We start from the raw sequence: 56,405 nt of genomic DNA, 5'->3' as shown, positions 1-56,405 counted from the left end.
GCTCCTGCACCCGGCCCACGTACCAGCCGACCGCCTTGTCCAGCGCACTGGGCGCGTCCTCGGCACCGACCGCGCCGGGCATCTTCTTGTCGGCGCCCGTGGAGACGTCCCACGCCTGCCGGGAGGCGTCGAGGAGGGCGCGCTGTACCCGCCGGGTGGTGGGGGTGCGCTTCGGGTCGGCGAGCGCCCGGCGCAGGGCGACCGCGGAGATCGCCGCCACCGCCATGCCCTGTCCGTAGATCGGGTTGAAGGCGCAGAGCGCGTCGCCGGTGGCGAGGAAGCCGGCCGGGCGGCGGCCCGGACGGTCGTACCGGCGCCGGATGTTGGCGGTCTTGCGGAAGCCGTACACCGGGGACGCCGGCTCCGCCTTCGCCAGCCACTCGCTGATCACCGGGTGCGGCATCCGCTTCGCGTACTCCTCGAACGCCCCCTCGTCCGAGGGCGGTTCGTTGCCGCGCAGCCCCGAGAGGGTCACGAGATGCGTCCCGTCGCCGCAGGGCAGCACGACGGCCCCGTACTCCTGGCGGGGGTTGGGCAGGATGAAGTAGCCCATGGCGTCGCTGTCAAGGACGCCCTCCGGGGCGCGGTAGACCCGGGTGGCGTAGGCGAGACCGGTGTCGATGGTCTCCTCGTGCGGCGCCTCGGCGCCGATCCCCGCCAGCCAGTCCGCCGCCTTCGTGGACCTGCCGGAGGCGTCCACGACGAGATCGGCCTCCAGGACGCGGGTCTCCTTCTCGGCGCCCGCGCCGCGCTCCCGCAGCCGCACGCCGCGGACGCGCGAGGAGTCGCCGGTCAGGCCCACCGTCTCGTGGCCCTCGAGCAGCTCGATCCGCGGGTCGGCGGACACCCGCTGCCTCACCAGCCACTCCAGCTGCGGGCGCGGACCCGAGTAGAAGTGCACGGTGGCGGGCAGTCGGCTCAGCCACTTGCCGTTCTGCCACTGGACCATGTCCTCGGGCACGCCCACCTTGGGCGCGCCGAGCTCCCGCAGCTCGTCCACGAACCCCGGCAGCAGCTCCTCGAACGCCTGCTGCCCGCCGGCGATGAGGACGTGCAGGTGCCGGCCCTGCGGGACGCCCGGCCGGGCCTCGGGCCCCTCCGGGTAGCGGTCGCGCTCGACGACCGTCACCTTCTCGGCGTGCTCGGCGAGTACCCGAGCGGCAAGCAGTCCAGCGAGACTTCCCCCGATGACCACCGCGTGACGTGTCGCGCGGCGGCCCAAGACGTCGGCCATACCCGCCCTTTCGTGTCGTGGAACTACAACTGACCAGTATCCACGCCGGTGCGGGCCGCGTCGCGCGCCCCGGGCCCCAGGCGCCCGATGTGGCCGAAGGCGGACCGTGGAGTGGCCGCCCGACCGTGGTCGGGCTACTCCTCCGGGCCGAGCTCCGCCAGCGCGCCCGTCAGCCATTCCACCCAGAACCGCTCCAGATCGACCCCGCCGCGCAGGACGAGGTGGCGCAGCCGGTCCGGTTCGGTGCGGCGGCGCTCCGCCGGGAAGTCCCGCGCCTCGATCGCGAGGTACTCGTCCAACTGCTCCTGGTGCAGCGCGAGATGGCGCTCCAGCTCGGCCCGGAGCCCGCTCGCGCCGACCATCGCCGCGGCCCGCATCCGCAGCAGTAGAGAGGAGCGGAGCGGCTTCGGGTCCTCGGACCGCGCGACCCAGTCGCTCAGCTCCGCCCGGCCGGCGGGCAGCACCTCGTACTCCTTCTTCTGCCCCCGCGCGGGCACCGGAGCGGGCAGGGCGCGGATGTGCCCCGCCTGCTCCAGCTTCCCGAGCTCGCGGTAGATCTGCTGGTGCGTGGCCGACCAGAAGTAGCCGATCGACTTGTCGAAGCGGCGCGTCAGTTCGAGGCCGGAGGACGGCTTTTCGAGCAGCGCGGTGAGGATCGCGTGCGGGAGGGACATGCTCGCATCCTAGGTTCGGCAGGCCACGGTGATCACGGAGCGGCCGTCACAGCGCGGCGGCGAGCCGGGTGCCCTGGTCGATGGCCCGCTTCGCGTCCAGCTCGGCGGCGACGTCCGCCCCGCCGATGAGGTGCGCCGGGCGGCCCGCGGCCACCAGCTCCTCGTACAGGTCGCGCTTCGGCTCCTGCCCGGAGCAGAGGACGACCGTGTCCACCGGCAGGAGCTGCGCCTCGCCGTCGATGGTCAGGTGCAGCCCCGCGTCGTCGATCCGCTCGTACGACACGCCCGCCACCATGCTGACGCCCCGGTGCTTGAGCTCGGTGCGGTGGATCCACCCGGTCGTCTTGCCGAGGCCGGCGCCGACCTTGGAGGTCTTGCGCTGGAGCAGGTGCACCTGGCGCGGCGGCGCGTTCCGCTCGGGCGCGCGCAGTCCGCCGCGGTTCTCGTACGAGGTGTCGACGCCCCACTGGCGGAAGTACGTCTCGGGGTCCTGGCTCGCGCCCTCGCCGCCGTCCGTGAGGAACTCGGCGACGTCGAAGCCGATGCCGCCCGCGCCGATGATCGCGACCCGGTCCCCGACCGGGGCGCCGTCCCGCAGCACGTCGAGGTAGCTGAGGACGCTCGGGTGGTCCTCGCCCGCGATCCCCGGCGTGCGGGGGGTGACGCCGGTGGCGACGACGACCTCGTCGTAGCCCTCCAGGTCGGTGGCCGAGACGTACGTGTTCAGGCGGACGTCGACGCCGCGCTCGGCGAGCTGGACGCGGAAGTAGCGCAGCGTCTCGTCGAACTCCTCCTTGCCCGGCACCCGCTTGGCGACGTTCAGCTGGCCGCCGATCTCGGCGGCGGCGTCGAAGAGGGTGACGGAGTGGCCGCGTTCGGCCGCCGCGACGGCGCAGGAGAGCCCGGCCGGACCCGCGCCGACGACGGCGATCCGCTTGGCGAGCCTGGTCGGGGAGAGGACGAGCTCGGTCTCGTGGCAGGCGCGCGGGTTGACCAGGCAGGAGGTGATCTTCAGGCTGAAGGTGTGGTCGAGGCAGGCCTGGTTGCAGCCGATGCAGGTGTTGATGGTCTCGGCGCGGCCGGCGGAGGCCTTGTTCACGAAGTCCGGTTCGGCGAGGAACGGGCGGGCCAGCGAGACCAGGTCGGCGCGGCCGTCGGCGAGGATCTCCTCGGCCACCTCGGGGGTGTTGATGCGGTTGGAGGTGACGAGCGGCACGGAGACCGCGCCCATCAGCTTCTTCGTCACCCAGGTGTAGGCGCCGCGGGGCACGGAGGTGGCGATGGTGGGGATGCGCGCCTCGTGCCAGCCGATGCCGGTGTTGATGATGGTCGCGCCGGCGGCCTCGATCTCCTTGGCCAGCGCGACGACCTCGTCGAGCGTGGAGCCGCCCGGGACCAGGTCGAGCATGGAGAGGCGGTACACGAGGATGAAGTCCTCGCCGACGCGCTCGCGGATCCGGCGGACGATCTCCAGCGGGAAGCGGACCCGGTTCTCGTACGAGCCGCCCCAGCGGTCGGTGCGCCGGTTGGTCGCGGCGGCGATGAACTCGTTGATGAGGTAGCCCTCGGAGCCCATCACCTCGACGCCGTCGTACCCGGCCTCCTTGGCCAGCTCGGCGCAGCGCGCGTAGTCCTCGACGGTCTGCTCGACCTCGGCGTCGGTCAGCTCGTTCGGTACGAAGGGACTGATGGGCGCCTTGAGCGGGCTCGGGCCGACGAGGCCGGGGTGGTAGGCGTACCGGCCGAAGTGCAGGATCTGCATGGCGATCCTGCCGCCCTCGGCGTGCACGGCGTCGGTGATCAGCCGGTGCTCGGCGACCTCCTCGGCCGTGGTCAGCTTGGCTCCGCCGTCCCACGGGCGGCCGGCCTCGTTGGGCGCGATGCCGCCGGTGACGATGAGCCCCGCGCCGCCGCGGGCCCGTTCCGCGTAGAAGGCGGCCATGCGCTCGAAGCCGTGCTCGGTCTCCTCGAGGCCGACGTGCATCGATCCCATGATCACCCGGTTGGGCAGGGTGGTGAACCCGAGGTCGAGCGGGCTCAGCAGGTGCGGGTACGGGGTCGGGGTCATGGGGGGCGCCTCCTCGCGCAGGGGTCGTCGACGTCAGTTCTAGGCGACCGCGCGCGGATTCTGCAACTAGTTGCAGAAGAATGGGGGAGTGATGTCTACTACTCGGTAGTAAAGGTGGGGCGGAGGCGTCCCCGCGACCCCGGCCCCGGGCTCACGCGGAGCGGCTCGGGCCGCTCGCCACCTCCGCCGCTGCCGCCCACGCGTCCAGGTCCTCCGGAGTGCGGGGCTCCGGCGCGCCCGCCGTCAGCAGACCGTGCGTCCGCAGGACGCGCGCCACCGACGTGCCCCAGGGGCGGCGCAGCCGGGCCGCGGCCAGCAGGTCGTCGTCCGCGAGCAGCTCGGCGACCGGGCCCGTGCGCAGACCGGCGGGGGAGAGCACCGCCGCCTCGTCGGCCCAGCGCAGCGCCAGATCCACGTCGTGCGTCGCCATCACCACCGTCGTCCCCGCCGCCCGCAGCCGCTCCAGGGCGTCGAGCAGCCGCTCCTGCCCGTGCGGGTCGAGCCCGGCCGTCGGCTCGTCCATGATCAGCACCCGGGGCCGCATCGCCACGGCGCCGGCGATCGCCGCCCGCTTCCGCTGTCCGTACGACAGCAGGTGCGTCGGCCGGTCCTCCAGGGCCACGATGTCCAGCGCCTCCAGGGCCTCCCGCACCCGGAGCCGTACCTCCTCCTCGGCCAGCCCCAGGTTCGTCGGACCGAACGACACGTCCTGGCCGACCGAGGCCGCGAACAACTGGTCGTCCGGATCCTGCACGACCAGCTGCACCGTGGTCCGCAGCCGGGTGAGCCCCTTCCGGTCGTACGTCACCTCGGCCCCGTCCAGGAGCAGCGACCCGCTCCCGCACCGCAGCCCGCCGCTGAGGAGCCGGAGCAGCGTCGTCTTGCCGCTGCCGTTGCGGCCCAGGAGCGCGATCGCGCGCCCCTCCGCCACCGCGAAGTCCACGCCCGACAGGACCGCGGGCCCGTCCTCGTAGGCGAAACCCGCCTTCACCAGCTCCACGACGGGGGTCGAAGACGTCACGGAAGTCAGGGAAGTCACGGAAGGAACCTTTCCAGTACGAGGGTGAGGGCGACGAGCCCCGCGAGGAGCACGCCCGTCGCCGTGAGGAACCGCCGGGAGACCGCGCACGCGGGCACCAGGACCCGCAGCGTCCCGTCGTAACCGCGCCCGGCGAGCCCCGACTGCAGGCGCTGCGCCCGGTCGAAGGCCCGCACGAACGTGGTCGCGCCGAGCCCGGCGAGCGAACGCCAGGTCGCGGCCCGGGTGGTGTGCCCGAGCCGGGCCGCCTGGGCCTGCCGGATCTTCGCCATCGAGTCGAGCAGCAGGAAGATGATCCGGTACATCACGAGCGCCACGTCCACGACGGGCGCCGGGACGCCCGCCCGGACCAGCCGGGGCAGCACGTCGGACACCGGGGTCGTGAAGGCGAAGAGCAGCACCCCGAGCGAGGCCGAGGCCGTCCGGAGGAGCAGCTCGACCGCGTGCGCGGGGCCGTCGGGCGCGAGGGCGACGAGGCCTCGCGGACCGCCCACCTCGAAGAGCAACGGAACGGCGCCCGTGACACAGAAACCGAGGGGAATGCGGAAGGCCCGCCACAACTGACGGCCCGGCACCCCCGCCGGACCGAGCAGCACCGCGAGCGTGGCCGCCGCCACGAGCACCGCGCCCGGCCACGGCGGCAGGCCCACCGCGCACAGCGTCAGGCCGAAGCCGAGGAACGCCTTCTCCAGGGGATGACGGCGGCGCCAGCGACTGCTGTGCGCCGCCGCGTCGATCGGCAGCATCGGCGCTACGCGCCCGATCCGTCGACCGGCGAGGAACCGGCGCCACCAGCTTCCGCACCCGGCGCGCGGGCGGCGGTAGCGCCGGCACCGGAGTCCGCCCGGGCGCCCGCCGTACCCGTACCGGAGTCCGCACCGGCGTTCGCCACACCCGTACCGGAGTCCGCACCGGCGTCCGCCACACCCGTACCGGAACCGCCGCCGTCGGTCGCCTCGTCCTTCGCGACCGTACCGGTCCGCCCCGCCGCCTCCGCGGCCCTCGCCGCGCCCTGGCGGCGGCCGCGGCGCAGGCCGAAGTAGTAGGCCAGGACACCGGCGCCGATCGCCGCCTGGAGGGCGAACAGGGCCGACTCGATCTCGCCGGAGGGCGGCTCGTACAGCGGGCTGAACCACGGCTTGTAGTCCGGCCGGATCTCCGTGATCGCGGTCTGCGCCTCCCCGTCGGACCCGCTGAACGGCTGCTCCTTGTCGTCCCCGAGGCCCAGCGCGAGCGGCAGGACCGCGAGCGCGGCCACGAGGAGCAGCAGCAGGGCGTTGATCTTCGTGTTCCGGCTCATCGCGCGGCCGCCTCCTCGTGCCGCTCCGCCCGCGGCCGGGCGAGGACGCCGAGGCGCGTCAGCTCGCCCTTGCTGGACTGGGTGAGCAGCCGCATCACGAGCACGGTCAGCAGGCCCTCGCTGACCGCCAGCGGAATCTGGGTCACGGCGAAGATCCCGCCGAACTTGGCCAGCGCGCCGGGCACACCGCTGCCGGGGTCGGGGAACGCGAGCGCCAGCTGCACACTGGTGACGCAGTACGTGGACAGGTCGGCGACGAACGCGCCGAAGAAGACGGCCACCATCAGGGGCGCGCCGAACCGCCGGAACAGCCGGTACGTCCCGTACCCCGCCCACGGCCCGACGATCGCCATCGAGAAGGCGTTCGCGCCGAGCGTGGTCAGTCCGCCGTGCGCGAGCAGCAGGGCCTGGAAGAGCAGGGTGATCGTCCCCAGGACCGCCATGATCGGCGGCCGGAACAGGATCGCGCCCAGCCCCGTACCGGTCGGATGCGAACAACTTCCCGTCACCGACGGCAACTTGAGCGCGGACAGGACGAAGGTGAAGGCGCCGGAGGAGCCGAGCAGCAGGGTGGATTCGGGATTCGACCGCACCTCGCGGGTCAGTGCGCGCACCCCGTGGACGACGAACGGAGCGGCCGCGACGCCCCAGGCGGCGGCGTGCACAGGGGGCAGATACCCCTCGGCTATATGCATGATCGGGAGACCCTCTCCAGCACCTCGTGGATGGACAACGCACCCTGGCCGGTCTCCTGGCTGACGGTCATGCGGCCCGACTCCGCCTTCCCACACCGCCGCGGTCTCCCGTGGCGGTCCAGTGGCTTCCCCGGGGTGTTCCCCCCGGGAATGGAGCCGGACCTCCCGATCACAGTGGCGAGGGCCGCACCGGTACTGCACCGGTTTCCCGTACACCAAGGCCCTGCGACATTAGTGCGTTGACCTGCGGATCACAACACGGCCACCACGCGCCGCGTCCTCCCCGTCACTCCCCGCACGTGCGCCCCGCCGCTCACTCCTTGCGGTACGCGTACGCCTCCGAGGCCGCCGCCGCCACCGCGTCGAGATCCCCGCCGGCGCTCGCCGTCACCAGCGCGGCGACTGCGCCCTCGACGAACGGCGCGTCCACGAGCCGCGCGCCCTCGGGCAGTTCGTCCCCCTCGGCGAGCAGCGCCTTCACGGTGAGGACCGCGCTGCCCAGGTCGACGAGGAGCGCGACCCCGGCACCCCGGTCGACGGCCTTCGCGGCCTCGCAGATCAGCTCGCTGCTCGTCCCGAGCCCGCCGTCCGGCGTCCCGCCCGCGGGCAGGACCGGTGCGAGGTCCCCGCCGCCGGCGAGCCCGCGGGCGAGCTCGGCCACGGCCGCCGCGACGGCGGCACTGTGCGAGACGAGCACGATGCCGACGGGAGCCGGAACCGCGCTCACCTGAGCGGAGCCCCTCACACCCCCTCCGCGCGCGCGGTGTCGGCGAGCGCCGCGAACAGCAGCGCCGAGGACGTCGCCCCCGGATCCTGGTGCCCGATCGACCGCTCCCCGAGATAACTGGCCCTGCCCTTGCGCGCCTGGAGGGGTACGGTCGCCAGGGCACCCTTCTCGGCGGCGGCGCCGGCCTCCTCGTACGAGCTCCGCAGCCCCTCCACGGCCGGCACGAGCGCGTCCAGCATCGTCTTGTCGCCCACCTGGGCACCGCCCAGCTGCGACACGGCGGCCACACCGGCGCCGAGCGCCTCCGCCAGCCGCTCCCGGGTGACCTCCCCGTCCTCGCCCAGGGCCTTCCCGGCGCGCCGCAGCAGCGTCCCGTACAGCGGTCCCGAAGCACCGCCGACGGTGGAGATGAGCTGCCGCCCGGCGGTGGTGAGCACCGCGCCCGGAGTCGCGGGAGGCTCGTTCGCCAGGGTCTCCGTCACGGCGGCGAAGCCCCGCTTCAGATTGGCCCCGTGGTCGGCGTCGCCGATCGCCGAGTCCAGCTCGGTGAGCCGGTCCGCCTCCCGGTCGACGTCCTCGGCCACCGCGGCCAGCCACCGCACCAGGAACCCGGCGCCGAAGGTCTCCGTCACGTCGTCACTCCCCATGCCCATCCCCGTCTCACCGGCCCCAGCGCAGCGCAGGAGTCTGCACCGGAGCGTCCCACAGCCGCAGCAGCTCCTCGTCGACCTCGCACAGGGTCACCGAGCATCCGGCCATGTCGAGCGAGGTCACGTAGTTCCCGACCAGTGTCCTGGCCACGGGCACGTTCCGCTCGACGAGCACCCGCTGCACCTCGGCGTTGAAGCCGTACAGCTCCAGGAGCGGGGTCGCGCCCATCCCGTTCACCAGGGCGATGACCGGCCCGGACGGACGCAGGTCCTCGACGACGGCGTCGACGGCGAAGTCCGCGATCTCCCGCGAGGTCATCATGCCCCGCCGCTCGCGCCCCGGCTCGCCGTGGATGCCGATTCCCAACTCCAGCTCCCCCTCGGGGAGATCGAAGGTGGGACTGCCCTTGGCCGGGGTCGTACAGGCGCTCAGGGCCACCCCGAAGGACCGGGACCGCTCGTTCACCCGGCGGGCGATCGCCTCCACCCGCTCCAGCGGGGCGCCCTCCTCGGCGGCGGCGCCCGCGATCTTCTCCACGAACAGCGTGGCGCCGGTGCCGCGCCGGCCCGCCGTGTACAGACTGTCCGTCACCGCCACGTCGTCGTCGACGAGGACCCTGGCGACCCGGATGCCCTCGTCCTCGGCGAGCTCCGCCGCCATCTCGAAGTTCAGCACGTCACCGGTGTAGTTCTTGACGACGAACAGCACCCCGGCACCGCTGTCGACCGCCGCGGCGGCCCGCACCATCTGATCGGGCACCGGCGAGGTGAACACCTCGCCCGGACACGCGGCAGCCAGCATCCCCGGCCCCACGAACCCCCCGTGCAACGGCTCGTGCCCGGACCCGCCGCCGGACACCAGCGCCACCTTCCCGGCCACGGGCGCGTCCCGCCGCACCACGACACGCCGCTCCACGTCCACGGTCAACTCGGGATGCGCGGCGGCCATCCCCCGCAGCGCGTCGGCGACGACGGTCTCCGGAACGTTGATCAACATCCTCATGGATACCTCCAGGTGAGATTAGCAGGCAGGTTGCTCACCTGCGTTTTCGCAGGTCATGACAGGTGTGCCGGTTTGTCGATCTTGGCGGTCCGTGGCGCTTGCGAGCGGTTCCGTGCGGTACTGATGCTGACCTAATGCTGACTTTCCTGATGATGTGTCATGTTTGGATCGCGAGAGTGAGCTTTGCAAACGCGCATCGCGGAGCAATTATCGACGCAAGGATGCGAGTGCGCATCGATGCGCCACCCGTCGGATCCGGACGATCTCGAGCCCGGGGGTGCTCTGGGGCCCGGAGCCGTGGGGGCGAGTGTCGAGGTGGGCATGGTGAATGGGACAGTGCCTTCCGCGCGGCGACCGCCTGGGTCCGATGTGACTTGGTTGGCTGTAGAAGTGCCGTAGCGAGTCCTCAGAGAGACCATCACCTCTCCGCTCAACTCCATGCCTGGAGACGGAAAGAACTGGCAGGATGGTTCGTCTGGGGCGGGACGCACCGTTTGCGGTGCTGAGCGAGGAGTGGTGCGTGGGGGCACAGCAGTTGATCAACCATCGTTTCCTGCTGCTGCCCCAGGATCCGCGAGCCGGGGGGCTGTCTGAGGTCCGCAAGGCGGTGGACACCAGTGGTGCGGCTGGGGACTACGCGGCCGTGAAGCTGCTCAAGCAGCGCGACGACCAAGCCATCAAGACGTTCCTGTCGCGCGAGACCGACTCGCTCAAGGCTCTGCACCACCCGAACATCGTGCGAATGCTCGACTCCGGCTGGGACTCCGACCTCGGCCGGTACTTCATTGCGCTGGAATGGGTCGACCGCAGCCTCAAGGACGACATGACCGACGGCAGGCCAGTCGGTTGGACGTCGTTCTTCACCCGTACCGGCAAGCCGCTCGCGGCCGCTCTGGCCCACGCGCACGCGCTGCGGATCGAGCACAGGGACATCAAGCCCGGAAACGTCCTGCTCACCGAGGATGGCACGCCCAAGCTGGCCGACTTCGGCATCGCCAAGATTTGGTCCAAGGCTTCCGTCCTCACCGACGCAACGGTGGCGGAGTTCCGCTCCAACCTCTACGCCCCGCCCGAGCAGGAAGACACAATCCCCTACGTCCGGGACGTCTACGGATACGGTGTCCTCGCCATCCAGGTCCTCTCCGGCGGCAAGGCGCGGGACTATCCCGATCTCGCGGAGGTCCTCGCGGAGCTTGATCTCGACACGGAGGTCCGCTCGATCCTGCGGTCCTGTATCGACTTCGACCCCAGGAAGCGTCCCGCGAACGCGACCGTGCTCGAACAGCGCCTGCTCGAGGCCGAGCGAGTCTCCCACGACCAGCAGGCCCGCCGCAGCAACTTCGTATGGCTCAAACTGACCCGCCGTGCGGCCGAAACCCTGAGTAACGTTCCCGCTGGTACCGAGCCGGACTGGGACGTGGCGAAGTCCGAGGTCCTCGCAGACCTGGCCGGTACCGTCCACGCTGACTACGGACACAATCCGAAGACGGACGAGATCGACCAGGGCACCCTGCGGGTCTTCGGGCGCTCCTGGTTCCTCCGGCTCGTCGAGGACGAGAACCAGAGCGACCGGTGTGTGATCCTCGCGGCCGACGCCAGGGGCGAGGAGTGGATGGCCAAGCGGCGTGAGCGGTCGGCGCCGATCGGCCCGGTCCTCACCTGGACCTTCGACGACCCCGGTGAGGACCCCGCCTACGACGGCCTAACCTTCCTTCTCGAGCGACTGGACGAGCATCTGGTCCGACGTGAGGAAGCAGCCCGGGCCGACAAGGATCAGCACCTGGGCGATCTCTTCGGAGGCTGGCGCCGGCTGCTCGAGGCTCGCGAGGAGGTCGCGGCCGGCGGCCGGCAGAACCTCGAGTACGAGCGCGTCACGGGGAGCGGGCGCAACCGGGTCTTCCGCCTGGCCATGCCCACCACCGCCACCCTGGTCGGTGAGGAATGGTCCGTGGCCACCAATTCCTACACCCGGCCTCTCGACCGTGGCGAGGTCACCGCTCAGACCGATGACACCCTCACCGTCCGCTTCCGGCGCCCTGACACCGTCCTTCCCGGCAGGGGTGTCCTCCTGCCGTACCTCGGCCCCAGCCAGAACGCCCTGAACCGGCAGCGCGACGCCCTGACCAACGTCGCGGCGGGTCAGACGACGAACCCGGCCCTGCGCGAGATCATCGAGAAACCTGCGGTCATCACGGTCCGGCCGCCGGCGGAGATCACCCACTGGTCCCGCACCGATCTCGACAAGAGCAAGCGCGAGGTCGTCGCCCACGCGCTTGGAAGCCAGGACATGCTGCTGGTTGAAGGCCCTCCAGGAACGGGCAAGACGACCGTCATCGCGGAGATCGTCGAGCAGGCTCTCAAGCGCGACCCGCATGCCCGCATCCTGATCGTCAGCCAGACCCACATCGCCATCGACAACGCGTTGAAGCGCATCGAGGACGCCGGCATCGGCGGGCTGGTGCGCCTCGGCCGCCCCGATGACCCGCGCGTCGCCGCCAATGTGCAGCCGCTTCTCCTCGACAAGCAGGTGAAGCGGTGGACCCAGCAGGTCCGCACCCGGGCCGAGCGCTACCTCGACGAGATCGCCGCCCATAAGAACCTGAATGGCCGGCGCCTCAAGGCCGCGCTCATGCTGGAGGAGCTGGCCTCCGTCGCGGCCGACCTCGCCCACGTCATCCGGACGCTGGACGAGCTCACGGACCGGCCGGCACCGGACCGCACCACGTCCGCCCGCGAGCTCGGTGAGGAGCTGGTCTCGGCCCGGGACCGTCGTGACCAGCTCGTCGAGCAGCGCCGTGAGCTCTTCACCGCCGTCCAGCCCTTGCTCGCCGGCGAGATCACCCTCCGCGAGGAACTGAGCGCCGCCGAGGCCCGCGACGCGGTCGAGCTGCTGCTCATGGATGCTCCGGGCTCCGCCGGCCAGGAACTCATGCGGCTGCTCCGCCTCCAGGGCGAGTGGTTGCAGCGCATCGGAACCGACCAGAACCTGATCACCGCGTTCCTGCGCACCTGTCCGGTCGTCGCTGGCACCGCGCTGGGCTTCCTCGGTCACCCCGCCGCCCGTGACCTGGAATTCGACCTGTGTATCTTCGACGAGGCGTCCAAGGCCACCGCCACCGAAGCGCTCGTCCCTCTCGCCAGGGCCAAGCGCTGGGTATTGGTGGGAGACACCGCGCAGCTGCCCCCGGTCGACGAGGACCTGCTGCGCGACCCCAAGATCATGGCCGACCACCAGCTCGTCCCCGAGCTGGTTACCACCACGCTCTTTGAGCATCTCGTCCGCAACACCGAGTTCCCGGTCCGACACATGCTGCGCGAGCAGTACCGCATGACCCCGGCCATCGGGAAGCTGATCTCCAACTGCTTCTACCGCGACGAGCTCCTCTCCCTGAACGACCACGCGTTGCCCGGTTACGAGATCGTCGGCAAGCCCGTCACCTGGCTCGACACGTCGAAACTTCCCGGCCGTCGTGAGTCTGAGCGCAGCGCGACACAGACCAGCATCTCCAACCGCGTCGAAGCCCAACTGGCCGTGCGCCGTCTGGAGGTCATCGATCAGGCCATCGGCAAGAACGTCATCAAGGTTCCGGACGACCGGAAGCTCGACGTTCTACTCATCGCCCCGTACGGCCGTCAGGTCGAAGAGCTGGACCGCCAGCTGACCTACGCCAAGCTCAAGTACCTCACCGTCGAAGTGCTCTCTGTCGACGCCGTTCAGGGTCGCGAATGCGACCTCGCGGTCTTCTCAGTCACCCGGAGTAACACCCGTTCGGAGTTCGGCTTCCTCGGCCAGCCGTATTGGAGGCGCATCAACGTGGCTCTCTCCCGTGCCCGCTTCGGCCTCACCGTCGTCGGCGACGCGGCCTTCTGTCGCAGCACGCCCGGTGCCCTGCGCGACGTACTTGACTACATGCGTCACCACCCCGAGGAGTGCGAAATCCGCGATGCCTGACTTCAGCCCCGACAGCCTCCTCGCGGTCCGTTTCGACGACGCCCGCTCCGGCCTGGAGCTCGTCGCCGTTGTCGACGCCGCTCTGCCTGTGGCTCTCGTTACCGCCGATGTTCTCGCGCAGGACCGGAAGCGGCTGCCACTGCTAGACGAGTTCGTCCTGCGCCTCGTCAACAACAAGGTCACCACCGAGCAGGCCATCTCCGGCCTCCTGGGCGTGCCCGAGCGCATGGTCACCCAGACCGTGGCCCAGCACTTCTCGGACGACTACCTCACGTACGCCCGGCCCCTCGCAGGGGCAGACCTGGCCGACCGGAACCTGCGCCTGACCGGACGGGGAGAGCAGACCGCCCGCGAACTGGCCGCGATCACTCCTGTACGCGTCGAGCAACCGCTCGTCTACGACCAGCTGCTGTGGAAGGCCAGGCCCTACGACCGACACACCGTCATACCCCGTGGTCAGGCCGAGGAGCAGGACATGATCCTCCTGCCCGCCGCCAAGAGCGGACCGGTCGAGTCGGGCGACATCTCGGCCGCAGACATCAATGCTCTACTCCGGGAACGTGGCAACAACGACCGTGAAGTGCTCCAGGTCAGAGGCATCACGCAGACCAGGGCCCGTCGGGTGATCCCGGCTAAGATCCTCGTCTACTCGAACCCCGATCGCACCGACATCGAACTGGGCGTCGTCGTCGATGGCGAGCTCAGTCACGCGCACGAGCTCGCACTGATCACGGCCGGCGGAGCGAAGGCGCTCGGCATCACCGTGGAGCCCGCGCCCGAGCGGCCGATCCTCGAGCCCGATCTCGAGCAGGTCCGTGTCCCGCTCAGTGAGGTCACCCAGCGACGCGCCGAGCGAGCCGCAGCGCAGCTCAGTTCGTCGAGCCCGCTGTCCGCCGCTGTCTCCGATCCCGCGCCGGCGGAGCCGGAGATCCGGGCGATCGGCGTGTTCGAGCACCCCGACGTCCTCGACGAGGCACTCACCCACGCCCAGAACCGGATCCTGGTCATCTCGCCGTGGATCAAGCAGGCGATCATCACCACCGAGTTCCTGAGCAAGCTCGAGAACCGTCTCCGCAGCGGGGTCCGGGTGGACATTGCCTATGGCTATGAGGAGAACGACACCAAGTCGGATCCCATTGCCATCCGGCGGCTCGAGAACCTCGCCGCGCGCTACCCCGACAAGTTCGCGTTCTCACGCCTCCGGAGCACCCACGCCAAGGTCCTGGTTTTCGACGACGTCTGGGTGACCACAAGCTTCAACTGGCTTTCCTTCAAAGGCGACCGCAACCGCAGCTACCGCATGGAGGAGGGGAGCCTCATTCATGACAAGAAGCACGCGGACGCCAAATACCAGCGTTATCTCGACCTGATCGGACAGCAACGCCAATAGGTGGCGGGAGTGCGCGGTGATGTAGGCCGCAACCGGCGGTTGTCAGTGCGGCGACGAGCAGCCCAGGCAGCCGAAAGCAGGGAACGACGCTGAGGCCGCTCATTCCGGCAGGACAGGAGCGCTGGCGAACACCGCGCAGACGCCTACTCTCGAGTGAGCTCAAGAGCAGTGACGCGATCCCGTCCCGGTCGCAACATCGGGGCGGGATCTTCGCCGTTTCAGGGTCGCTCAATGACTGTTCTGGGAGCCTTGTTGTCAGCGATCAGCCTGCGTCAGACAGCTTGTGCCACCAGTGACTACATCCGCCTGAACAGTCGCGTTCGCGGCGCCGTGCATCGGCGATCGCGAGTACTGAGATCAGGAGCCGGAACGCTTTGCGGCGTTCGTCGAGAGGTGCGAGACCGGCGATCTTCCCCAGTTGCTCGTCGATCCGGCCTCGTGAGATCAGCACTGCGGGTGTATGCGTCGGGCGCAGCCCGGCACGGCTGATGCTCTCCGGTCCGTCCTCAGTGACGGCGCGAGCCTGGACGCAGTGATGGCGCAGGAACAGCAGCACCTCGGACTGCTCTTCCTGGCCGAGGACGTCGAACCATTCGATGCCCTCTGACATCGGGCGCAGCCCCTGTGCGAGCTCGTTGAGCAGGACGTCGCGTTCGGTCATGACTGCCTCCCGTGGGACGGGCGGCGCTGTGCCGCGTTGATCAGGATGCCGAGCAGCACTGCCAGATCGGCCGCTCCCTCCGAATCGTCGGCCCAGCGAGTGGTCTGGAGCGGGTGCACCTGGTCGATCGCCGCTCCTTCACGGGCCAGGACGAAGGCCAGCGCCAGCATCGCCGCGCGGGCGTTGCCGTCCTCGAACGGATGGAAGAAGAGGATGTCGAGGTAGGTTCGTGCGGCGCGTGAAGGGAGTGGCAGGTCCGGTTGAGTGCTCTCGGACAGGCACTGCTCGAACCTCGCCCGTGTGTCCGGTGCGATGCCGTAGCGCTCTCGTCCTCCCTTGGAGAAAGCAGGCATCGTGCGGAAGGCGGCCACGCCCTCGCCCAGCACGATCTGCTGCCAGTCGGCCATGAGAGGGAACGTCAGACGATCGCCCGCCTTCGCGTCCGTCAGGGCCAGATCGAGGGCTGCCAGGACCCTCGTGGTTCCCTCGGGATCCCGGCCGCCACGGGTTGTGCTGAAGAAGTCCCGAAAGGCGTCTCGGTGCGATGCTTCATGGCGGAGGTGGACACTGCTCCGGCAAGGCCATGAGATCTGCGGACGAATGCGCAGCCAGTCGGCCAGGGCGTCCTTCGGGCCGTCGGGGGCGGACGTCATCCGGCGTCACCCAAAACCCGGGCGAACTTCGCACTCACCGCGTCGACCACCGTGGCGTCCGGCGCGATCCAACTGCCGAACCTGCCGCCGACCGCGCTTTCCACGATCTCGCCGGCTCGCCCCTCTTCGACGCCGTTGTAGGCGAGGAACCATCCGAGCACCTGCTCGCAGTGCCCGTACCAGCCGCTCTCGGCCTGAGTCCGGTCGGCCACCACCGTGACCAGCCGCGTGCATGCTCGCTCCCAATGCCAGGGATCCACCGTGTCCCCCTCCGAGAGCGACGGCGGCGCCAGTGCGGCAAAGCGCTCCGCTAGATCCTCCAACCAGTCACGCCACTCAAGCAGGCCGGCGACGACCAGAGGAGCGGTCTCGTCCGCCGTCGTCACGGAATGGGGGGTGCAGCACCAGGCGCCGACGATCCCGCCGTCGGTGTCGCCCTCGCCTACCGACCAGTTCCACCCGCAGGCCCACCTGCCGTACCGGTCCACCAGGAACTCGGTGACGGGGACCAGCGAGCGCCAGCGGTGCTCTTCGGCGGCCTCGGAGCTGGGCAGCAGGGGAACAACAAGCTCGGTCAGTGTCTTGGCCGCATCCTCGTCCAGCTCGAACGGATGCCGCGGCGGATCCACTTCCGCCCAGGTCAGCGCGTGCGCCCACAGCTCAGTCACCACGCCACTCTGCCTTGCGTAGCCGCCCTGACTCCACTCCATATCGAGTGGCCGTCCCATCAGCGGGAAACGATATTCGGTCAACTGGGAAGCGATCTTCAACCGCTTCTGTCCCGCCTGGTCAGCGGTACTCGTGAACACCCCAGTCTGAGCTACGTCCCAAGAGCCGACCATGTCACTGAACTCGCCTTCCTTGTCGTCGTAATCGATGCCGTGTTGCGTTTCAGGAGGCGGATCCAGACGTCATTAGCCTGGAGGTAGGACGGTGCGCTCCCCCTCGAGGAAGTGCCGGACATCGGATGCGAGGGATGACATCTGCTCGCCGGCCTCCAGCCACGTGGTGACCGAAGTGCTCCAGTCGCCCGCCGCGCTCCGCCAGGGGCGAATGGTCCAAGTCAGGCCGATGTATCCGCCGGAGCGGAAGACGGCCGAGACGGCGAGGTCGCGGTCCATGGTGTGCCAGGTCCGTTCGCCATCCCAGCCCCGGTAGCCCGCTGCCAGCTCCTCCAAGAACGTGGTGAGGTCGTTGTCCCAGATCCAGGCGACCACCTCGTTGACACGGGCGGTCAGACCGGGCGCCCAGGCTTCGATGGCGTAGTGGACGGAGTCCTGGTCGAAACTGAACCGGTCGCAGAACGTCACGCCCACGGACGAGTTGTCCTGGCAGCGGATGGTCACGCAAGGCTTGCCGTCGATGTCGCCGTCCGGGGATGTCATGCACGGAACGCTAGGTCAGCGCTGCCTCGGCCGTCATCCGGATTCGTGGCCGGTGCCGTGCAACAGGGCTTCGGCGATTTCGCGGATGCGGTCGCGGGTGATGCCGGTGCGCTGTTCGACAGCGAGCGGGTGCTCGGTCGGTTCGAGCTCGACCAGGGGCCGCTCGCCGATCGGGCGGGTGTGGACGTTGGTCTTCAGGTTGATGGTGCTGGGGGAGTAGATGGGCAGCTCGGTGGTGAGCCAGCCGAAGTACGGCTTCTCCGACTCGCGCCCGGGCGTGTCCCACAGGTCGGCCGCCCGGGAGAAGTTCTCACGGCTGAGGGAGACCCAGACACCCCAGGAGAACACCTCCTCGCTGCCGATGACCGGTATCTCGATCAGACCCCTGACGAAGTAGTGCTGCGCCTTGATGACGCACTGATCCGAGGAGAGCAGGCAGTCGGGGGCGTCGGCGAAACTCGGGTCCCAGACGTAGGGGGCGGCGGCGGAGTAGTTCATCGGCAGCTCGCCGTGGTGGCTGCCGCAGCACGTGCAGGTGAATCCGAGATCGCTGGTCATGGCGGGAGCCTAGCGATGCACTCGGACAGTCACACTCTGCAGCCAAGACGCACGACTTGCACAGCGATGCCAGCCCTACAGTGAACCCTGCCGACCCTGGCCGATCGGGCGGCCGCGGGGACGTCTCGCGGGGCGACGAGGAGAACCGGTGAACATGCGACACGAGACGCGCGGAAGCCTCTTCGTCGCACTGATCTCCGTGCTGGTTCTCACGTCCTGCTCGACCGGAGCCCCCGGCAGCGCTACGCGCGAGAGCACCTATCCGTACTGGGAGAAGGGTGCCGGCGCCGCCGAAGCGGCCGCGTTCATGAAGATTCAGATCCCCAAGGGCGCCATGGACGTGAAGGGTGCCGTGCAGGTCAACCCCCGCGAAGACGAGTACATCCTCTCCTTCCGTACCGGCAAGGCCACCGCAGCCCAGGTCGCCAAGGACCTGCGCTCCGAAGAGCCGCTGGCGCCATGGGGCATCAAGTCGACACAAGAGTCCGAACTCTTCGAGCACCTTGGACTCGCAGAGCCGAAAACACTCAAAGATGCCCTCTGGGCGGGTGTCTGCCCGCCGTGTGTCAAGGACTACCGACGTCGCGACGTCGCGTGGATGGAGATCTACATCGAGAACCTGGACTCCGAGCAGGCCCGTGTGTACCTCCGCGCCTTCTGACCGCGACCGGCCGATGGCTCTCCCTGGCCTGTCCGAGAAAGGCCGCCGTACCCGGGCGCGAAGGTACGGTTCAGGCATGAGGCTGACGGGTGAATCGCAGCGGCTGGCCAGGTTCGAGTGGAAGGGCGACGTTCTTCACGGGCGCCTCATCGCTGAGGGCGGGGACGACGTCCTGGAGGTGCTGAGCGCCGATCCGGTGAGGGGAGCGGCGGAACTCACCGGCCGCCTCCTCCCGCTTCACGACGTACGGCTACTCGCCCCGGTCAGCCCCGGGAAGATCGTGGCGGTCGGCCGTAACTACGCCGACCACATCGCTGAGTTGAGTCTGGACACGCCGACCGCCCCTCGACTCTTCTTCAAGCCGCCGTCCGCCGTGATCGGCCCCGGGGAGCCGATCCGCTACCCGGCCCAGTCGCACGAGGTGCACTACGAGGCCGAGCTCGCCGTCGTCATCGGACGCACCGCCCGCAACGTCCCCGCCGAGCGGGCGTTGGACTACGTCTTCGGCTACACGTGCGCCAACGACGTGACCGCCCGGGACATCCAGCGGGAGGACGGGCAGCCGTCGTGGGCGAAGGCGTTCGACACGTTCTGCCCGCTCGGCCCGTGGATCACCACCAACCTCGACCCGACGGAGCTCGTCGTGCGCTGCGATGTGAACGGCGAGGAGCGGCAGTCGGCCGGGACGGACACCATGCTGCATCCGGTCGCGTCCCTGCTGGCGTACATCACGGCGGCGGTCACGCTGGAACCGGGTGACGTGCTTCTGACGGGCACGCCGGCCGGAGTTGGCCCGATCGCCCCGGGCGACGAGGTCGCGGTGCACGTCTCCGGGATCGGCGCCCTGGTCAACCCCGTGGTCGGCCGGTAGCTCGGCTCAGGCACGCAGCAGTTCGGCGAATTCCCTCCCGGCGGGGAGCTGGGCGTGTCCGGCCGTGCGGCTGAAGTCGGTCGCGTACTTCATGACCATGCCGGTGCGATGCTCGTCCGGCAGTGCCGTCAGGGCCTGTGTGGCAGTGCGGTACGCCTCCTCCGGCTCGCCGCTCCGGGCCAGGCAGGTGGCACGGTCCAGGCGGATCAGGGTCGGGTCGAGGTACTCGGTGGGCGGGTAGAGGTCGAGCGCACGGTGCTGGACCTGCCAGGCGTCCTCGGTGCGTCCCAGGTGCGTCCAGGCGTTGCCGAGGTGCCAGAGGAACTGGCGCTCGGTATGGCCGAAGGAGGGGTCGTCGCGGTCCTCGGCGGTCAGCCGGCCGAACGCGTCCTCGGCCTGGCGCAGCAGCGGCAACGCCTCGTCCCCGCGTCCCATGCGGGCGAGCGCGCGGGCCTCGACGAGCAGGCCGCGGGTGGTGGCGGGGCCGATGGTGTCGCCCAGGATGTGGCGTGCTCGGGCGGCCTGCTCGTGGGCGGAGGCGGGGGTCCCGTAGTAGAGGGAGACGATGGCCGATCGTACGGTGAGCGCTCCTTCGAGCTGGTTGTCGCCCGCCTCCGAGGCGGCGAGGCGTCCAGTGTGGAACCAGCCGCGAGCCTCTCGGTGGGCGCCGAGCGCGGACGCGAAGATGCCGGCCAGCGCAGCAAGTTGGGCGGCGACCCGGCAGAGGCGTCGGCGGTAGCGGATGGGCTGGCGCTGCTCAAGCAGCCGCTGCACCTCGGTGAAGTCGGCGAGGACATCTGCGAGAAGCCGGTGCGGTGGCACGGTCTGGTAGGCGTGCGCGTACTCAAAGGCGGTGGTCTCCCAGCGCTCCAGGGTCGCCGGCCCGATGGCCGAGGACTCCAGTGCCAGGTCCATGCGCTGCCGTGCGGCGGCCATGACCTCCAGGGCCGCGTCCGTGATGCCGAGGGTCGTTCCGACGACAAGCCCACGGATAAGGGTTCGCCGCTTCATCTCGTCCTCCTCCAGGAGCACGTGCGCCCCTGCCTCGGACGCGTGCTCCGGTTCTTGCTCAGTAGGTGTCGCTGGGGCGTCGGCGGTCGTGGGCAGCGGCGAGCGGTCCGCTAAGGCGAGCAGCTTCTCGGCCGTCCAGCCCGGGAACATGGCCTCCAGGGCCTCGCACGCTTCGGCGCGCGGCACCCCCTTGATCTGGCCGAGGCGCCATCGGTCGTACTGCTTGCGCTGCGGAGTCACGTCGTCCAGGCGCAGCTCGGCGCAGACCTTCCGGAACTCGCGGCTGAACCGCGCGTATCCCCAGCCGCGTTCCCGTACCAGCGTGCCGAAGACCGTCAGTTGTCTGTCGCCCACCGTGCCCCCTTCGCATGGACACCGCCGGGCCCTCCGCCCGTATGCGGCGATTGTCGATCACCTGCCCGCCTCGCAGCCGGGCAGGACGCACTCAAGTCCCAGAAGACCACGGGAGGACCCATCGGGGTCCGGAACGACGAAATCGGGGCCGTAGGAAAGTCCGTCGGCCGACCGTCATCGTTCGGGGACCGCGACGGCGGGGCCTCACGGCCACGCCTCGCCACCAGGATCTGACATGCGGAAGGGCTGGGCGATGGCGTCCTCGGTTCCCACCTCGATCATCACCACGAGCCTCACGGGGTGCCGTGGCGTCCCCACGGCCGGCGGTGCACGCATAGCGCCGTCGCCCGTGGACGTCTCCTTCGTCCGCGACGCCTCGCGGGTCTCGCAGGCGCGGCGGATCGGGACTGCGTGGCTGCGCAACACGTGCCGGGTGCCCGAGGCTCGGGTCGACTCCGCCGAGGTGGTGATCTCGGAGCTCGTCGGCAACGCGGTCGTCCACGGAACGAGCGATGCCGTGGGCCTGCGCATGCGGTACGCACACGGCGAGATCCGCCTGGAGGTCGACGACGGTTCGCCGTCCGAGGTGCCGAGACCCCGGCGGGCCGGAGCCGAGGCGGAACAGGGGCGCGGCCTGTGGCTGGTGGACGCGCTCATGGCGGAGCTCGGCGGCAGCTGGGGGTTCACCGACGACGGCACCGTCGCCTGGTGCGTCTTCCCGGTCACGCGGGAGACCTGCCCGATGAACGGGGGCCGGGCGGTATGAGCGAGGCGATCGAGGCCCGGCCGTGGCGGGTCCCGCCCGGCGCCCGGGTCGTCGTGTACGCGTGCCTCTCCCCAAGAGTCGTCGCCCCGAAGGCACAGCCCCGGCAGGCGGCGCTGCGGCACGTGCTCCGGTACGTGGAGAAGCGCGGCTGGACCGTGGCGGCGACCTATGTCGACCGGGCCGCCGTGCTTTCCAGCCGGGCGGACCGCCCCGAGTGGCCGAAGGTACTCGCCATGGTCGAGGACGGACGGGCCGAGGGGATCGTCGCGCCGTCGATGGTGGCGCTCTGGTTTCACCCGGAGGAGCACGACTCGTTCATGGGGTGGTTGGAGAAGACCGGCGCGTTCGCCTCGACGCCCGGATCTCCCGTCGATGTGCGACGCCAACGCTCGGATGATTCCTCTCCCGAAGACACGATCACCACCCCTCGGCCCACGGCGGGATCGAAGAGCAGGCGCCGGTGATCTCGGCGCCCAGAGCCACGTTCCCCTGGCGGCTCGCCCGGTTGCGCTGGGCCTTCCGCCACCCTGTCCGGCTGCTCCGTCGCTACGGCTTCGGCTGGTTCCAGTTCGTGGTCCTTGTAGTGCCGGTTCTGCTGATCCTCTGGGTCGCCGTCGCCCGCACCTGACCTCCCATATCCGTATCCCATCCGCTGATTCCCACGAGGAGTGCTTCGTGACTTGCCGTTCCGTGCCCGAGTACCGGGTGACCCTGCCGAAGGAGCTTGTCGCCGACCTCGCCCGGCAGGCCGCCGGCCTCCCCGAGTGGCGGCTCGGCAACGACGGCATGCTCTCGCCTGAGACTGCCGCGCGGTACCACGGGGTGCTGGCCGGCCTGCCCTACCTCGCCGAGTTCACCACGACCTGCCACCAGTTGCTCGGCGCCCCCGACGGCGAGGGCTTCGCGGTCCTCGAGCTGGCCGAGCTGCTCGACGCGGCCGACTCCGAGGAGGCCGGCCTGCGGACAGTGACCGCGCTGCTTTCCTTGATCGCGACGCCGTTGCGGGCCTTCGATCGCAGGCCGCTGTGGGAGCCGCTGAGCACCAACCTCGCCATTGCCCCGATGCACATCGATGTCGTGAACTCCACGCTCCCGCCGGACTACATCGCCCAGCTGTGCGTGCGCCCCGATCCCAGAGGCCAGGGCCACAGCCTGATCTCGCAGGCCCGCCGCGCCGTGGACCGGCTCGGCTATGCCGACGCCGAGCTGCTGACCCACCCGCGGTACGTCGACGGGTCGTCCTTCGAGTTCACGGGCGTCGGGGAGGAGTGGCAGCCGTTCCCGATCCTCGACGGCCTGCCGCCTTCGGAGGGCTTCGTCCGGTTCACGGACAAGATGCTCGCGGACGCCGCTCCCGCCGACCCGTACATCAAGGCGGGCAGGGCCCTGGAGCGTGAACTCATTGTCGGGCAGCGCCGGTTCCCGCTCGGGCGAGGCGACCTGCTCATCGCCAACCAGCACCTGTGCTGCCACGGCCGCGAGGCCCTCGGCAACGGCCAGGAGGACGTACCCGAGGACGAGCGCCGCCTCGTCCTGCAGATCTTCCTCCGCGGTCAGGTGCGGCACACGTCAACGCCGGAGGTAGTGGCATGACGACCGTCACGGCGGGTCCCCCAGCACAAGACGCCAGACATCAGAGAGGGAAGCCGATGCTCGAATCCGTCAGCCACCTGGAAGAGGTGGCCCGTGAGTGGAAGATCAACCGCGAGGACGTACTGCTCCTCGCGCTGAACAGCTGCGGTGCGCGTTCGCCGCTGGACAAGCCGCGGATGCGGTTCCAGCTGGAGCTGGACTCGCGGCCGGCCGACCCGTCGTACCTGATCCTCTCGCTGGGCCGCGAGGACTCGCCGTTCGAGATCGACGGGCGCGAGCTGCGGCTGCACGGTGAGCGGGTCGGCACGGTCGCCGGCATCGAGGACGACGACGCCGTGCTGGGCTACTGGCGCAACGGCACCAAGATGCTCACCCTGAACTCGAACCAGCGCTCCCAGTGCGTCGGGTGCACGTTCTGCCCGAACACCCTGGAGGGCGCCTCGGATCCGGCGATCCGCGAACTCGACCTGCCGGGCTACTTCGCCGCCCTCGCGGCGAACTCCGGTGTGCCGGACCTGTCGGGGGTCGAGACCGTCACGGTGTGCACCGGGTGCTTCCTCTACGAGCACCTGGCCCTAGAGCACCTGGAGGGCGTACGCGCCGCGATGCGCAGCACCGGCTGCGAGGGGACCCTGCACTTCCTGTCGTCGGTCCTCACCAGCGAGGCGGGGTTGGACCGGGCCGCCGAGCTCGGGCCGTTCCACCTGACGCTGACCGTGGAGTGCTTCACCAACCGGGCGAACATCCTCAAGCAGTCCAAGGCCGCGCTGACGGTGGACCAGATGGTTGCCACGCTCGGGGCGGCGAAGGAGCGGGGCATCACCACGGACTTCACCTACATCGTGGGCCTGGACCCGATCGAGGAGGCCGTGGAGAACCTGAAGCGGCTGGTGCCGGTGACCACGACGTTCCCGCGGTTCCAGACGTTCCAGGCGCACAACCCGCTCATGGACGTCTACCGCACGCCGGGGTCGGACACGATCGAGTGGAACCTGACGATGCGCCGCGCGGTCGAGGAGCTGTTCGCGGAGACGGGGCTGCGGCCGCAGTGGTGGCAGAACTACCGCTCGCCGTGGGCGTACACGTTCGCCGGTGAGCAGCTGACCGGGGCGCGGATCTGATGGCCGGCCGGGACGGCGGGGCCGTGACGGTGGTGCGGGCGGTGCGGGTGTGGCCGGTGGCCGGGCAGCCGGCCGGTCTGCCGGAAGGGTTACCGGATGCGGTGGCCGCGGTGGCGGTGACCCCGGCGGGTCCGGGGTGGCCGGAGCACCGGACGCGGTTCGCGATCGAGGTGGTCGGTGACGGGGTCTCGGGCTGGCACGCGCCGGTCGGGGAGGGTGTGGCGCGGCTCGTAGTGGACGCCCTCGCCGACGGGCTCGTCGGGCACGATGCGGCAGCGCCGCGCAAGCTCGGCTACCGGCCGCGGACCGGCCGGCACCAGCAGGGGGCGCACGCCCGGCAGGCCGTGTCGGCGGTCGAGCTGGCGTGCTGGGATCTGGCGTCGCGGGCCTCGGGCCGGTCGGTGCCGGAGCTGCTGGGCGGCACGGTGCGGGCCCGGGTGCCGGTGTACGCGTCCGCGCTCGGTCTGGACCCGGCTCACCCGGAAGCGGTGAAGGCGGCGGCGTGGATCGCCGAGCAGGGGGTCTGGGGGCAGAAGTGGCCGCTCACCAAGGAGTTACTGCGCCAGGGGCCACGGGCCGTTGCTCGGGTGCTGGGGGCGCTGCGGGAGGCGGCGGGGGAGGGCCGGTTCATGGTCGACGGGCTGCGTCGGTGCCGGCTGGACGAGGCGCTGGCCCTGATGCCCGTGCTGGCCGATCTGGAGGTCGCGTTCGCCGAGGAGTTGCTGGAGCCGGGCGGCTTCGCCTGGAGCCGGGTGCGGGCGGCCGGGGCCGGGGTGCCGATGGCGGCCGGTGAGCACGCGGTCGACGAGCACGAGCAGACGCGGCTGCTGGTCGGCGGGGCGGTGGACGTGTGGCAGACCGACCCGGGATGGTCGGGTGGGCTGGCCCGCTCCCTGCACACTGTCGAGGTCGCCGCCGATCTGGGGGTGGCGACGTTCCCGCACGGTGACCGGCTGTGGGCGTCGCTCGCGCTGGCCGGGGCGTGCTGCCGGGACAAGGTGCCGGCGGTGGAGTGGCACCTGACGCTGGAGCCGCTGCGGCAGCAGGTGTTTGTCGAGGCCGCCGTCGTGGAGGCGGGGACGCTGCCGTCCGCCCCCGGGGCCGGGCTCACCCCGCCGCCGGTTACCACCTCGCCCCTTCCGGTATGGGCGGTCGGGCCGTGACCGGCCAGGTGATGTGGCCCGAGGTCCGGGCGGTTTGCTTCGACCTGGGCGGCACGCTGGTAAGGCCCGAGGCGGTGGCCACGACCGGCCAGGTCGCCGAGGTGCTTGGCATCTCGCTGGATGAGGCTCGGGCGCTGATGGGCAAGGGAGCCAAGCGGCGCCTGGTCACCCCGCAGGACCTGGCGCACGAACTCGCGGCCGACTTCGGGCGGCCCGCACTGGCCGACCGGCTCGCCGAAGTGCTGGAGCGGGCCCGGCGCCGTGCCGAGAACCCGCAGTTGTACGCGGACGTGCCGGACATGCTCGCCGAGCTGCGGGCGAGGGGCTACGCCCTGTACGCGATGACCAACGCGCTCGGTTCCTCAGTGCCCGAGCAGGATCCTCCCGCGTTCCGTGAGTTTCTGGACGGCGTCTTCTACTCGGCGCGCACCGGCGCGATCAAGCCCGAGCGGGAGGCGTTCGCTGCCGTCGAGCGCACCGGCGGGCTGCGGCCGGGAGAGCTGCTGCATGTCGGCGACTCGATGAACGCCGACGTACGAGGGGCCGCAGCGGCCGGCTGGAACACGGCTTGGGTGGACCGGCATCGCACGACCGGGCCGCTGATGTTGGCCGCGAGCACGCCGCGCCTGCACTCCCTCAACACCCTCCCGCTACTGCTGCCCGCCCGGGCGGCGGCCGGCACGATCACATCGGAGGTGGCCGGCTGATGGAGCCGTCCCGTACGTACCGCCCGGCAACACCCGCTGTCCACGACCCGCTGACCTCGTCCGTGCCGCTGTTCGACCCCAGTCAGCTGCCGCTACGCACCTGGTGCGAGGGCAGCCGCGAGGACGCGGTCACCGGCCTGGTCGCCTTCCCCGACTTCCACAGCCACATCCCGCGCTGCCTCGCCGCCGCGCTGGACGAGGGACGGCTGGTGGCGCTGGCGATCGGGGACGTCGACGGGCTGAAGGACCACGTGGAGCGGACGAACTCCACCAACCCGACCTCCTACGGGCACCTGGCCGGCAACGAGGTCATGGCGACCGTGGGGGCCACGACTCGCGCGTGGTTCCGCGAGCAGCCGTTCGACATCGGCTGCGCGGCGACTTTCGGCGGCGACGAGGTGATCCTCGCCGCGGTCGTTGACGACGCCGCCCAGTTCCACCAGGCCCTCGGGGTCCTGCGGGACCGGCTCGGCGCCGCGCTGCCGGTGACGGTCTCCTTCGCCCTGATGTTCGTCACCGCCGGCGACCTGCCCGCCCAGCGGGAGCGGAGCTGGAAGCACGCCTTCACCAACACCCTGCTGGCGGCCGTGGACCGGACGCTGTTCACGCACAAGGCGGCGCGACGCGCCGGGGGCGGCCAGGGCGGCATCATCGCCGTCACCCGACCGCCCCTGCTGCCCGAGCCCGACCAGGCGGGGGCGAATCCGGTGGTCCTGCTCCCGCTGCCGGCCGCGTCCGACGTCGTGCATATCGTGGCCCGGCCGGAGCGGATCGGCGGCCGGGACTTCCTGCTGCTGCCCTGCCGCGGACCGGTCGGCCAGCGCGGCGCCCAGCTGCGTGTCACCTTCTCCACCGGCAGCTCCAGGACCGTCGTGGCCTACGCACTGCGCGGGCAGGCCGCGGTGCCGTACGCGGCCGTCGCCGACGGCGTGACCGGCGTGCCGCTGACGGTGCGGGGCCTGCGGGACCGCACTCCGCGCAGCGTGCCTGAGGACCTGGCCGCCGCCCTGGAGCGGGCCGGGCTGGACTGGACAGCGGTGCCCGCCCACGAGCAGGCGCAGATCCTCCACCTGATCACCGAGGCCGGCACCGAGGAGATCCGGGCCGGGCGCATCACCGCCGCCGTGGACGCCGTCGCCGCACGGAAGGGGACGGCACGGTGACGGAGACCGCCCTGCTCCCCGGGCCGGCCGTCGTCGCGAGCCCGGGCGACTTCCCCGACTGGAGCCAGGCCGCGTCGCACGCCGCGACCCGCGTGCCGGACGCGGCCGTCACGGCCACGTGGCGGGCGCTGAACTACCTGTGCGCCGCGCAGCTGTACCTGAACGACAACGTGCTGCCCGCCCGGCCGCTGCGGGTGGCGGACGTGAAGGAGGTGCCGAGCGGACACTGGGGGGTGTGCCCGCCGGTGAACTTCATGCTCGCCCACCTGGGGCCGCTCACCGCAGGGCGACCCCCGGGCAGTGAGGTCCTGGTCGTTCACGGCGCTGGGCACGCCGGGCCGTCGGCGCTGGCCCACGCGTACCTGACCAAGACCCTCACTCTGACCGGCAACGGCCCTGGCTGGTCCGCCGCCGACATGCGGGCGCTCGCCGCGGGCTTCCCCCACACGCGCGCCTACGGCGGGGAGATCACCCCGCTCATCCCCGGCGTGCGCTACACCGGCGGCCAGCTCGGACCGGCGCTCGCCGTCGCCCAGGGCATGGTCCTGGACGCCCCGCACCGCCTGGTGGTCGCCCTGCTCGGCGACGGGGAGCTGGAGACCGGCGCCGCCGCGGCCGCGTGGACGGGCCAGCGCGCGCTACTCGGGTCCGGGCTGCACGGCGCGGTGCTGCCCGTCGTGCTGGCCAACGGCCTGCGGATGGGCGGTCCCTCCATCCTGTCCGGGCTCGACGAGGACGAGCTGCGCGCGTACTTCACCGGCCTGGGATATGAGCCGTTCCTCCACGACGGCTCCGACGTGGCCGGCTTCCGGACGGTCCTGGCCGAGGTGTTCGCCCGGCTGCGCCCGCTCGGGGTCGCCCGCCCGCAGCCGGTGCTCGTCCTGACGATGCCCAAGGGCGCGACCGGGCCCGAGCAGGTCGCAGGCCGCCGGATCGCCGGGACCCCGGCCGTCCACAAGACCCCGCTGAAGGACCCCGCCCGCAACCGGGAGGAGTTCGCCGCCCTCGCCGCCTGGCTGGCCTCGTACGAGCCGGCCGAGCTGTTCACCGACCGCGGGCAGCCGTCCGACCTCGTACGGCAGGCGCTGCCTGATCCGGCGCCCCGGCCACGCCCCGCCCCACCGGTAGAGCCGCTCACCGTCCGCGGAGAACAGGCGTGGCCGCTGGTCAGCGCCGTGATCCGTGAGCGCGCCGCCGCCGGTTCGTTCCGGCTGTTCAGCCCGGACGAGGCCGCCTCCAACCGGCTGCGCCTGGCCGTCAGCGGCGATGGGATGCCGGAGTGGGCGAGCGAGATCCTCAACGAGGAGATCTGCCACGCCTGGCTCCAGGGCTACACCGAGACCGGCCGCGACGCGCTGCTGGCCACGTACGAGGCGTTCGCCGCGGTCAACACCAGCCTGCTCGTCCAGCACCTCAAGCACCGCAGCACTCGGACCGTGACCGGAGCCGGCGGACTGCCGAACATCAACTACCTGATCACCTCACTGGGCTGGCGCAACACCTACAGCCACCAGAACCCCGGGCTCGTCTCCGCGATGCTGGAGACCGAGAACCCCACCGTGCACGTCTTCACCCCGGCCGATACCACCCGCGCGGCCGCGATCCTCACGGTCATGCTCACCGGACGCGACCGGGCGAACTTCCTGATCGCCGACAAGCACCACACGTTCACCTTCCCGCCGGACACCATCCGCGAGGAGCTGACCAACGGCGCGGCGATCTGGCCCCACCTGAGTAACCCAGGCCCGGGAGCCCCGGACCTCGTCCTCGCCTCCGCCGGCGACGTCGCGGCACGCGAGCTTTCCGCCGCAGCCGACCAGATCGCCGCCGCCCGCCCGGACACGCGCATCCAGTACGTGCATATCAACGACCTCACCGTCCTCGGTCAACCGGACACCTGGCCAGCCGCGCTGCCCGACGACACCTTCGCCCGCCTGTTCCCGGCCGGTGTTCCCGTCCTGCTGGCCACCGTCACACAGGCACCGGCCGCACGGGCCCTGCTCGCCGCCCGCGGCGAAACCGCCCGGGTCCGGGTGGTCGGCTACCGCGACCCCGGCCGCCCCCTTCCGGCCGCAGACCTGCTGGAGCTCTGCGGCATGTCCGCCACCGCGCTCACCGCCCAGGCGCTCTCGATGGTGAAGGAGCCACGATGACCACCCCGCTCGCACCCGACCCGGAGCAGCGGGCCACTTTCGACCGCGACGGCCTCCTCATCCTGCGCGGCGCCCTCGCCCCCGAGGTCCGAGACCGGGCCGCCGCGGCCGCCGTACGGCTCCTGGCCTCCGACCGCACCGTGGGCCGGGACCGTTCGGTCGACGGCAAGGACGGCTTCCGCGGCGTCGTCGCTCTCGACGAAGCCTTCCTGCCGCTCGTCGCCAACCCGGCCGTGCTGCCCACCCTCGTCGGCCTGCTCAGCCCGAACATCCACCTGATGTCGAGCAACCTGATCTCCATGCCGTCCCTGCCCGACGAGCAGCGCACCATCCGCGTGCCGTCCCGGCACGGCTGGCACCACGACATGTCCTCCACCGTGGCCGACCTCGGCGTCGAGCACACGCCCCGCCTGGCGATCAAGGTGGCGTACTTCCTCACCGACCCGGGGCCGGACGCCGGCCTCACGATGTTCGTGCCCGGCAGCCACACCCGCACAGGCCCTGTCACCGTCCCCGAGGGGGACATCGACCCGCCCAGCGCGATCACTCCGGACATCGGCCCGTACGACGTGGTGCTCTTCGAGAACCGCACCTGGCACGCCGGCGGCCTGAACCGCTCCGGCCACGAGCGGCTGGCCGTGATGATGCAGTACGGCTACCGGTGGCTCAACGCGGTCGACGACCCCGCCCCCGGCATTCTCGACCGGCCGGACCTGAATGCCGTCGAGCGGCAGCTCGTCGGCGCCCGTGACCGCCACCCCGACGGCTCCGTCGCCCGCGAGGGCTCCGGCGCCCGCCCCCTGACCGACTGGTGGAAGCACCTGACCGCCGCCCCGGCTCGTTGACCGATCGCCCGCCCCTGACCCACACCCCCGCGAGAGACTGGACCCGTGACCTCCTCCACCCCCTCGTACACGCCCGAAGAGCTGTTCGCGTCCACCGCGCCGTACTACGCCGCCTTCCGGCCCCGCTACGCGCCCGAGTTCTACACCCTGCTCACCGACCGCTTCCGCCTGGACGGCACCCAGCGCGTCCTCGACCTCGGCGCCGGCCCCGGCATCATCGCCCTCGACCTCGCCCCGCTCGTCCGCGAGGTCATCGCCGTCGACCCCGAGAAGGGCATGCTCGAAGAGGGCCGCCGCCTGGCCGCCGAGCAGGACATCACCAACGTCACCTGGCGCGAGGGCGACTCCACCAACCTCCCGACGATGGACATCGGGCCCGTGCTCCTCACCGTCATGGGCGCGGCCTACCACTGGATGGACCGCGACCGCGTCGCCCAGGACCTCGACCGGATCATCGAGCCCGGCGGAGCAATCGTCCTCGCCTCCGGCGGCGCCCCAGGAGACCTCGAACCCGCCCCCTGGCGGCAGGTCGTCGACGAGGTCCGCACCCGCTACCTCGGCCCCGAACGCCGCGCCGGCTCCGGCACCTACTCCCACCCCAAGGAACGCCACCAGGACGTCCTCGCCCGCTCCCCGTTCTCCCAGGTCGGCACCACGCGCTGGGACCACACCCTGACCCGCACCGTGGACGAGGTCATCGGCTGGGTCTTCAGCCTCTCCTACTCCAGCCCCGCCCAACTCGGCAAGAAGAAGGACGCCTTCGAACGGGACCTGCGCGAGGCACTGCTCGCCTTCGCCCCCTCCGGTCGGTTCGACGAGGTGATCCGGACCGAGGCGGTCATCGCCACCAGGCCCTGAGCGACGCTGCCGCAGGCATGTCCGTCCACACGGAGCAGCCGCTACGACACCGCCGTCTGGCAGGGGGTGCACCGTTGTACAGCCTGCCGGGCGGTGTTGCCCTCTGTCGCGGTCGCGGGATGAGTGACGCTCAGCCGGTCCCAGAGCCCGGACGGCGGGTCCGGAATCCAGCCCCACCGAGGTGCCTTGATGTACTCATCCTCCAGGTGAGTACAAGCCCCCGGCAGGTGCGCGTACCGCGTGGGCGAGATCAGGATGGTGTCCGCGAGGAAGCCCCGCCATTCCCGCCGGATCGGAGACACGGGCCGCTCCGCCCTTGGCGCGACGCCGTTCGCCGGGCAGCAGCAGCCCTGTCCGACGATGAGCTCGCATCGCTCGCAGCGTTCTTCCTTCACAGCCCCGCGACCCCTCATGCCGTGCCGGTCGTCTCGATCCGGTAGACGATCTTCCCATCGAACTCGGCGAACCCGAGCGACTTGTAGAACGCGCGGGCGACGGGGTTGTCGCGGTCCGTCATCCACTCGACGCGGCCGCACCCCGGGCGCCTGGCGGCCAAGGCCCGGAGTTCGTCCATGAGCCGGGCACCGATGCCCTGGCGGCGCAGAGTGCCGCGAACGTACAGCTCCTTGAGGAACAGGGAGTGAGTGGAACCGGCCGCCGGCCAGAGGAAGGAGTAGGCAGCGAGCCCCACGATGCCCCCGGCCTCGTCCTCGACCAGGAGAGCGGAGGCCAGCGGCGGGGCCCCGAACAGCGCTTCCTCCACCTGCGCGCGCCGCTCCTCGAAGGGCTGGATCTCGGTCGATCCGTAGAACCGCTCGATCTCCTCGATCAGTTCGGCCACCGCGTGGACGTCCCGCTGCTCGGCAGGTCGGATCGTCACGGTCATGGGCAACTCCTCGTTACTCGTTCGTCGTTCACTTTGCTCACAGGCTCCAACGCTCGGCACCTCGGTGGCGCTACGGTCCTCCGTCTCATGGGGCCTGACCGGCCGGCGCGTGCGCGTCCCACCCGCTCGCGCGCAGGGAGTCCTGGACGTGGCGGATCAGGTACTCCAGATCCGCGCAGTAGACGGAGGGGTTCCGATAGCCGTGGGCCGCGCTGAAGCGGTGTGGGAGGTAGCCTCCGCCGCAGACCTCCACCAGCGGGCAGCTCTGGCACTTCGTGGCGAGCGCGGCCATGCCGTCTGCCCGGTGCAGGAGCTTCGGGTGACGCGACGCCTCGTCGAAGGAGTGCTGGAAGACGTCGAGCCCGAGCCGGGACGCGCCCTCTTCGACGGAGCGCAGCGTGTCCACGCCTTCCATCGTCCCGTCGGACTCGATCACGATGCTCGTCGGCGGGGCCAGGCCGAGTGTCTCCACGGCACCGCGCACGCCGGAGCTGAGCGCCACGATGTCCTCCAGCATCCGGATGCTGTGCCGGTACTCGGGCCGGGAGAGCCAGGCGTCGTACACCCGGCTCATCCAGAGCCCGTACTCGGGCACGTCGGGGTTGTCGCGGTGTGGCGGGTCGTCGTGGGTGGCGTGCGGAAACCCGAAGTCGATGACCGGCGGCTCGAAGGACGCCAGGAAGTCGTGGACTTCGACCGGATCGTTGGCCAGGTCCACGACGGCGAGGAGGCCGGCGAAGAGGTGCGGCCGGTCCCGCAGCAGTTCGATGCCGCGGACGGCGGCCGCGGAGCTGGACCGACCGGTGTGGGTCAGCCGGTGCCGGTCGTTCGCAGTCGGGGGACCGTCGAGGCTCACCCCCACGACCACCCCGTGCTTCTCAAAGAGGTCGAGCCACGCCTTCGTGAGGAGCGTTCCGTTCGTCTGAAGCTCGAAGCGGACCTTCACTTCCGCCGGAACGCCTGCGCGTACGGCCTCGATGAGCTCGGCCACCTGTCGGCGGCCAGCGAGCAGCGGCTCCCCGCCGTGCAAGACGACGTGGACGGCTGGCAGGCCGTGCGTCGTGGCGTGCTCGCCGATGCGCCGGCCTGCCTCCCTCGCCACGTCCACTCCGAGCCGGACGGGCAGGTGCCGCCACGACTGGTCCTTTGAGTTGAAGACGTAGCAGTAATCACAGTCGATGTTGCAGCGGTTCGCGACCTTGAGGATGAAGGTCCGAAAGGGTGCGGTGTCTTCGCGCGAGGTCATCAAGCGCCAGTGCTCAGAACCACCAGGGCCAGATGAGAGACGCCGCGTGAGGCCCCTCGGCGATGCCGTCCGCCGTGGACTTCTCCTCGTCGAGTCGCTGCTGCACGCGGGCGGCGATCCGCTCCAGGACGGCGTTGCCCTGGATGGATTCGGGACATGTGGGCGGCATGAGCAGAGGCGTACGTGACGACATTCAACGCTCCTCGGGGTGGTGGCGCCGATGGCGGACCGGCACCGTGCGACGGCGGTTGAAGCGGCAGACCGACTCAGCACGCTAGCAGTGCTGTTGTCGTCAGCGGCATGTGGATTCCGGCCAGGTAGCGACCGGCCTATCCGGCTCGTGAGGCGAGCAACTCTTCGAGTTCCTGGGCCGCCGCACCGACTCCGAGACGCCGGTAGAGGACGGCCGCGTTCCGCAGGGCGTCCCCGGCCCGCGCAGGCCCGGCCGAGAACCAGTCGCAGCGGCCGATCCCTTCCAGCGCCCGCGCTTCCTCCAGCGGAGATCGGATCTCCCGCGCCAGGGCGAAGGCCTGCTCGAAGTACTCCCGCGCGACTTCCACCTCGCCGGAGGCGCGCACCAAGGTCCCCCAGTGGTTCAGCACCTCGGCCTCGCCGCACCGGTCTCCCAGCTCTTGGTGAAGATCCAAGCCGCGCCGGAACGCCTCGATGGCCTCATCCCACTCGCCGAGCGTCCCTCGGGCGGCGCCCAGCTCGCTCAGGGCGGCGGCCTCTCCACCCCGGCTGCCGAGATCGCGGTACGCGCTCAGGGCTTCCTCCAGCATCCGGATCGCCTCCGTGGTGTTGCCCGACACGCGCTCCAGCACCCCGAGGTCGCGGATGCTGTTCGCGCGACCGAACCGTTCACCGAGTTCGGTGAAGTACTCCAGCGCCTGGCCGTGCGCCTCCCGGGCCCCAACAACATCACCCGTGAGCCGCCCCACGACGCCCAGTTCGTTGAGCGCGTACGCCTGATGGGTCCGGTCGTCGAGCTCCACGTAGATGTCGTACGCCTCACTGTGTCGGCGCGCCGCCTGCTCGTACTCGCCCATGAGGCGGTGCACGACGCCGAGGTCCCTGAGGGAGTTCGCCTCCCCGTACCGGTCGTCGAGCTCCCGGTAGATCGACAGTGCCTCGCTCTGGGCCTCCACGGCGGCGTCGAACCGGCCGGTCTGCCGGCGCACCATGCCGAGGTCCGCGAGCGCGTTGGCCTGCCCGAGCCGGTCGCCCACCTCGCGGTAGAGCGCGAGGGCCTCGGTCTGCGCGCGGGCGGAGTCGTCGTTGTCGGCGGTCAGCAGCCAGACGATGCCCGCCTGGTTCAGCGCCTCGGCCTTGCCGCGCCGGTCGCCCACGGCGTCGTACTGTTCCACCGCCTCGTTCAGGGCCTCGATCGCCTCGGGGTACGCGGCCATGAAGCGCCGTACGACTCCGAGCTCGGCGAGCGCCCCGGCGAGGGCCTTGCGGTCGCCGGCATGCCGGGCGGCCTCGGCGGCTGTCCGGTGGAGCCCGACGGCCTGGTCCCACGGGCCGGCCTGCCGCAGGAACGGGGCCATGGCGGCGGCCATGCGGATGACGAGCTCGTGCAGGGCGAGACCGCTCGCGCGTCGGATGCAGGCGAGGACGTTGGCCCGCTCGTTCTCCAGCCAGCCGAGGGCGGCCGAACGGGATTCGATGCGCGGGGTCTCCACCGCGGCGGCCTCGTCGGGCGGGACGGGCGCGACCGCGCCTCTACGGACGATGTGCCGGTTCGCGGCAGCGAGAGCGGCCAGGTAGTAGAGGCACACTCGCTGAACGGCCTGGGTCTGCTCCTCCATACTGCTGCCTCCCTCGTCGACGAGACCGCGGGCATAGTCACGTAACAGATCATGAAGCCGGTACCGGCTCCCGGGATGTTCGTCGATCATGTGGGCGTCGTACAGCGCGTCGAGCTGCCGCCGAGCTTCCGTCACGGTCACCCCGCCGAGCGCGGCACCGACGTAGGCGTCGAGATCGGTCCCAGGGTAGAAGCCCAGCCCCCGGAAGAAGCGCCGCCGGTCCTCCTCCAGGTCCTGGTACGACAGCTCGAACGTCGCCGCCACCGCCCGCTCCCCGGCCCGCAGCTCCCCCAGCCGATCCCGCGCGGCCATCAGCCGCTCCCGGAGGTCCTCCGCGCCCCACGACGGGTGGTGCCGCAACCGCGCGGCGAGCAGGGACACCCCGAGCGGCAGATAACCGCACAGCCCGACGAGCTCCCCGACCACGTCCCGGTCGAGCGACGTCGCCGGCCGCCCACTGAGCCGTACGAACAGGTCCATCGCGTGCTCCTGCGGCAGCGCCACCACCGGCAGCACCACCTCCTCCTGCGCCGCCAGCCGCTTCCGGCTGGTCACCAGCACCAGGCAGTCGCCCGCCCCGGGAAGCAGCGGCTCCAGCTGCCGATAGCTGGCCGCGTTGTCGAGGATGAGCAGCGCCTTCTTCCCGGCGAGACCGCTGCGCCACATGGCGGCCCTCGCCTCGGTGACCGCGCCCACGTCGTCACCGGTCGGGATCCGCCCCGCGGGCACTCCGGTCGCCGCCAGCAACGACGCCAGCGCCTCGCCGGCCTGCACAGGGCTCCGCCCCGTCGTGTGCCCGTTGAGATTCACGAACAGCTGCCCATCCGGGAACCGCTCCGCCAGCACATGCCCGGCGTGCACGGCGAACGCCGTCTTCCCCACCCCTGGCATCCCGTCGATCACATGCACCGGCAGCGCCTCACCACTCTCCTGCGCCGCTCTCACCGACCCCACGAGCGCCGCCAGCTCGGCGCCCCGGTCCGTGAACGCCGCGGTATCGCGCGGCAGCGCACGCAACACGAGCGCGGCCCCCGGCGGCTCGGCCCCGTTCTGAGGCGCCGACTCGGTCAGACGCGCGGGCGGCCGAGTCTCCGACAGGGCGGCCAACACTGTCATCACCACGAGTAGCACCCCGAGCAGCACGAACGAGAACCAGCCATGCCTCTGCAGCCACCCCAGCCACCCCGGCCACTTCGACTCGGACACCGCGTTCGTGACCAGCCCCACGAGCATGGTCGTCACGACCCCGCCGGCGGCCACGACAGCGATCGAGATCCCGCGACGAAACCTCATGCGCGATCCGCCAACTCGCTGGGGGAGCGAGTCTCTTCTGCTGGCACGCCACTCACACGACACAGCGCTCCAAGATCAGGATCATTCACGAAGCCCCCCGAGTTCGACGCCCAACTGCCCAAGGGGACCAGCGGAGGCGACCTCGGTCAAGGTCACCGAAGCGCCATAACGCGTCCGGATCCAGCCCTGCGAGATCACAGCATCGGCCTGCCCTGAAACCCCTGAGGCTGATCGGCTCCAGCGTGAGAGGCTGATCAGTTATGTCAGGTTCGTATGAGAGGTTCACGCAGATGACCGAGGCAGAGCTTGAGAGGCACGAAGGCGACGACACCAAGGATGGCTGGTATCTCCTCGCATACGGCCATGAGTACTTCATCAGTCGACACAACCGCATCGAGTTCGTCGACCTCGAGTACCGCCTCTCCTCTCTCGCCTGGCTGCGCAGCAAGATCGCGAAGAGCATCGATGCGGAACTGACCGAGCTGCGTGAGGCGCGGGAGAGTGGGAGTCACAGGGTCGCTGGGTGGGAGGGGGAGAGCGACATGATGCTCGACGAGTCAACGTACGGACTCGACACAAGCACACGCCAGATCAGCGCCGGCGTCATCGTCGTAGCTGCCGTCGCCGCACTCGAGTCCCTGATGAACCGGCTGCTCGACCAACCGGGCGACGAGGATCTCCACAGGGCGGGTCTCACCCGAAAGGCTCGAGTGCTCGCCGAGCGCTGGCAGGACACCGTCGATCGCCAGGAACTCGAAGACCATCTGTCGTGGCTGAGGGAGCGCCGCAACTCGTTCGCGCACCGCCTCATCGACGACGTCGACTCCCAGTGGCGAAGCCACCCGGCGACGTGGGACTTCGACGACGAAGCGGCCGATGAGGCACTGGAGAGAATCAGCGCTGCCGCCTGGCTGTTGGAAGAGGGCTGGGAACAGCACCTCGCCAGCCAGCGCGCTGATGCGCGATACGTACCCTGACAAACGGCAGCACACGACGAGGGAGCGCGAGCGTGGATGCGTCCGAACTGGCCGAACTCCGCACCATGTACGTCTTCGGCCCCGCTGAGGGTTCCACGTGGGGCCTGACCTACGAGGGGATCGAGGCCAAGCTGCGTGAGCGGGAGACGGATACGTTCGTCCGTATCGATGAGGGGGAGGAAGGTCCCGTTCGCGGGTCCGTCATGCACTTCGGTATCACGGTCGGCGAGGAGGAGCTGGAGGGCATGGCCAAGCTGTCCCCGGAAGGCATCGCCGTCGAGGACTGCACGGCCCTTGCCGCAGCGGAGTTCGTCAAGTGGCTGTGGGACAGCGTCGTCCCGGATGGCAGCAGCATCACCTTCAACACGGAGTGGGGTCTGGAGGCCGACCTGCCCGACGCGCTCGTCCTCCACGTGCCCCGCCCCCGCCTCGTGGCCGCCTTCCTCGCTCATCTCGAAGCCACCGGCGGGCTGGACTGACAGCGAGCACACCCCTGGGGATCATGGCCATGTGAGCGACCTGCGAAGGGCCTGGACGAGATGACAGAGAAGACCTCGGGCGACGAAGCCGCCCGCGACGCCGGTACAGTCGACGCTCCGGTCATCCTGGGCGACGAGCCGGGCTCGTTCGCCCGGAGTGTGCTGGCCGAGCGCCACCCCGCACTCATCCGGCAGGTGCGAGACGCCTTCCCGTACGGCCGTCGACAGCATGAAGCCCTCGACGCCCTGCTGGACGAGATCACCAACGGTGTCGTCCGACCGCTCGCTCCCACGGACCACGACCACGTGCGCTGGGCGGCCCGGGGACGGGAGCACTTCGGGCGCTCGTGGTACGACGCCCCGTTCCTGTGGGCGGAGAGCTACTTCTACCGCAGGCTCCTCGGCGCGGTCGGGTACTTCGGTGCCGGCCCTTGGCAGGGAGTCGATCCCTTCGCACCGTTCAAACAGGCCGAACTGCGAGGCGACGCGGTGGACGAGGAGCTGCGCGCCCTCGACACGCTCGCCGGTGCTCCGGCGGAGGAGCGGGCCACGGCCCTCCTGTACGCCTCGCTCTGGGGCAACCGCGCGGGCCTCGGCTTCCGCGTCACGGCGGGGGAGCCGGCAGTGGCCGACGCCGCGGTCGCGGCCCTGGTCGCCGACCACAGCGCCACCCTGTGGCAGCTCCTGCCCGCCGGCGCCTCGGCCACCGTCGCCGTGGTGGCCGACAACGCGGGACGTGAGCTGATTCCCGACCTCGTCCTCATCGACCACCTCCTCGTGCACGGGCACGCCGAGCGGGTCGTGCTGCACGTCAAGCCCGACCCGTACTACGTCTCCGACGCGATGACCGCGGACGTGGTCGACTGCCTCCGCCGTCTCGTCGAGGCGTCCGGCGAAGCGGGCCGGATCGGCGGCCGACTCTGGAAGGCCATGGCCACGGGAAGCCTGGAGGTCCGCACCCACCCGTTCTTCTGCGCTCCGCTGCCGTACGAGGAGATGCCCGAGGACCTGCGGAAGGAGTTCGCGGGTGCCGCGCTCGCCATCCTGAAGGGTGATCTCAACTACCGTCGCCTGGTGGGGGACAGGCTGTGGCACCCGACCGTGCCGTTCGCCGGGCGCACGGCCCACTTCCCGGGGGCCGTCGCGGCGCTCCGGACCCTGAAGTCCGATGTCATCGTCGGCCTGGAACAGGGAACGCTGGACGCCCTTGAACGGTCCGGGGCTGTTTGGCGTACGAGCGGTACTCACGCGCTGATCCAAGTGCGCCCGTAGATCTGAGAGTGCGGGCCGGCTCCGTATCGCTCCTCGACAAGGGATACGAGTCCGACCCCAACCGCCGCGAACTGTGCAGGCGCCGCATCCTTCCGGTCATCTCCCGCAAAGGCGCCCCGAACATCGAGGGGCCGGGCGAGCTCCGTTGCGGCGTCGAGCCGACCCTGCTCCACCAGTTCAAACGCCTCGCTGTCCGCTGGGAACGCCGCACCGAACTCCACAACGTCTTCATCTCCCTCGTCTCCCTCGTCTCCACCCTTATTTGCTGGAGGCGACTCAAGAAGTAGGACGGCGGGCCGGCCTCCCCTCAGAAGCATTCAAAATTCAATCACGCGCCGTCACTCAATTTCGATCTTGGGATCCAGATTGCGAGACTGTCGCGCTTGGGTGACCTTCACAACAGCCCGTCCTGCGTAGATCGCACTTTCCTCCTTGTACGCTTAGGCGTAGACAGCGTGTGTCGGCCGACCGCCGCGCACCTCAAGCACAAGCTCCTGGCTACTAGCGCCTCGCGGGCTGGCAGTGAACACCTCAGTGGCATTTCAATGGAGCGACGATGCGTTGGCGTAGGGACCCTTCACGGCGCGCCCTCGTGAAGGAATGTGAGAGCCTGCTCGCCGATCTCCCTATCCCGGCTCCTTTCAGCGTCGAGGCGCTGGTGCGGAATATGGAGGGCGCGCTGGGGCACCAGATTCGCCTGGTGCCCCTGGATGACACCGACGGGGGTCTCGGCACGGCATGCGGTCTCCGGGTCAAAGCGCCGGATTTCACGATCATTCTGTATCGCCGCCGTTCAAGTCGCAATCAAACCGAGCACATCATTCTCCATGAGCTTGCGCACGAGTGGCTGAACCACGGTACCTCCCTGACGGATGTGGAGATCGAGCGATACGTCCCTGAGCGCATTCGTCAGGAAGTGCTTCGACGTTTCCCGTCGGCCCTTATCCAGGGGCGCGTAGATTTTGGCAGCCCTGAGGAAAAGCAGGCCGAGCTTTCAGCTTCATTGATCAAGCGGCTGGCGCGTCGTCAGTCGTTCACGGGAGACGACATGGTCAGCCTCCTGGAACATTCACTTGCTCACCCAGTCGCTGCTCCAGCGCGGCGACGACTCTAGCCGCGATCGGCTGGCGACCGCTGAGGCATCGTTTCCGGCCTTACGGCTTCCGCCGCATCGCGCAGTCCATCTATTGGCAATTGAGGCTGCGGCCGACTGGCCTTCCGGGCCTGCGAAACGTGCAGCTGGCGCAGATACCCAATGGTTCCGTGTTCGACTACATCAAATACCTTACTGCGGCTGTGATGACCCTCATCGCCGTATGGCGATTCCCTGCGGTCCGGTACGCCGACGCTCACCGTCGGGCGCTCTGGGGCGGTTATGCGGGATTCGCCGTGGCTCTCTGGCTCTACACGCCGGCAGCGATGGATGCGGTGGATCGTATTCCAGTAGTGGACCTGAGTGCCCTGCTCAGGCACTTTGCCAGTACCGCGGCGATCATCGCGGCCTTGACCTACGTCGCCACCAGCTACGGGAAGAGCTCGGAGACGGTCGTACCCCGGCACGTAGCGGTCTCCCGCCGGATCGCCCGCGCGTCCTACGGGACGGGAGCGATAGGCGTCATTCTGCTCACGGTCCTATTCTTCACCGTGGTGGACCGCGACAAGCCGAGCCAGAACTTCCTCATCGACCATGCTGGCCAATGGGGGGTCGCGGTCTACATGACCGTGTTCTACTTCTTCCCGCTCATCACGACCGCAGTTTGCGGCTATCAGTGGACGAGGGCGGCGCGACGGGTCGAGAACACGAGCATGCGTGTTGGGCTGGGTTTGATGGGGATTTCAATGTGGATGGGGCTACTCCACACATTGGCGCGTATCACCATCCTTTGGGCTGCGGTCGCGTTCCCTCTCAGCCCCTCCACGGTCCGGCTCCTTGTAGACGCCACAGCTATATGGATGGACCTGCTCTTCCTGATTGTTGCCGTAGGTGCGAGCATTCCCACCACCCGCGCAGCGGCGGCCCGGTGGAGAACTTGGCGCATCCTGTGCAGGACTTACCCGCTCTGGTTCGACCTGGTGGATGCTTTTCCCGGGACGAGCCTGTACCCACCAGGGCGACGCCTCGCGGAACTCAGGCACATACGCGTCCCCATCGATGTTCGCCTGGACCGATGGACTCAGGACATTGCCGACGCTTGCGAGAAGCTGCGCTATTACGCTCCACGAGACTTGATGTTCGCCGCCGAGGACATCACCGCATCGCACCCCGACCCTGAGCCGGCCGCGGAAGCGTACTGGATTAAGGCCGCACTCCAGGCCACCGACACCTCGCAAGCCAACCAGTACGCCACGGCCCCTCTGAGAGAGAAACCGTTCGTTGACACCGATAGTGAAGCGGCGTGGCTTGCGCGAGTCAGCGCGGCCTACTCGCACATCACCACGGATCAAGCTCGGGAGCTTCTCCTGCACTCCATAGAGGTGGAATCCGAACCAGGCCGCTAGCCTGCCGTTACCTTCGCAGTCTGATTTATCGGTTCAGGCCCTATCTCCCGACGATCGAAACCAGGCTGCATGGCGATCTTGAATGGCGGGCCGGTAGGTGAGATTTGGCACCGTCCGGCGCATGAACTGGGCTGGTACCGTGGGTGATGCGGACTGATAGGTCTTGCTCCGCCTCGTAAGTGCACCCCGGCCTGCGACGCACCTCTACTCCCGTCGCCACGTGTAGCCGGGCAGTGACGCTATCCGGTCTGGATGGGCGTCCGAAATCTCAGCAATCTGGAGTTCTCGCATGTCCAACCGCCGCACGGGCCTCATCCTCGATTTCGGAGGCGTTCTCACCACTCCGCTGCTGCCCGCAGTGCTCGCGTTCGAGCAGCGCGAGGGCCTCCCCCAGGGCGCCTGCCTCACGGCCCTGTACAAGGACGAGGAGGGCGTCCGGATCACCAGCGACCTCGAGCGCGGAGCGGTCTCCCAGACTGAGTGGAACGAGTTCGCCGGCAAGATGCTGGGCGTGCCGGCTGACAACCTGATGGGCCGGATCTTCGGCGACCTTCGCCCCGAGCCGCTGATGATCAATGCGGCTGCTGCGGCGAGGCGGGCCGGGATCAAGGTGGGCATCCTGTCCAACAGCGTGGGACTCACCCCGTGGGACCTGTACGCCGGCTACGAGCTTGAGCGGCTGTACGACGTCGTGGTGATCTCCGAGCAGCACCTGCTGCGCAAGCCTGACCCGGAGCTCTTCGAGATCACGCTCAAGCTCATGGAAATGCCCGCCGAGGAGTGCGTCTTCGTCGACGACACCGAAGCGTACGTTCAGGTAGCAGAGCAGCTCGGCCTCGCAGGGGTGCACAACCAGGACCCCCGGCAGACGGTGGCCACTCTCTCCGAGATGCTCGGCGTGGACCTTACGGCGTCCTAGCCCGGCGTCGGCCGCACGGCGGTCCGACCGGTCTCGATATCGAAGTGAGCCTCCGACCCTGCTGTCCCACACCTCGGTACAGCAAACTCGCCCAGGACGTCGACGCTCGCCCGCTTGGGCGGGCGGTCATGGAGGTAGTGGACGCGGAGGGTGAGCGAGCCTCCGCCCTCGGCGCTGGAGCGCCAGGAACACAAACGGCGAAGGGACTACGGCGATACCCCGGCAAGGGGTATCGCCGTAGTCCCTTCGCCGTTTCGGCCACTTACGCGGCTGCGAAACAGCTCGTACCGGCCCTGGTGCACGCGCGGTCGATGCCAGTATCAGACGCCAAGCCGACAGAGCGGAAACGCCTCATACAGGCCAAGCTCCGAGGAGCACTCGCCGACGGCGTCACTGCCCGTCCTGCACCTCGGGCAGCTTGTGCTTCAGCTCTCCGACAAGCTCGTTGATCTTGGCCATCATCTCGGCAGACAGGCCCCCGCCGTTGCCGCGGGCAGCCAGGCCGAGGATCTGCCCCCGGTGAATCGAGCCGAGGAAGCGGAGTGCCTCCAGGAATTCGCGGGCCGCAGGGTCGACCTCGGCATCGTCCTGGAAGAGGGCCGCGTCGACCTGAAGCGCCTCAGCTAGGCCGGCACGCACCACATCAGAAGCCTCCGTTGTGGCACCTGTACGAAGGGCGGCGATGTCGTCGGCGGTGACGGCCGCCACGCCCGCATGCTCGTTGACGATCCGCGCAATTTCCTCATCGGAGGGCGCTTCCTGGCCAACGTACCCGTGCTGCAGGAGATAGTTGATCTTCTCTCCCACCGTGCGGGGTGCGGACGCGTGCTCGTCATGCGAGGCCCTGGGGCGAATCCCGAACGAGCAGTCCTGGGCGGCCAGCAATTCCTCTTCGGTCACCCCGTATGCCTGTGCGAGCGGCTGCACGTAAGCATCACTGAGTCGGCGCCGGCCGGATTCGGCGTTGCTCACCGGCACGCGGCTCGCGCCGATGATCGCAGCGGCCTCCGCGACGCTGAGGCCGGCGTCGCAGCGCAGGAGCTGCAGGTCCGGCGGACCGTCGTGGGGGAAAAGGGAATCGAGCGGCTGACCGAGCGCATCTGCAATCGCGGGGAGCTTCTCGCCCTTTGGGAAGTCCTGGCCGCCCTCCCATCGAGCGACCGTGGGGGCGCTGACGCCCACCATCTCGGCCAATTCCTTCTGATGGAGGTCCTTGCCCCGTCGGACAGCACGTACGCGGCTGCCGTCGAACTGACGTGGCACATGAACTCCTGCGGGGTGGCGATCGGGCCGGTGGTGGCGGCCTCTGGGGCAACTGTAGCCCAGACTTGATACATCTACGCAACTGACGTACGTTTCCGTATCGCACCTGCTGGCCGGGCTCCGGCTCTCTATGGTGCCAGCCCTGGGGGACCTCTATGCGTTTTGCGTTGTCGTGACCGTTCGCGCAACGCGCCGTCGGATTCGGTCCAGCGGTTGCCGGCCGGTCGGGGGAACCTTCCCCGACACCAGCTATCGCGAGCCCTGTGCGACCTGTAACGAGTCGGGGATGGACTTGCCGCAGGTGTCTACGTATGTTCGTCGTCCCCCGCCGGGCGGCGCCCCAAAGAGGGGCGGATCGAGCACTGGAGAGGAGGTGGGACGAATGCGAGCGCACGGCCCGTGACGGGGCAATAAAAAACCGGCGCCCGGGAGCTACCAACTCCCAAGCGCCGGGCTGGCACCCCGAGAGGTGCCCATACGCATCACGCGAGCGGCGGGGCTTTTGCACGAGAACCGCCGCACCGCGCTCCTACGAAAAACGGAGTATCGCATGCTCGCCATGCCGGGCGGAACCCCGGCCTGCCCGGACACCGACCGCCAGCATCGCCTCGCGGCCCAGCTCGCGGACATGATCCCGGGCGCGGCCACCATCCGGGTCAGTCTCAACGACCCGAAGAAGAGGTGGCCCCACCTGCACGCCACCGTGAAGGACGAGGCCGGGAAGCCCCTGGGGCCGAACCGTGCGACCGTCAGGGTCGCCGCCCGCTGGATCCTGCGGGTCTGGCCGGAGACGGACTGGACCCGGCCGCACACCTTCCACCTTGCCGACGCCACTCTCACCGGCAGCGACCTGATCGCCCCTGGGCGGGGCCGCTGACATGGCGCGGATACGAACCATCAAGCCGGAAGCGTTCACCTCCGAGTCGCTCGCCGAGGTGCGCGTCGAAGCCGAGCGGACCTTCTTCGGACTGCTCACCCAAGCCGACGACCACGGCCGCCACCGCGACAACGCCGCGATCATCGCCGGACTCCTCTGGCCTCTCCGCGCCGAGCACACCTCGGTCCACGTCGAAGACGACCTTCACCAGCTCGCGACCGCCGGCCTGATCTGCCGGTACACCGGCTGCGACGGCCGCAGGTACCTCCACATCGTGACCTGGTCTGACCACCAGAAGATCGACAAGCCGAGCCAGTCGCGTCTGCCCTCCTGCCCGCAGCACCAGGTTGCCGACCGGTGCGCGCCCTGCAAGGGCTCCTGCACCAAGCAGACCGAGGGCTCGTTTACTGCTCCCCGAGGACTCACCGAGACCTCGCCGAACGCTCCCCGAACCCTCGACCTGCCCGCCAAGACCACCTCGACGCCTTCCGGACACGTGGGTGGGGTCTCCGCCGACTGGCACGAAGCCGCCGACATCGAGGGCGATGCTCTTAGCCAGGATGGAATGAAGAGTGCAGGTCAGGGGGCATTCTCAGAGGACTCCCCGAGCCTTCCCCGAAGGGTAGGAGAGGGCTCGGCGCCTGGATCTAGGATCTTGGATCCTGGATCTCTTGTCCCTACGGGGCGCCCGGCGCCCGCAGCTGGCGTCTCGGCCAACCAGCTCGTCGGCGAGTACGTCGCGGCCTGCGACGAGCGCCCGCCCAACGACCTGATCGGACACCTCGGCCGGATCACCAAGAAGCTCCTTGGCGAGGGCATCGCGCCGGAGCACATCCGTGCCGGGCTGGCGAATTTCGCGGCCAACCCCAAGCACCCGAGCGTGCTGACCAGCATGGTCAACGAGGCCATGAACGCAAGCCCCGGTGGCTTGGCGCGGCCGGGAATCCGGCCTAACGTGCCCGCCCATCAGGCGTGGACCAACCCGGCCAACGCCGCTGCCGCCTACGCCGAGGAGCTGTGATGCGCACCCGTCACCGCGAACCGCAGACCCTCGGCGAGGGCACCCTGCACCGGATGGCCCGGATCCTGGCCGCCCGCAACATCGACCCCGGCGCCGCACCAGTCCAGGAGCCCGAGACAGTCTCCCCGTTGGAGGCGCTGTCGGCCGGGATGCCCCCGCGCTACCGGGCCGCCGTCGCCGACCACCCCCAGGTCCTGGCCTGGGTCCGGACCGTCGCCGAGGCCGCCGTCGCCCCCAACCAGGGAGCCAGGCGACAGATCGCCACCGGACCCAGCCTGCTGATGGCCGGTGTCGTCGGCGCGGGCAAGACGCACCAGGCGTACGGGGCGGTCCGGAAGCTGGTGCAGAGCGGAGTCGGCGTGCGCTGGCGCGCGACCACCGCCGCCGACCTGTACGCCGACCTGCGGCCCCGGCCCGGAGCCGACAGCGAGCGAGAGCTTGCCGCCGTCAGCCGCTGCCCGCTGCTGATCATCGACGACCTCGGCGCGGCCAAGGCCAGCGAATGGGTCGAGGAAGTGACGTACCGGCTGATCAACCGCCGGTACAACTACGAGCTCCCGACCCTGATCACCACCAACCTGGCGATCAGGGACCTCCGGTCCCACCTCGGCGACCGCGTCGCCTCCCGGCTCGCACAGATGACCACCCGGGTCGAGTTCGAGCAGGTCGACCGCAGACGGCACCGCCTCGCGGCCTGACCCGCCCCAGGCCGCCACGCCGGGCCGCGCCTTCTGCGCGCCGCCCCGAGCCCTTCCCCGACCCAGCGCACCTCTCCGCCGACGCCCCTGCGCGCGGAGAGCGATCGGAGCACCCCGCATGACCAGCACGACGCACAGCCCTGTCCGCCACCGGTCGCTCGGCGACCACACCTGGCGGGACGAGGCCGTCTGCCAGAGCACCGAGTACAACCCGGTGGACCCGGAGATCTTCTTCCCGGACCCCGATGAGACCGACAAGATCACCGCAGCGAAGGCGCTGTGCGGCCAGTGCCCGGTCCGACGCGCCTGCCTGGACGCCGCCCTGGAAGCCGGCGACACCGACGGCATCCGAGGCGGACTGACCGAGGAGGAGCGCGGACCTCTGCACGAGAAGATCGCCCACCGCCTCGACTACAGCCGCGTCAACGACACCATCGCCGGCCGCGACATCCACCTCACCAAGGCCGAGCGCCGCGCGGTCATCCGCGCCGCCTACCGCCACGGGGTGACCGAGCAGCGCCTCGCCTGGCTTCTGAAGATCACCGAGGAGCACGCCCAGAAGCGGTACCGCGAACTCCGCCGCGCCCTGCGCAACCGAGACCTGGACCAACCCGAGACGACCACCACGCCAAGCGAGGTCAGCGGAGAGCGTCTGGGCCGCGACGACTTCGGGACGGCGGCGTGACCGCCATGACCGCGCCGAAGACGGCGCACATATCCGGCTGGGACCGCGCGGTCGTCATCGCCCTCGGCGGCGCGGGATGCGCACTGTCGTACGACGCGCTGCAGCAGATGGCCGTCGCCATCCACATCCGAGGCTTCCTCACCTACCTCTTCCCCCTGGTGATCGACGGGTTCATCGCGTACGGCGTCCGGGCGCTCCTGGTCCTCCGCGACGCACCGCTGCGCGCCCGGCTCTACGTCTGGACGCTCTTCGGCACGGCCACCGCCGCCAGCATCTGGGCCAACGCGCTCCACGCGGTGCGGCTCAACGAGGACGCGGTCGCCGGCACCGGGCTCCGGCTCGGGGACACGGTGGTCGCGGTGCTGTCCACCATCGCCCCGCTCGCCTTGGCCGGCGCCGTCCACCTCTACATCCTCATCGCCCGGGGGCCGGTCAAGGGCAGTGACCGCGAGGACCTCGGTCAGCCCGGTCACCCGGGTCAGGGTGACCCGCGCAACGCCGTCGCGGTCACCCGGACTGACCGGGTCGGTCAGAACCGGTCGGCGGTCGGTCAGGTCAAGGTCGGCCAGCCGGTCACCGCCCTCACCGACCGGTCGCCACTGTCCCTGGAAAAGCAGGCTCCTGCCTCCAGGTCACTGACCGGGGACAGGGCCCCGGTGGGCAGCAGCAACCCGGTCACCGATGACCGGGGACAGTCGCAGGAGGCCGCTGACCTGCCCGGACAGTCGGACTCGGCTCGGCCGGTCACTGACCGCCCGGACGACACCGCCCCGGTCACCAGCGACCAGGACAGCCCGGCTGCGGTCACCACCCCGCCGGTCACTGACCGAGAGGTTCGGACACCGGGTGACCGGCGGCCCGACCCGGACACCGAGGAACTGCTGAAGATCGCCCGGTCAGCGGTCAGGGCCGAGGACAAGCTGACCCGCAAGGTGGTCGCCCAGGCGATCCGCGGTCAGCAGATCCCGCTCTCCAGCGACACCCTGACCGCCCTGATGGCCCAGCTCCGCGCCCAGCACGGACAGCTGGTCACCTCCACCCGGAACTGACCGGACACCACGGAGCGGGTGACCGAGCCGGTCACGCCAGCCGGTCACCCGCTCCGGACACCCGCCCCGCAGCCCTCCAGAGCAGAAGCGGAGAACACCCGATGCGCACCCACCCGGCCACTCCCGCCGAAGTCGACTCCTGGCTGACCGTTCTTCACCAGCGCGGTCATCTCCACCGCGCCCAGTCCGGCCCCGAAACCACCTGGATCGTGCAACGAGAGCAGCACAGCCGCCCCTGGACCCTCCATCACCCGGTCCTCGCCATGGACTGGATCGAGGAACTCGTCCGCGAAATCCAGCAGCAGAACCCCGAGACGAGCCGGTGACCACCGACGACCCGGCGGTGACCACCGCCGGACAGCAGCGTGACCCCACGACGGCACCTGGCGGAGCAAGCTATCGCGTACGACGGTCCTACGGCCCGTCGCACGCACTTGCCCCCGCCCCAGAGGGCGGGGGAAGCCCGGCTGGTTCCCGAGCGAGGGCGCACGGGGACCAGCCGGGCAACCGGCACCAGGGGGCGCCGGTCACCGGGGGAGAAGCCGACCACGACGACCACCGCGAGCAGCCGAGCCCGAGCACGCCCGCCTTCCCCAACCGCAAGCCGCGCCGCCGCAGCCGCAACCCGAGCGAGCGCACCCGCAAGACGACGACCCGCCTCTCCGACGACGAGAAAGCCGAGATCGTCGCCGCCGCCGCGCAGCGCGGCGTCACCGTCGCCCGATTCCTCGCCGCCGCCGGCCTCGCCGCTGCCCGCGGTTCGACTGCCCTGCACACCAACGAACAACTCGACGCGGCCATCGACGAACTCGCGGCCCTGCGTACCGCCCTGGCCCGGATCGGCAACAACATCAACCAGATCGCCTACGTCCACAACGCCGGCGGACAGCCCCGCCCCGGTGAACTCGACCACGCACTGAACGTCCTGACCCGGTCCCTCGGCCGCCTCGACGACGCGGCCAGCGACCTGGTGACCAGGCGGCTGTGATGGTTCCCGACATCGGACGCGGCGGCCGCACCCACGGACTCCTCGTCTACCTCTACGGCCCCGGTAGGCGCGAGGAGCACACCGACGCGCACCTCGTCGGCTCCTGGGACGGTTTCGCCCCCGACCCCGGCCGCGACACCGACCCGCACGTCACCCTTGCCCGCCTCACCGCCGCCCTCGACCTCCGGGTCAAGCAGGCGGGCGACCGCGCGCCCGCCAAGCACGTGTGGCACTGTTCGGTTCGGACCGCCCCTGGCGACCGGCGGCTCTCCGACGAGGAGTGGAACGCCGTCGCCCAGCGCATCGTCCACGCCACCGGCATCGCCCCAGACGGCGATCCCGACGGCTGCCGGTGGATCGCCGTCCGCCACGCGGAAGACCACATCCACATCGTCGCCACCCTGGTCCGTGGCGACCTGCGCAATCCCCGCCTCAACTACGACTTCAACAAGGCCCAGGCCGTCTGCCGCCGCATCGAGGAGGACATGGGACTGCGCCGCCTCAACGCCGGTGACGGCACCGCAGCGAAGAACCCCACCAGCGCCGAGAAGTTCAAAGCCGAACGCACCGGCCGCCCCGAGACCTCCCGCGAGACGCTCCGCGAAGCCGTCCGCCAGGCCCTCGCGGGAGCGCACGACGAGAAGGAGTTCTTCACCCGGCTACGCGAGGCGGGCCTACGCGTGAAAGTGCGCCACGCCCCGTCCGGCGACGCGCTCGGCTACAACGTGGCCCTGCCCGGCGACCGCAACCGCCACGGTGAACCCGTCTGGTACCCCGGCTCCAAGCTGGCTCCCGACCTGTCCCTTCCGAAGATCCGCCTCCGGCTTGCCGACGGTACCGCCGAGCGGGCAACGTCTTCGGCCGCCGACGGCCGGGCGGACTGGTCCCCGCCCGCCCGAGAGCGACGGAGCGCCACCGGGATCGCCGAGCGTGCCGCCGTCCTCCTTGACGGCGACGACGATGAAGCCGCCGCCCAGCTCGTCGGCATCGGCGAACTCCTGGACGCGGTCGCCCAGACCTCCCCGGCCGCCACCCGCGCCGAGCTGACCGCAGCCGCCCGAGCCTTCGAGCGGGCGACCCGCAGCCACATCCGGGCAGAGCGCGCCGACACCCGGGCTCTCCGTACGGCCGCCCGGGGCATCGTTCAGGCCGGCGGCGCGCTCGGCCGGGGCGAGGACGGCGGCACCACCGCCATGCTCGTCTCCACCCTCGTCCTGGTCGTCCTCGCCGCCGCGCGCTGGCACTCCGCCCGCGGTCACGCCCAGCAGGCCCATGCCTCCCGACAGGCCGCCGAGCATCTGCGCACCGCCTACCGTCAGGCCGCCGCCACGCCGATGCGAGTGCTGCACGACCACGGCCGTGCCCTCCCCGAGGCCCAACGCCGGACGCACGAGGCCACCCTCCGCGCGGCTCTGCCGGAGCACGGCGTACGAGCAGACGGCATGCCGAGGAAACCCGACGCCCTGGTCGCCACCCTCGCCCAGGCCGAGCAGGCAGGCCACGCCCCCGAGGCCCTCCTGCAGCAGGCCATCGACATGCGCGAACTCGACACCGCCGCGGACGTGAACGACGTCCTGGTCTGGCGCCTGCGCCGCCTCGCCCAGCTCCCCGCCCACCCGGGCGAAGCGCCCCGTCGCCCGCAGGCCGGCACCCGCCCGAACAAGACCTCGGCCACCCGCACCAGCGAACGAAACGCACCCACAGCGGCGCCGCGCCCTGCCGTCCCTGACCCGCGCAGCCGCCCACCGCGCCGCTGATCAGCACGTCCAGAAGGCTGGACATCGACCGACCGGACTCCACGAAATGCCTGGACAGCCGGTTCCACCTGCTGTTACGGATGAAAACAGAAAGCCCACGACCGGGAGATGACGCTCGTGCACAGAACCACCGACCGCCCCACGGAGCCGGCACCCGCGCCGCTCGTCCTTTCCACCGGCACCGACCCCCTGCTGCAACTCCAGTACGAGACGCAGCCGGCCGACGGCCCAGGCGCGACGTGCTGCGTCAGCCACCCACACGAACTCGCCCTCGGCGGCATCCCCGTGATGTGCTCGGCCTGCCGGGCCCGACGCGACTGGCTGCTCATCAACCACGGCCGCAACGTCTGGATCCGCTGCCGGTGCAGCAACCAGTGGCTCGAACCCGAGATCAGCCGCGCCGACTTCGACGCCCTGATCGCCGACCCGTACGGCACGACCTACCCCACCGTCGAGACGGGCCTCATTGCGCTCGGCTTTGACGGCACCTTCGTCGGCACCTACTTGGAGTAGGCGAGCGCGGTGCGAAAGGACGAGGCCCATGCATCTGGGGTGTTGACAGTGAGCTCTTCCAACCTGAGTCAGCGGGTTGAGCGTGGCGAGGCCTGCCGCACCGCACGGTCAGTGCCCTTCGGAGTCCAGCCGTTCTGCGGACTGGAGCAGGTATTCGGGCAGTTTCGAGGCAGCCGCCAGCACTTCGATGCCGATCAGGCGGCCCTGCTCGTCGAAATCGAGGTTGATCATGCCGTCAACGCCCACCGGATCACAGGCATACATGTGGGCGGACTTCCGCCTGGACTGTGGCTCGGTGAAGGACACGTACGCGGCGTTCGCGCTCTCGTCGTAGGTAACTCTCACGTCCGCCACGATGCCCCTGCTCCTTCTGCGCGGTGATACTGGCCTCACTCTGGCACCGCGAGCTGCAGGGCCAGGACGGCATGGACGATGTCGGTGATTCGGGTGGTGCTGCAACGGAGTTTGCGAAGAAGTCGCCACTGTTTGAGGGTGGCCATGGCCTGCTCGCCGAGTGCGCGGATCTTTGCGTGGGCGCGGTTGACGGCCTTCTTCCCCACGGAGAGCGTGTCCCAGCGGCCGCGGAAGGGAACGCGGACCGTGGGGTCAGGGGGAGGCGCCCCGGTTGGAAGAGGCTCAGTGTTGGCCAGGAGCTCCTCGGTGATGTATGCCCGAGGTCCTTCGGAGGGGCTCGGGCTGCAGAGTGACGGAATCGGCTGTTTGGTGCCTGGTGTCGAGTCGCGCCAGAGATGGTCTTGTCGCCGGTGAGGCTCTGGAGCCAGTGTGGGGCCGTTGCACTTCCGCGTAGTCGGTGAACGGCCACGTTTTCGATGTCGCGGCCGTCCGTTCTCACGATGTCGGTCGCGACGAGGTCGAGGCCGCACTTGCATCGGCGATCCGCCTGTGGGCCGGACCAGGGCAACCTGGTTTTGTACCCGTGGCGGGCCGCCACGGACGCCGTCGTCGTAGCCGACATTCTCGGCAAGGCCTCCACCGCTTAGGCTCCTGCCAACCCGTTCCAGGGCGCACATCGAGTGAAGTGGTAGGCGGCACGTTCAAGTCGTGATCGTACTTGCACCCTCAGCCGCTACCCACTCGGCCGCCAGTAGCTTCACTTCGATCTATCCGATGGCGATGCGGGGGTGGGCTCCTGCCTTGATCCAGGGCATGATCCGGTCCATCGTGGCGCGTGGCACGGACACGCATCCGGCCGTTGCGCCGGACCCGTTGACGTGCAGGAAGATGCCAGCGCCGCGGCCAGGTACGGCGGGCCATCGGTTGAAGTTGATGACCAGCGCCTTGGCGTACTGGGTGCGGTAGTTGAGCAGGTGTTCGCTGCCTCGTTCACCCGCCTCGGTGAGGGGGAAGTCCGCGCCCGCTTCGCCGTGCATCGAGTTGTAGAACTTCGACTCAGGGTCCTCCACCCACCAGTCGTCCGAGGTGACGACGTGGTACGGCATGCTCGTACCGCCCGACTCGACACCAAACCCCTCGGTGATGGTGTACGTCCCCGACGGTGTGGTCCAGGTGCTCTGCTGACGGGTCGCCCCGTCCGTCACGCCCTTGGACCCCACGCGTCCGGCGCTTGTGCTGAACTGCGCTTTCCAGCCAGCGGACCCCTTGGCCCACGCGGTTACCGTCGCGTAGGAGCCGCTGGCCTTGACGGTGATCAGCTGTGTGGCGTCGCCGACCTGTACTGGGACGGGGAAGTCGGGGGCGCTTGTGCCGCCCGAGCCGTCAGTCGTCGTACTCCCAGTACCCGAGCCGGATCCGGACCCTGATGCGGTGGTGCTGGTGTCGCCGCCCTTCGCGTCGGATCCGCTGCTGGCCGGGCTCTTGCTTGCCGTCCTGCTCTGGCTTGGTGAGGCGCTGGCGCTGGGCGTGTGGGATGCCGAGGCCGAAGGGGACGACGAGGCCGAGGCGGAAGCGGAAGCGGACGCGCTCGCCGGCCCGCTGGGCGAGGCGCTCGGCGGGGCAGCGGCACCGCTCCGGTCCGCCGCCACGTCTTCGACCGTGGTGCCGTCACTCCCGCTTCCGCAAGCGGAGGACAGGAGGAGCGCCCCGCCGGCGGCGGCGGTGACAAGGGTCCGGCGGATTCGTAGGGGCAGGTGAGTGTTTCCGGGAAGCACGAAGGAACCCTTCGTCGAGTACGAGAACAAAGCCAGGGAACGAAAATTGGCCGATATCGGCCCACGAAGGCCGACCTCCCTGGCGAATCGGCGTCGTTATACGGCACCGGGTTACAGGATCACAACACCGGTGAGATTTCGGGCGAATCGCCGATCAGGAATCCGGTCGGCGAGAATCACCCCTTCCGGGCCTGAGTCTCTCCCGTGCACGTGGCACGCCCGAATTCGCCCATGGCGGTGGCGCGCTGGACGTGCTTGCCGCCGATTGACAGTGCGCAGGATGCCTGTCCGCCCTTCTCGTCGAGGGTGACGGCGATGGTCGGAGCTTTGCCGAGGGGTACCTGGACCGATTTCGTCCACGGAAGGGTGATCTTCTCGACCGTGGCCGTACCAGCCTCGCTGCGGGCGAGATATGAGATCTCGACGGTCCCTGTTCCCGTGACCTCGTACGTCACCTCTGCAGTCGGCGTGGCGCGCGGCTTCGGCTGATCGTCGGTGTCGAGGATGCCGTAGCCGACGAGCCCGAGGCAGGCGAGCAGGGTGATGCCGGCGATCAGTAACCTTCGCCGGTCCGGGAAGCTTGCCATGCTCTCGTGTTCGTTCTCCTCCCGCAATGCGTTTTCCGCCATTTCATTGGACGACATGAGAGAGCCCGACTTTCGGTTGTCTGGTAGATGAGCCGGGTGGTTATACACCACCCCACCTGCTGTGCGCGAGCGAGTGGATGAATCGGGCGGACCGCCCCCGTTCGGCCCGTCGATTGTCCTTTATGTCGCTGGGGTTGACTGGGTCTCACAAGAATGGTTAGAAAGCCCGCTGCAATGCCCGTGACCTCGCGGTTCATGTCTTCCGCGTGGTCGCTCCAAATTGCGCCAAGCTGGCCGGAAACCTCCGCGCCGGCTCGTTCGGCGTGCCCATTTCGCGTCCAGTGATGCAGGTGCGTCGATATCGAAAGGTATTGAAGTGAAAGTTCCGTACAGGAGATATCTCTCCTGTCTTGTCGTGTCGGCGGTAGCGGGCACGCTATTGCCGCAGGTCGCCTACGCGGCTCCGCAGTCACCGGCGAATAACGACGACGGCAAGGGCGTCGTCGACACGATCGCGGGTTGGTTCTCGGACGACGACGAGGGAGTGAGCAAGCCCCCGGCTGGCGGGAACCTGGAGATACCCAGCCGGGAGAAGCTGCCGAAGGGCGAGAAGCTTCCGAAGGCGAAGCGGGTCAAGGAGCTGACCGACCGGCGCACGTCGCAGGCGCGTTTCTGGCAGATGTCGGACGGCCGGATCGAGGCCGAGCTGACGGCCGTGCCGACGGCGTACCGCTCAGGGAAGTCCTGGAAGCCGGTCGAGACCACGGTGCGCGCCACCCGGGACATGGGCTTCGACTTCGCCAACACCGCGAACACCGGCAAGAGCTGGTTCGGCTCCGATGCCGGCAGGTTCATGCGCTTCGAGGCGGAGGGCGGCGGGGCGGTCACGTTCGGCCTGTCCGGCGCTGACGCGCTCAGGCCGGAGGCGAAGGGTGACCGGGTCGTCTACAAGGACGCCCTCGCCGGCGCGGACCTGTCGTACAGGGTCGGCAACGGTCAGGTGAAGGAGGACATCGTCCTGGCCGAACGCCCAGCCGGTCCAGTGTCGTTCACCTTCACCCTGGACACCGAGGGAGGCCTGACGCCGAAGACCCGCAAGGACGGCTCGATCGCCTTCTTCGGCGAGGCCCCGGGCACTCCGGTCATGGTGATCCCGGCCCCGTACATGACGGACGCCAAGAAGGACGCGCAGTCGGTCACCGGCGGTACGTACAGCACCAAGGTCGCCCAGAAGCTGACGCGGAACGCCGACGGCAAGGGCTGGAAGCTGACCGTCATGCCGGACGCGAAGTGGCTCACGGCGAAGGAGCGTCAGTACCCGGTCGTCATCGATCCGACGATCACGATCACGCCGATCGACTCGGACTCCGAGGACACGATGGTCCTCTCGGACCAGCCCGGGGTGAACTTCAATAACACCTGGAAGCTGTCGGTCGGCAAGACGGACACCGGTGTCTCCCGTTCGCTGATCAAGTTCCCGCTGGACGAGATCCCGGCGGGAGTGAAGGTCGACGCGGCCAGGCTGAGTCTGTACTACGACCAGGCGCACACCACCAACGCCAACGCCGTCGCCCTGGAGGCGCACCGGGCCACCGGGGCATGGAGCGAGGCGGGCGCGACGCCCGCGACCTGGTCCAACACCAGCGCGCTGGTGGGCGAACTGTCTGGCACCACCGTGCAGCAGGACGACGGTGACGCCGGTACGGCGGCGGTCGGCGAGTGGCCGCGGTCCACCACGACTGGCGGCGCGGCGACCAACGACGACTACGCCTACAACAAGAACGCGCTCACGGGCGAGTCGTACACCTGGCAGCCGAGGGTCCCCGAGACCGACACGTACAGGGTTGACGTGCACTACCCGGCCGCGGCGGACGCTGCCACGGCCGCCCCGTACACCGTCACCTACAACGGCGGGACCAAGAACTACACGGTCAACCAGACCGGCACCGGCGGCGTCTGGAAGACCCTGGACGCGGCGGAGCTGAGCTTCGCCAAGGGCAACGCCGGTAAGATCCTCCTCGGTGACACCGGCTCGTCCACGACCCGTACGCTGGCCGACTCGGTGCGGCTGGTGAACCCGGCCGAGATCACCAAGGCCGCCTGGGACTACAACAAGTGGCACGACTTCCCCGTCGCCGACACGGTCCAGAAGTGGGTCTCCGGCACGGCGGCCAACTACGGCTTCGTGCTCAAGGCCAAGG

56 protein-coding genes, 1 pseudogene and 1 riboswitch (2 of these 58 running past the window's edge) are annotated in these 56,405 nt (G+C 69.9%); of the genes and pseudogenes, 32 read left to right on the top strand and 25 right to left on the bottom strand.

Translation table 11 applies throughout. From position 1 onward, the window contains the following. The 10 genes from GGE06_RS12240 to dhaK form a co-directional block, all read right to left on the bottom strand. Window positions 1–1,234, bottom strand: partial view of an NAD(P)/FAD-dependent oxidoreductase gene (locus GGE06_RS12240; RefSeq protein WP_116162739.1) — the 5' portion only. It extends 161 nt beyond the left edge of the window; the window shows 1,234 of its 1,395 coding nt (coding positions 1–1,234); it begins with the start codon at window positions 1,232–1,234; its stop codon lies off the left edge, out of view. 134 nt (window positions 1,235–1,368) lie between these two features. After that, a complete protein-coding gene (locus GGE06_RS12235; protein ID WP_116162740.1) occupies window positions 1,369–1,908 on the bottom strand; it encodes a PadR family transcriptional regulator in 540 nt (179 codons plus the stop codon). 46 nt (window positions 1,909–1,954) lie between these two features. Then, window positions 1,955–3,976 (bottom strand): NADPH-dependent 2,4-dienoyl-CoA reductase, encoded by a 2,022-nt coding sequence (locus GGE06_RS12230; RefSeq protein WP_184930844.1) that lies wholly within the window; start codon window positions 3,974–3,976, stop codon window positions 1,955–1,957. Window positions 3,977–4,127: 151 nt separating this feature from the next. After that, window positions 4,128–4,997, bottom strand: coding sequence for an energy-coupling factor ABC transporter ATP-binding protein, CbiO family (locus GGE06_RS12225; RefSeq protein WP_184930843.1), 870 nt, complete (start codon window positions 4,995–4,997; stop codon window positions 4,128–4,130). A 14-nt stretch (window positions 4,998–5,011) separates the two neighbouring features. After that, complete coding sequence (cbiQ, locus tag GGE06_RS12220) at window positions 5,012–5,761, bottom strand: cobalt ECF transporter T component CbiQ (protein ID WP_116162749.1); 750 nt, start codon at window positions 5,759–5,761, stop codon at window positions 5,012–5,014. Between the two features lie 5 nt (window positions 5,762–5,766). Further along, window positions 5,767–6,315 carry an energy-coupling factor ABC transporter substrate-binding protein gene (locus GGE06_RS12215; protein WP_184930842.1) on the bottom strand — a complete coding sequence of 183 codons (549 nt, stop codon included), beginning with the start codon at window positions 6,313–6,315 and terminating at the stop codon, window positions 5,767–5,769. Beyond that, window positions 6,312–7,010, bottom strand: coding sequence for an energy-coupling factor ABC transporter permease (locus GGE06_RS12210; protein ID WP_184930841.1), 699 nt, complete (start codon window positions 7,008–7,010; stop codon window positions 6,312–6,314). The genes GGE06_RS12215 and GGE06_RS12210 overlap by 4 nt, the downstream gene beginning before the upstream one ends. 29 nt (window positions 7,011–7,039) lie before the next feature. Then, window positions 7,040–7,245: riboswitch (cobalamin riboswitch) on the bottom strand. A 78-nt stretch (window positions 7,246–7,323) separates the two neighbouring features. Beyond that, complete coding sequence (locus GGE06_RS12205) at window positions 7,324–7,737, bottom strand: PTS-dependent dihydroxyacetone kinase phosphotransferase subunit DhaM (protein WP_184930840.1); 414 nt, start codon at window positions 7,735–7,737, stop codon at window positions 7,324–7,326. 14 nt (window positions 7,738–7,751) lie between these two features. Next, the gene (gene dhaL / locus GGE06_RS12200; protein WP_181924723.1) at window positions 7,752–8,384 is read right to left on the bottom strand and encodes a dihydroxyacetone kinase subunit DhaL; all 633 of its coding nucleotides are present in this window, start codon (window positions 8,382–8,384) and stop codon (window positions 7,752–7,754) included. 13 nt (window positions 8,385–8,397) lie between these two features. Then, the gene (gene dhaK, locus GGE06_RS12195) at window positions 8,398–9,390 is read right to left on the bottom strand and encodes a dihydroxyacetone kinase subunit DhaK (RefSeq protein WP_116162759.1); all 993 of its coding nucleotides are present in this window, start codon (window positions 9,388–9,390) and stop codon (window positions 8,398–8,400) included. Between the two features lie 520 nt (window positions 9,391–9,910). Between dhaK and GGE06_RS12190 the strand changes: the two genes are divergently transcribed. Both GGE06_RS12190 and GGE06_RS12185 read left to right on the top strand, forming a co-directional pair. Continuing rightward, window positions 9,911–13,342: an AAA domain-containing protein gene (locus GGE06_RS12190; RefSeq protein WP_312883116.1), complete on the top strand. Its 3,432-nt coding sequence runs from the start codon at window positions 9,911–9,913 to the stop codon at window positions 13,340–13,342. Beyond that, the gene (locus GGE06_RS12185) at window positions 13,335–14,732 is read left to right on the top strand and encodes a phospholipase D-like domain-containing protein (protein WP_184930838.1); all 1,398 of its coding nucleotides are present in this window, start codon (window positions 13,335–13,337) and stop codon (window positions 14,730–14,732) included. The genes GGE06_RS12190 and GGE06_RS12185 overlap by 8 nt, the downstream gene beginning before the upstream one ends. 262 nt (window positions 14,733–14,994) lie before the next feature. Here the strand turns inward: GGE06_RS12185 and GGE06_RS12180 are convergent, their stop codons facing one another. The 5 genes from GGE06_RS12180 to GGE06_RS12160 form a co-directional block, all read right to left on the bottom strand. Beyond that, complete coding sequence (locus GGE06_RS12180) at window positions 14,995–15,393, bottom strand: DUF5958 family protein (protein WP_184930837.1); 399 nt, start codon at window positions 15,391–15,393, stop codon at window positions 14,995–14,997. After that, entirely contained in the window at window positions 15,390–16,046 is a 657-nt protein-coding gene (locus GGE06_RS12175) for a Fic family protein (RefSeq protein ID WP_184930836.1), read from the bottom strand. The genes GGE06_RS12180 and GGE06_RS12175 overlap by 4 nt, the downstream gene beginning before the upstream one ends. Further along, the gene (locus tag GGE06_RS12170; protein WP_246532494.1) at window positions 16,043–16,816 is read right to left on the bottom strand and encodes a hypothetical protein; all 774 of its coding nucleotides are present in this window, start codon (window positions 16,814–16,816) and stop codon (window positions 16,043–16,045) included. Before GGE06_RS12170 ends, GGE06_RS12175 begins: the two co-directional genes overlap by 4 nt. A gap of 144 nt (window positions 16,817–16,960) precedes the next feature. Next, window positions 16,961–17,431: a DUF6228 family protein gene (locus GGE06_RS12165; protein ID WP_184930835.1), complete on the bottom strand. Its 471-nt coding sequence runs from the start codon at window positions 17,429–17,431 to the stop codon at window positions 16,961–16,963. A 33-nt stretch (window positions 17,432–17,464) separates the two neighbouring features. Further along, a complete protein-coding gene (locus GGE06_RS12160; RefSeq protein WP_246532528.1) occupies window positions 17,465–17,929 on the bottom strand; it encodes a DUF2199 domain-containing protein in 465 nt (154 codons plus the stop codon). Window positions 17,930–18,143: 214 nt separating this feature from the next. Between GGE06_RS12160 and GGE06_RS12155 the strand changes: the two genes are divergently transcribed. Further along, entirely contained in the window at window positions 18,144–18,650 is a 507-nt protein-coding gene (locus GGE06_RS12155) for a hypothetical protein (RefSeq protein WP_221517994.1), read from the top strand. A gap of 76 nt (window positions 18,651–18,726) precedes the next feature. After that, entirely contained in the window at window positions 18,727–19,521 is a 795-nt protein-coding gene (locus tag GGE06_RS12150) for a fumarylacetoacetate hydrolase family protein (protein WP_184930832.1), read from the top strand. Between the two features lie 6 nt (window positions 19,522–19,527). On the opposite strand, the gene GGE06_RS12145 is transcribed toward GGE06_RS12150, so the two are convergent. Continuing rightward, window positions 19,528–20,886, bottom strand: a complete 1,359-nt coding sequence (locus tag GGE06_RS12145) for a tetratricopeptide repeat protein (RefSeq protein WP_184930831.1) — start codon at window positions 20,884–20,886, stop codon at window positions 19,528–19,530. 235 nt (window positions 20,887–21,121) lie between these two features. On the opposite strand from GGE06_RS12145, the gene GGE06_RS12140 reads away from it, so the two are divergent. The 11 genes from GGE06_RS12140 to GGE06_RS12090 are packed head-to-tail and all read left to right on the top strand — an operon-like array spanning window position 21,122 to window position 31,255. Then, a complete protein-coding gene (locus GGE06_RS12140; protein WP_246532493.1) occupies window positions 21,122–21,652 on the top strand; it encodes an ATP-binding protein in 531 nt (176 codons plus the stop codon). Then, window positions 21,649–22,116 (top strand): recombinase family protein, encoded by a 468-nt coding sequence (locus GGE06_RS12135; protein WP_184930830.1) that lies wholly within the window; start codon window positions 21,649–21,651, stop codon window positions 22,114–22,116. The genes GGE06_RS12140 and GGE06_RS12135 overlap by 4 nt, the downstream gene beginning before the upstream one ends. Beyond that, the gene (locus GGE06_RS12130) at window positions 22,113–22,280 is read left to right on the top strand and encodes a hypothetical protein (RefSeq protein ID WP_184930829.1); all 168 of its coding nucleotides are present in this window, start codon (window positions 22,113–22,115) and stop codon (window positions 22,278–22,280) included. The genes GGE06_RS12135 and GGE06_RS12130 overlap by 4 nt, the downstream gene beginning before the upstream one ends. A 47-nt stretch (window positions 22,281–22,327) precedes the next feature. Then, the gene (locus tag GGE06_RS12125) at window positions 22,328–23,245 is read left to right on the top strand and encodes a Fe(II)-2OG oxygenase family protein (RefSeq protein WP_184930828.1); all 918 of its coding nucleotides are present in this window, start codon (window positions 22,328–22,330) and stop codon (window positions 23,243–23,245) included. A 56-nt stretch (window positions 23,246–23,301) separates the two neighbouring features. Continuing rightward, on the top strand, window positions 23,302–24,366 hold the full coding sequence (locus tag GGE06_RS12120) for a radical SAM family protein (RefSeq protein WP_184930827.1): 1,065 nt from the start codon (window positions 23,302–23,304) through the stop codon (window positions 24,364–24,366). Further along, a complete protein-coding gene (locus GGE06_RS12115) occupies window positions 24,366–25,529 on the top strand; it encodes an enolase C-terminal domain-like protein (RefSeq protein WP_184930826.1) in 1,164 nt (387 codons plus the stop codon). Before GGE06_RS12120 ends, GGE06_RS12115 begins: the two co-directional genes overlap by 1 nt. After that, complete coding sequence (locus GGE06_RS12110; RefSeq protein WP_312883115.1) at window positions 25,526–26,236, top strand: HAD family hydrolase; 711 nt, start codon at window positions 25,526–25,528, stop codon at window positions 26,234–26,236. The genes GGE06_RS12115 and GGE06_RS12110 overlap by 4 nt, the downstream gene beginning before the upstream one ends. Continuing rightward, window positions 26,236–27,399, top strand: a complete 1,164-nt coding sequence (locus GGE06_RS12105; protein ID WP_184930824.1) for a YdeI/OmpD-associated family protein — start codon at window positions 26,236–26,238, stop codon at window positions 27,397–27,399. Before GGE06_RS12110 ends, GGE06_RS12105 begins: the two co-directional genes overlap by 1 nt. Further along, a complete protein-coding gene (locus tag GGE06_RS12100) occupies window positions 27,396–29,552 on the top strand; it encodes a phosphoketolase family protein (protein WP_184930823.1) in 2,157 nt (718 codons plus the stop codon). Before GGE06_RS12105 ends, GGE06_RS12100 begins: the two co-directional genes overlap by 4 nt. Beyond that, window positions 29,549–30,397, top strand: a complete 849-nt coding sequence (locus GGE06_RS12095; protein WP_184930822.1) for a phytanoyl-CoA dioxygenase family protein — start codon at window positions 29,549–29,551, stop codon at window positions 30,395–30,397. The genes GGE06_RS12100 and GGE06_RS12095 overlap by 4 nt, the downstream gene beginning before the upstream one ends. Before the next feature lie 45 nt (window positions 30,398–30,442). Further along, entirely contained in the window at window positions 30,443–31,255 is an 813-nt protein-coding gene (locus GGE06_RS12090; RefSeq protein WP_184930821.1) for a class I SAM-dependent methyltransferase, read from the top strand. A gap of 409 nt (window positions 31,256–31,664) precedes the next feature. On the opposite strand, the gene haaN is transcribed toward GGE06_RS12090, so the two are convergent. The 4 genes from haaN to haaT form a co-directional block, all read right to left on the bottom strand. Further along, a complete protein-coding gene (haaN, locus tag GGE06_RS12085; protein ID WP_184930820.1) occupies window positions 31,665–32,141 on the bottom strand; it encodes a cyclophane-containing RiPP N-acetyltransferase HaaN in 477 nt (158 codons plus the stop codon). Between the two features lie 85 nt (window positions 32,142–32,226). Next, the gene (locus GGE06_RS12080; protein WP_184930819.1) at window positions 32,227–33,387 is read right to left on the bottom strand and encodes an FxsB family cyclophane-forming radical SAM/SPASM peptide maturase; all 1,161 of its coding nucleotides are present in this window, start codon (window positions 33,385–33,387) and stop codon (window positions 32,227–32,229) included. A gap of 13 nt (window positions 33,388–33,400) precedes the next feature. Continuing rightward, window positions 33,401–33,580, bottom strand: a complete 180-nt coding sequence (gene haaA / locus GGE06_RS12075; RefSeq protein WP_184930818.1) for a HaaA family cyclophane-containing RiPP peptide — start codon at window positions 33,578–33,580, stop codon at window positions 33,401–33,403. Window positions 33,581–33,716: 136 nt separating this feature from the next. Continuing rightward, the gene (gene haaT / locus GGE06_RS12070; RefSeq protein WP_184930817.1) at window positions 33,717–36,491 is read right to left on the bottom strand and encodes a cyclophane-containing RiPP biosynthesis TPR protein HaaT; all 2,775 of its coding nucleotides are present in this window, start codon (window positions 36,489–36,491) and stop codon (window positions 33,717–33,719) included. 290 nt (window positions 36,492–36,781) lie between these two features. Here haaT and GGE06_RS12065 point away from each other — a divergent pair, with 290 nt between their 5' ends. The 6 genes from GGE06_RS12065 to GGE06_RS12040 all read left to right on the top strand — a co-directional run bounded on the left by GGE06_RS12065 (window position 36,782) and on the right by GGE06_RS12040 (window position 42,637). After that, a complete protein-coding gene (locus GGE06_RS12065; RefSeq protein ID WP_184930816.1) occupies window positions 36,782–37,468 on the top strand; it encodes a hypothetical protein in 687 nt (228 codons plus the stop codon). 32 nt (window positions 37,469–37,500) lie between these two features. Next, entirely contained in the window at window positions 37,501–37,947 is a 447-nt protein-coding gene (locus GGE06_RS12060) for a hypothetical protein (protein ID WP_184930815.1), read from the top strand. Window positions 37,948–38,007: 60 nt separating this feature from the next. Continuing rightward, window positions 38,008–39,219, top strand: a complete 1,212-nt coding sequence (locus GGE06_RS12055) for a damage-control phosphatase ARMT1 family protein (protein ID WP_184930814.1) — start codon at window positions 38,008–38,010, stop codon at window positions 39,217–39,219. Between the two features lie 592 nt (window positions 39,220–39,811). After that, on the top strand, window positions 39,812–40,333 hold the full coding sequence (locus tag GGE06_RS12050; RefSeq protein WP_312883114.1) for a hypothetical protein: 522 nt from the start codon (window positions 39,812–39,814) through the stop codon (window positions 40,331–40,333). Window positions 40,334–40,482: 149 nt separating this feature from the next. Next, on the top strand, window positions 40,483–41,718 hold the full coding sequence (locus GGE06_RS12045; protein WP_184930812.1) for an MAB_1171c family putative transporter: 1,236 nt from the start codon (window positions 40,483–40,485) through the stop codon (window positions 41,716–41,718). Between the two features lie 289 nt (window positions 41,719–42,007). Next, window positions 42,008–42,637 carry an HAD-IA family hydrolase gene (locus GGE06_RS12040; protein WP_184930811.1) on the top strand — a complete coding sequence of 210 codons (630 nt, stop codon included), beginning with the start codon at window positions 42,008–42,010 and terminating at the stop codon, window positions 42,635–42,637. A 390-nt stretch (window positions 42,638–43,027) separates the two neighbouring features. Here the strand turns inward: GGE06_RS12040 and GGE06_RS12035 are convergent, their stop codons facing one another. Continuing rightward, entirely contained in the window at window positions 43,028–43,900 is an 873-nt protein-coding gene (locus GGE06_RS12035) for a helix-turn-helix domain-containing protein (RefSeq protein ID WP_184930810.1), read from the bottom strand. 550 nt (window positions 43,901–44,450) lie between these two features. Between GGE06_RS12035 and GGE06_RS12030 the strand changes: the two genes are divergently transcribed. From GGE06_RS12030 to GGE06_RS11990, 9 genes are all read left to right on the top strand, one after another. Then, window positions 44,451–44,777 (top strand): transcriptional regulator, encoded by a 327-nt coding sequence (locus tag GGE06_RS12030; protein ID WP_184930809.1) that lies wholly within the window; start codon window positions 44,451–44,453, stop codon window positions 44,775–44,777. A 1-nt stretch (window position 44,778) separates the two neighbouring features. Continuing rightward, the gene (locus GGE06_RS12025) at window positions 44,779–45,798 is read left to right on the top strand and encodes a hypothetical protein (RefSeq protein ID WP_184930808.1); all 1,020 of its coding nucleotides are present in this window, start codon (window positions 44,779–44,781) and stop codon (window positions 45,796–45,798) included. Continuing rightward, on the top strand, window positions 45,798–46,496 hold the full coding sequence (locus GGE06_RS12020) for an ATP-binding protein (protein ID WP_184930807.1): 699 nt from the start codon (window positions 45,798–45,800) through the stop codon (window positions 46,494–46,496). The genes GGE06_RS12025 and GGE06_RS12020 overlap by 1 nt, the downstream gene beginning before the upstream one ends. A gap of 118 nt (window positions 46,497–46,614) precedes the next feature. After that, complete coding sequence (locus GGE06_RS12015; protein WP_184930806.1) at window positions 46,615–47,181, top strand: WhiB family transcriptional regulator; 567 nt, start codon at window positions 46,615–46,617, stop codon at window positions 47,179–47,181. A gap of 5 nt (window positions 47,182–47,186) precedes the next feature. Further along, entirely contained in the window at window positions 47,187–48,230 is a 1,044-nt protein-coding gene (locus GGE06_RS12010; protein ID WP_221518056.1) for a DUF2637 domain-containing protein, read from the top strand. Window positions 48,231–48,331: 101 nt separating this feature from the next. Next, window positions 48,332–48,556 (top strand): hypothetical protein, encoded by a 225-nt coding sequence (locus GGE06_RS12005; protein WP_184930804.1) that lies wholly within the window; start codon window positions 48,332–48,334, stop codon window positions 48,554–48,556. Continuing rightward, window positions 48,553–49,218: a plasmid mobilization protein gene (locus GGE06_RS12000; RefSeq protein ID WP_184930803.1), complete on the top strand. Its 666-nt coding sequence runs from the start codon at window positions 48,553–48,555 to the stop codon at window positions 49,216–49,218. The genes GGE06_RS12005 and GGE06_RS12000 overlap by 4 nt, the downstream gene beginning before the upstream one ends. Further along, entirely contained in the window at window positions 49,218–50,975 is a 1,758-nt protein-coding gene (locus tag GGE06_RS11995; RefSeq protein WP_184930802.1) for a relaxase/mobilization nuclease domain-containing protein, read from the top strand. Before GGE06_RS12000 ends, GGE06_RS11995 begins: the two co-directional genes overlap by 1 nt. Before the next feature lie 108 nt (window positions 50,976–51,083). Further along, window positions 51,084–51,488 carry a hypothetical protein gene (locus GGE06_RS11990; protein WP_184930801.1) on the top strand — a complete coding sequence of 135 codons (405 nt, stop codon included), beginning with the start codon at window positions 51,084–51,086 and terminating at the stop codon, window positions 51,486–51,488. 108 nt (window positions 51,489–51,596) lie between these two features. Here GGE06_RS11990 and GGE06_RS11985 read toward each other — a convergent pair whose 3' ends face one another. From GGE06_RS11985 to GGE06_RS42515, 3 genes and pseudogenes are all read right to left on the bottom strand, one after another. Next, a complete protein-coding gene (locus GGE06_RS11985; protein WP_184930800.1) occupies window positions 51,597–51,842 on the bottom strand; it encodes a DUF2283 domain-containing protein in 246 nt (81 codons plus the stop codon). Window positions 51,843–51,877: 35 nt separating this feature from the next. Further along, window positions 51,878–52,090 (bottom strand): annotated as a pseudogene (locus tag GGE06_RS11980) (transposase family protein); the annotation flags it as partial. A 519-nt stretch (window positions 52,091–52,609) separates the two neighbouring features. Further along, the gene (locus GGE06_RS42515) at window positions 52,610–53,158 is read right to left on the bottom strand and encodes a L,D-transpeptidase family protein (protein ID WP_376773541.1); all 549 of its coding nucleotides are present in this window, start codon (window positions 53,156–53,158) and stop codon (window positions 52,610–52,612) included. 115 nt (window positions 53,159–53,273) lie between these two features. On the opposite strand from GGE06_RS42515, the gene GGE06_RS42510 reads away from it, so the two are divergent. Next, entirely contained in the window at window positions 53,274–53,600 is a 327-nt protein-coding gene (locus tag GGE06_RS42510) for a hypothetical protein (protein ID WP_246532560.1), read from the top strand. A 193-nt stretch (window positions 53,601–53,793) separates the two neighbouring features. On the opposite strand, the gene GGE06_RS11970 is transcribed toward GGE06_RS42510, so the two are convergent. Beyond that, window positions 53,794–54,261 carry a hypothetical protein gene (locus tag GGE06_RS11970; RefSeq protein ID WP_246532492.1) on the bottom strand — a complete coding sequence of 156 codons (468 nt, stop codon included), beginning with the start codon at window positions 54,259–54,261 and terminating at the stop codon, window positions 53,794–53,796. Window positions 54,262–55,582: 1,321 nt separating this feature from the next. Between GGE06_RS11970 and GGE06_RS11965 the strand changes: the two genes are divergently transcribed. Beyond that, window positions 55,583–56,405 carry the 5' portion of a golvesin C-terminal-like domain-containing protein gene (locus tag GGE06_RS11965; protein WP_246532523.1) on the top strand. Its footprint extends 6,857 nt past the window's final position, so 823 of the gene's 7,680 nt are visible here — the first part of the coding sequence; the start codon lies at window positions 55,583–55,585; its stop codon lies off the right edge, out of view.

The organism is Streptomyces nymphaeiformis, from assembly GCF_014203895.1.
Taxonomy (GTDB): Bacteria; Actinomycetota; Actinomycetes; order Streptomycetales; family Streptomycetaceae; genus Streptomyces; species Streptomyces nymphaeiformis.
The sequence above is the reverse complement of the archived record's forward strand: the minus strand, read 5'-3'. Positions and strand labels throughout refer to the sequence as shown.

Bases quoted from the DNA above. Each gene is read 5' to 3' on its own strand.
- GGE06_RS12235 (WP_116162740.1), bottom strand. From the start codon at position 1,908: ATGTCCCTCCCGCACGCGATCCTCACCGCGCTGCTCGAAAAGCCGTCC.
- GGE06_RS12230 (WP_184930844.1), bottom strand. From the start codon at position 3,976: ATGACCCCGACCCCGTACCCGCACCTGCTGAGCCCGCTCGACCTCGGG.
- cbiQ (WP_116162749.1), bottom strand. From the start codon at position 5,761: ATGCTGCCGATCGACGCGGCGGCGCACAGCAGTCGCTGGCGCCGCCGT.
- GGE06_RS12215 (WP_184930842.1), bottom strand. From the start codon at position 6,315: ATGAGCCGGAACACGAAGATCAACGCCCTGCTGCTGCTCCTCGTGGCC.
- GGE06_RS12210 (WP_184930841.1), bottom strand. From the start codon at position 7,010: ATGCATATAGCCGAGGGGTATCTGCCCCCTGTGCACGCCGCCGCCTGG.
- dhaL (WP_181924723.1), bottom strand. From the start codon at position 8,384: ATGGGGAGTGACGACGTGACGGAGACCTTCGGCGCCGGGTTCCTGGTG.
- dhaK (WP_116162759.1), bottom strand. From the start codon at position 9,390: ATGAGGATGTTGATCAACGTTCCGGAGACCGTCGTCGCCGACGCGCTG.
- GGE06_RS12185 (WP_184930838.1), top strand. From the start codon at position 13,335: ATGCCTGACTTCAGCCCCGACAGCCTCCTCGCGGTCCGTTTCGACGAC.
- GGE06_RS12180 (WP_184930837.1), bottom strand. From the start codon at position 15,393: ATGACCGAACGCGACGTCCTGCTCAACGAGCTCGCACAGGGGCTGCGC.
- GGE06_RS12175 (WP_184930836.1), bottom strand. From the start codon at position 16,046: ATGACGTCCGCCCCCGACGGCCCGAAGGACGCCCTGGCCGACTGGCTG.
- GGE06_RS12165 (WP_184930835.1), bottom strand. From the start codon at position 17,431: ATGACATCCCCGGACGGCGACATCGACGGCAAGCCTTGCGTGACCATC.
- GGE06_RS12160 (WP_246532528.1), bottom strand. From the start codon at position 17,929: ATGAACTACTCCGCCGCCGCCCCCTACGTCTGGGACCCGAGTTTCGCC.
- GGE06_RS12155 (WP_221517994.1), top strand. From the start codon at position 18,144: ATGCGACACGAGACGCGCGGAAGCCTCTTCGTCGCACTGATCTCCGTG.
- GGE06_RS12150 (WP_184930832.1), top strand. From the start codon at position 18,727: ATGAGGCTGACGGGTGAATCGCAGCGGCTGGCCAGGTTCGAGTGGAAG.
- GGE06_RS12140 (WP_246532493.1), top strand. From the start codon at position 21,122: ATGCGGAAGGGCTGGGCGATGGCGTCCTCGGTTCCCACCTCGATCATC.
- GGE06_RS12135 (WP_184930830.1), top strand. From the start codon at position 21,649: ATGAGCGAGGCGATCGAGGCCCGGCCGTGGCGGGTCCCGCCCGGCGCC.
- GGE06_RS12120 (WP_184930827.1), top strand. From the start codon at position 23,302: ATGCTCGAATCCGTCAGCCACCTGGAAGAGGTGGCCCGTGAGTGGAAG.
- GGE06_RS12115 (WP_184930826.1), top strand. From the start codon at position 24,366: ATGGCCGGCCGGGACGGCGGGGCCGTGACGGTGGTGCGGGCGGTGCGG.
- GGE06_RS12105 (WP_184930824.1), top strand. From the start codon at position 26,236: ATGGAGCCGTCCCGTACGTACCGCCCGGCAACACCCGCTGTCCACGAC.
- GGE06_RS12095 (WP_184930822.1), top strand. From the start codon at position 29,549: ATGACCACCCCGCTCGCACCCGACCCGGAGCAGCGGGCCACTTTCGAC.
- haaN (WP_184930820.1), bottom strand. From the start codon at position 32,141: ATGACCGTGACGATCCGACCTGCCGAGCAGCGGGACGTCCACGCGGTG.
- GGE06_RS12080 (WP_184930819.1), bottom strand. From the start codon at position 33,387: ATGACCTCGCGCGAAGACACCGCACCCTTTCGGACCTTCATCCTCAAG.
- haaA (WP_184930818.1), bottom strand. From the start codon at position 33,580: ATGTCGTCACGTACGCCTCTGCTCATGCCGCCCACATGTCCCGAATCC.
- haaT (WP_184930817.1), bottom strand. From the start codon at position 36,491: ATGAGGTTTCGTCGCGGGATCTCGATCGCTGTCGTGGCCGCCGGCGGG.
- GGE06_RS12065 (WP_184930816.1), top strand. From the start codon at position 36,782: ATGACCGAGGCAGAGCTTGAGAGGCACGAAGGCGACGACACCAAGGAT.
- GGE06_RS12055 (WP_184930814.1), top strand. From the start codon at position 38,008: ATGACAGAGAAGACCTCGGGCGACGAAGCCGCCCGCGACGCCGGTACA.
- GGE06_RS12040 (WP_184930811.1), top strand. From the start codon at position 42,008: ATGTCCAACCGCCGCACGGGCCTCATCCTCGATTTCGGAGGCGTTCTC.
- GGE06_RS12030 (WP_184930809.1), top strand. From the start codon at position 44,451: ATGCTCGCCATGCCGGGCGGAACCCCGGCCTGCCCGGACACCGACCGC.
- GGE06_RS12025 (WP_184930808.1), top strand. From the start codon at position 44,779: ATGGCGCGGATACGAACCATCAAGCCGGAAGCGTTCACCTCCGAGTCG.
- GGE06_RS12020 (WP_184930807.1), top strand. From the start codon at position 45,798: ATGCGCACCCGTCACCGCGAACCGCAGACCCTCGGCGAGGGCACCCTG.
- GGE06_RS12015 (WP_184930806.1), top strand. From the start codon at position 46,615: ATGACCAGCACGACGCACAGCCCTGTCCGCCACCGGTCGCTCGGCGAC.
- GGE06_RS12010 (WP_221518056.1), top strand. From the start codon at position 47,187: ATGACCGCGCCGAAGACGGCGCACATATCCGGCTGGGACCGCGCGGTC.
- GGE06_RS12005 (WP_184930804.1), top strand. From the start codon at position 48,332: ATGCGCACCCACCCGGCCACTCCCGCCGAAGTCGACTCCTGGCTGACC.
- GGE06_RS11995 (WP_184930802.1), top strand. From the start codon at position 49,218: ATGGTTCCCGACATCGGACGCGGCGGCCGCACCCACGGACTCCTCGTC.
- GGE06_RS11990 (WP_184930801.1), top strand. From the start codon at position 51,084: ATGACGCTCGTGCACAGAACCACCGACCGCCCCACGGAGCCGGCACCC.
- GGE06_RS11970 (WP_246532492.1), bottom strand. From the start codon at position 54,261: ATGTCGTCCAATGAAATGGCGGAAAACGCATTGCGGGAGGAGAACGAA.